The 50419-nt window shown below is 39.9% G+C and carries 49 protein-coding genes, 1 pseudogene and 1 riboswitch; of the genes and pseudogenes, 33 read left to right on the top strand and 17 right to left on the bottom strand.

Annotation, left to right across the window (positions count from 1 at the left end):
• The coding region (locus COJ96_RS27810) for an ATP-binding cassette domain-containing protein (RefSeq protein WP_142333105.1) at positions 1-342 on the top strand (342 nt) is incomplete at its 5' end.
• Positions 343-349: 7 nt separating this feature from the next.
• Entirely contained in the window at positions 350-2170 is a 1821-nt protein-coding gene (locus tag COJ96_RS27805; RefSeq protein WP_098576893.1) for an ABC transporter ATP-binding protein, read from the top strand.
• A 92-nt stretch (positions 2171-2262) separates the two neighbouring features.
• Here the strand turns inward: COJ96_RS27805 and COJ96_RS27800 are convergent, their stop codons facing one another.
• The 4 genes from COJ96_RS27800 to COJ96_RS27785 all read right to left on the bottom strand — a co-directional run bounded on the left by COJ96_RS27800 (position 2263) and on the right by COJ96_RS27785 (position 8593).
• Entirely contained in the window at positions 2263-3396 is a 1134-nt protein-coding gene (locus COJ96_RS27800) for an ROK family transcriptional regulator (RefSeq protein ID WP_180230287.1), read from the bottom strand.
• Between the two features lie 376 nt (positions 3397-3772).
• Positions 3773-5272, bottom strand: coding sequence for an MFS transporter (locus COJ96_RS27795; RefSeq protein ID WP_257148661.1), 1500 nt, complete (start codon positions 5270-5272; stop codon positions 3773-3775).
• A 423-nt stretch (positions 5273-5695) separates the two neighbouring features.
• Complete coding sequence (locus COJ96_RS27790; protein ID WP_098576887.1) at positions 5696-7210, bottom strand: CoA-acylating methylmalonate-semialdehyde dehydrogenase; 1515 nt, start codon at positions 7208-7210, stop codon at positions 5696-5698.
• A gap of 30 nt (positions 7211-7240) precedes the next feature.
• A complete protein-coding gene (locus COJ96_RS27785) occupies positions 7241-8593 on the bottom strand; it encodes an aspartate aminotransferase family protein (RefSeq protein ID WP_098576884.1) in 1353 nt (450 codons plus the stop codon).
• A 778-nt stretch (positions 8594-9371) separates the two neighbouring features.
• Between COJ96_RS27785 and COJ96_RS28980 the strand changes: the two genes are divergently transcribed.
• Positions 9372-9509, top strand: coding sequence for a hypothetical protein (locus COJ96_RS28980; protein ID WP_180230286.1), 138 nt, complete (start codon positions 9372-9374; stop codon positions 9507-9509).
• Between the two features lie 79 nt (positions 9510-9588).
• On the opposite strand, the gene COJ96_RS27780 is transcribed toward COJ96_RS28980, so the two are convergent.
• Both COJ96_RS27780 and COJ96_RS27775 read right to left on the bottom strand, forming a co-directional pair.
• Positions 9589-11154 (bottom strand): vanadium-dependent haloperoxidase, encoded by a 1566-nt coding sequence (locus COJ96_RS27780; protein ID WP_306460622.1) that lies wholly within the window; start codon positions 11152-11154, stop codon positions 9589-9591.
• 571 nt (positions 11155-11725) lie between these two features.
• On the bottom strand, positions 11726-13378 hold the full coding sequence (locus COJ96_RS27775) for a M20/M25/M40 family metallo-hydrolase (RefSeq protein ID WP_098576881.1): 1653 nt from the start codon (positions 13376-13378) through the stop codon (positions 11726-11728).
• Between the two features lie 183 nt (positions 13379-13561).
• A riboswitch (Lysine riboswitch) is annotated at positions 13562-13744 on the top strand.
• 80 nt (positions 13745-13824) lie between these two features.
• Here COJ96_RS27775 and COJ96_RS27770 point away from each other — a divergent pair.
• The 3 genes from COJ96_RS27770 to COJ96_RS27760 all read left to right on the top strand — a co-directional run bounded on the left by COJ96_RS27770 (position 13825) and on the right by COJ96_RS27760 (position 16098).
• Complete coding sequence (locus COJ96_RS27770; protein WP_098576878.1) at positions 13825-14622, top strand: ABC transporter substrate-binding protein; 798 nt, start codon at positions 13825-13827, stop codon at positions 14620-14622.
• A gap of 73 nt (positions 14623-14695) precedes the next feature.
• Positions 14696-15379 (top strand): amino acid ABC transporter permease, encoded by a 684-nt coding sequence (locus tag COJ96_RS27765; protein WP_098576875.1) that lies wholly within the window; start codon positions 14696-14698, stop codon positions 15377-15379.
• Positions 15376-16098: an amino acid ABC transporter ATP-binding protein gene (locus tag COJ96_RS27760; RefSeq protein ID WP_098576872.1), complete on the top strand. Its 723-nt coding sequence runs from the start codon at positions 15376-15378 to the stop codon at positions 16096-16098. Before COJ96_RS27765 ends, COJ96_RS27760 begins: the two co-directional genes overlap by 4 nt.
• A gap of 369 nt (positions 16099-16467) precedes the next feature.
• Here COJ96_RS27760 and COJ96_RS27755 read toward each other — a convergent pair whose 3' ends face one another.
• Positions 16468-17571: a 5-methyltetrahydropteroyltriglutamate--homocysteine S-methyltransferase gene (locus COJ96_RS27755; protein WP_098576870.1), complete on the bottom strand. Its 1104-nt coding sequence runs from the start codon at positions 17569-17571 to the stop codon at positions 16468-16470.
• Between the two features lie 223 nt (positions 17572-17794).
• Between COJ96_RS27755 and COJ96_RS27750 the strand changes: the two genes are divergently transcribed.
• The gene (locus COJ96_RS27750) at positions 17795-18757 is read left to right on the top strand and encodes a bile acid:sodium symporter family protein (protein ID WP_098576867.1); all 963 of its coding nucleotides are present in this window, start codon (positions 17795-17797) and stop codon (positions 18755-18757) included.
• A 258-nt stretch (positions 18758-19015) separates the two neighbouring features.
• On the top strand, positions 19016-19189 hold the full coding sequence (locus tag COJ96_RS28975) for a hypothetical protein (RefSeq protein ID WP_180230285.1): 174 nt from the start codon (positions 19016-19018) through the stop codon (positions 19187-19189).
• Positions 19190-19444: 255 nt separating this feature from the next.
• Here the strand turns inward: COJ96_RS28975 and COJ96_RS27745 are convergent, their stop codons facing one another.
• The 6 genes from COJ96_RS27745 to COJ96_RS27720 form a co-directional block, all read right to left on the bottom strand.
• Positions 19445-19702 carry an aspartyl-phosphate phosphatase Spo0E family protein gene (locus tag COJ96_RS27745; protein ID WP_098576864.1) on the bottom strand — a complete coding sequence of 86 codons (258 nt, stop codon included), beginning with the start codon at positions 19700-19702 and terminating at the stop codon, positions 19445-19447.
• 247 nt (positions 19703-19949) lie between these two features.
• Positions 19950-20231: a hypothetical protein gene (locus COJ96_RS27740; RefSeq protein WP_098576862.1), complete on the bottom strand. Its 282-nt coding sequence runs from the start codon at positions 20229-20231 to the stop codon at positions 19950-19952.
• 7 nt (positions 20232-20238) lie between these two features.
• Complete coding sequence (locus COJ96_RS27735; RefSeq protein ID WP_098576859.1) at positions 20239-20628, bottom strand: SHOCT-like domain-containing protein; 390 nt, start codon at positions 20626-20628, stop codon at positions 20239-20241.
• 13 nt (positions 20629-20641) lie between these two features.
• Positions 20642-21007: a DUF2089 domain-containing protein gene (locus tag COJ96_RS27730; protein ID WP_098576856.1), complete on the bottom strand. Its 366-nt coding sequence runs from the start codon at positions 21005-21007 to the stop codon at positions 20642-20644.
• Between the two features lie 236 nt (positions 21008-21243).
• On the bottom strand, positions 21244-21486 hold the full coding sequence (locus COJ96_RS27725) for a hypothetical protein (RefSeq protein WP_180230284.1): 243 nt from the start codon (positions 21484-21486) through the stop codon (positions 21244-21246).
• A 145-nt stretch (positions 21487-21631) separates the two neighbouring features.
• Complete coding sequence (locus tag COJ96_RS27720) at positions 21632-22234, bottom strand: DUF421 domain-containing protein (protein ID WP_257148660.1); 603 nt, start codon at positions 22232-22234, stop codon at positions 21632-21634.
• 368 nt (positions 22235-22602) lie between these two features.
• Here COJ96_RS27720 and COJ96_RS27715 point away from each other — a divergent pair, with 368 nt between their 5' ends.
• From COJ96_RS27715 to COJ96_RS27700, 4 genes are all read left to right on the top strand, one after another.
• Positions 22603-23520 (top strand): VOC family protein, encoded by a 918-nt coding sequence (locus COJ96_RS27715; protein WP_098576850.1) that lies wholly within the window; start codon positions 22603-22605, stop codon positions 23518-23520.
• A gap of 269 nt (positions 23521-23789) precedes the next feature.
• Complete coding sequence (locus COJ96_RS27710) at positions 23790-24632, top strand: ComEC/Rec2 family competence protein (RefSeq protein WP_373561755.1); 843 nt, start codon at positions 23790-23792, stop codon at positions 24630-24632.
• A 1-nt stretch (position 24633) separates the two neighbouring features.
• Entirely contained in the window at positions 24634-24849 is a 216-nt protein-coding gene (locus tag COJ96_RS27705) for a DUF3006 domain-containing protein (protein ID WP_098576849.1), read from the top strand.
• Between the two features lie 429 nt (positions 24850-25278).
• On the top strand, positions 25279-25845 hold the full coding sequence (locus COJ96_RS27700; protein ID WP_098576848.1) for a DUF4256 domain-containing protein: 567 nt from the start codon (positions 25279-25281) through the stop codon (positions 25843-25845).
• 46 nt (positions 25846-25891) lie between these two features.
• Here the strand turns inward: COJ96_RS27700 and COJ96_RS28970 are convergent, their stop codons facing one another.
• Positions 25892-26068 carry a hypothetical protein gene (locus tag COJ96_RS28970; RefSeq protein ID WP_180230283.1) on the bottom strand — a complete coding sequence of 59 codons (177 nt, stop codon included), beginning with the start codon at positions 26066-26068 and terminating at the stop codon, positions 25892-25894.
• A 293-nt stretch (positions 26069-26361) separates the two neighbouring features.
• Positions 26362-27210, bottom strand: coding sequence for an AraC family transcriptional regulator (locus COJ96_RS27695; RefSeq protein ID WP_098576847.1), 849 nt, complete (start codon positions 27208-27210; stop codon positions 26362-26364).
• A gap of 377 nt (positions 27211-27587) precedes the next feature.
• On the opposite strand from COJ96_RS27695, the gene COJ96_RS27685 reads away from it, so the two are divergent.
• From COJ96_RS27685 to COJ96_RS27590, 21 genes and pseudogenes are all read left to right on the top strand, one after another.
• Positions 27588-28565 carry a carbohydrate kinase family protein gene (locus tag COJ96_RS27685; RefSeq protein WP_098576845.1) on the top strand — a complete coding sequence of 326 codons (978 nt, stop codon included), beginning with the start codon at positions 27588-27590 and terminating at the stop codon, positions 28563-28565.
• Positions 28566-28588: 23 nt separating this feature from the next.
• Positions 28589-29431: a sugar phosphate isomerase/epimerase family protein gene (locus COJ96_RS27680; RefSeq protein WP_098576844.1), complete on the top strand. Its 843-nt coding sequence runs from the start codon at positions 28589-28591 to the stop codon at positions 29429-29431.
• A gap of 452 nt (positions 29432-29883) precedes the next feature.
• Positions 29884-30354 carry a PTS sugar transporter subunit IIA gene (locus tag COJ96_RS27675; protein ID WP_098576843.1) on the top strand — a complete coding sequence of 157 codons (471 nt, stop codon included), beginning with the start codon at positions 29884-29886 and terminating at the stop codon, positions 30352-30354.
• Positions 30355-30383: 29 nt separating this feature from the next.
• Positions 30384-31454, top strand: coding sequence for a PTS fructose transporter subunit EIIC (locus tag COJ96_RS27670; protein WP_098576842.1), 1071 nt, complete (start codon positions 30384-30386; stop codon positions 31452-31454).
• A 54-nt stretch (positions 31455-31508) separates the two neighbouring features.
• Positions 31509-31832, top strand: coding sequence for a PTS fructose-like transporter subunit IIB (locus COJ96_RS27665; RefSeq protein ID WP_098576841.1), 324 nt, complete (start codon positions 31509-31511; stop codon positions 31830-31832).
• A 96-nt stretch (positions 31833-31928) separates the two neighbouring features.
• Positions 31929-32195: an HPr family phosphocarrier protein gene (locus COJ96_RS27660; RefSeq protein ID WP_257148659.1), complete on the top strand. Its 267-nt coding sequence runs from the start codon at positions 31929-31931 to the stop codon at positions 32193-32195.
• A 17-nt stretch (positions 32196-32212) separates the two neighbouring features.
• On the top strand, positions 32213-32989 hold the full coding sequence (locus COJ96_RS27655) for a Cof-type HAD-IIB family hydrolase (protein ID WP_098576839.1): 777 nt from the start codon (positions 32213-32215) through the stop codon (positions 32987-32989).
• Positions 32990-33215: 226 nt separating this feature from the next.
• Positions 33216-34046, top strand: coding sequence for a phytanoyl-CoA dioxygenase family protein (locus COJ96_RS27650; protein WP_098576838.1), 831 nt, complete (start codon positions 33216-33218; stop codon positions 34044-34046).
• Positions 34047-34278: 232 nt separating this feature from the next.
• Positions 34279-35526: a TerD family protein gene (locus COJ96_RS27645; RefSeq protein WP_098576837.1), complete on the top strand. Its 1248-nt coding sequence runs from the start codon at positions 34279-34281 to the stop codon at positions 35524-35526.
• 422 nt (positions 35527-35948) lie between these two features.
• Entirely contained in the window at positions 35949-37361 is a 1413-nt protein-coding gene (locus COJ96_RS27640) for an MFS transporter (protein WP_257148658.1), read from the top strand.
• A gap of 232 nt (positions 37362-37593) precedes the next feature.
• Positions 37594-38202 (top strand): YARHG domain-containing protein, encoded by a 609-nt coding sequence (locus tag COJ96_RS27635; RefSeq protein WP_098576836.1) that lies wholly within the window; start codon positions 37594-37596, stop codon positions 38200-38202.
• Between the two features lie 166 nt (positions 38203-38368).
• The gene (locus tag COJ96_RS27630; RefSeq protein ID WP_098576896.1) at positions 38369-40288 is read left to right on the top strand and encodes a BglG family transcription antiterminator; all 1920 of its coding nucleotides are present in this window, start codon (positions 38369-38371) and stop codon (positions 40286-40288) included.
• A 170-nt stretch (positions 40289-40458) separates the two neighbouring features.
• Complete coding sequence (locus COJ96_RS27625) at positions 40459-42399, top strand: PTS fructose transporter subunit IIABC (RefSeq protein WP_098576835.1); 1941 nt, start codon at positions 40459-40461, stop codon at positions 42397-42399.
• Positions 42400-42498: 99 nt separating this feature from the next.
• Positions 42499-42648, top strand: a pseudogene (locus COJ96_RS30100) (mannose-6-phosphate isomerase); the annotation flags it as partial.
• A 48-nt stretch (positions 42649-42696) separates the two neighbouring features.
• On the top strand, positions 42697-43173 hold the full coding sequence (locus tag COJ96_RS27615; protein WP_257148657.1) for a copper homeostasis protein CutC: 477 nt from the start codon (positions 42697-42699) through the stop codon (positions 43171-43173).
• 12 nt (positions 43174-43185) lie between these two features.
• Positions 43186-43383, top strand: coding sequence for a copper homeostasis protein CutC (locus tag COJ96_RS29470; RefSeq protein WP_257148656.1), 198 nt, complete (start codon positions 43186-43188; stop codon positions 43381-43383).
• A 26-nt stretch (positions 43384-43409) separates the two neighbouring features.
• Entirely contained in the window at positions 43410-43823 is a 414-nt protein-coding gene (locus tag COJ96_RS27610) for a RidA family protein (protein ID WP_098576834.1), read from the top strand.
• Positions 43824-43997: 174 nt separating this feature from the next.
• A complete protein-coding gene (locus COJ96_RS27605; protein WP_098576833.1) occupies positions 43998-44468 on the top strand; it encodes a DUF2975 domain-containing protein in 471 nt (156 codons plus the stop codon).
• 22 nt (positions 44469-44490) lie between these two features.
• Positions 44491-44970, top strand: coding sequence for a DUF2975 domain-containing protein (locus tag COJ96_RS27600; protein ID WP_098576832.1), 480 nt, complete (start codon positions 44491-44493; stop codon positions 44968-44970).
• A gap of 10 nt (positions 44971-44980) precedes the next feature.
• Complete coding sequence (locus COJ96_RS27595; RefSeq protein ID WP_098576831.1) at positions 44981-45196, top strand: helix-turn-helix domain-containing protein; 216 nt, start codon at positions 44981-44983, stop codon at positions 45194-45196.
• A gap of 133 nt (positions 45197-45329) precedes the next feature.
• Entirely contained in the window at positions 45330-46970 is a 1641-nt protein-coding gene (locus COJ96_RS27590; protein WP_098576830.1) for a M20/M25/M40 family metallo-hydrolase, read from the top strand.
• A 374-nt stretch (positions 46971-47344) separates the two neighbouring features.
• On the opposite strand, the gene COJ96_RS27585 is transcribed toward COJ96_RS27590, so the two are convergent.
• Both COJ96_RS27585 and COJ96_RS27580 read right to left on the bottom strand, forming a co-directional pair.
• Positions 47345-48586, bottom strand: a complete 1242-nt coding sequence (locus COJ96_RS27585; protein ID WP_180230282.1) for an MFS transporter — start codon at positions 48584-48586, stop codon at positions 47345-47347.
• Between the two features lie 48 nt (positions 48587-48634).
• Complete coding sequence (locus COJ96_RS27580) at positions 48635-49582, bottom strand: L-lactate dehydrogenase (protein WP_098576828.1); 948 nt, start codon at positions 49580-49582, stop codon at positions 48635-48637.
• Between the last annotated feature and the right edge of the window lie 837 nt (positions 49583-50419).

The raw sequence follows: 50419 nt of genomic DNA, 5'->3' as shown, positions 1-50419 counted from the left end.
GGTCTCTCCGGGGGGCAAAAACAGCGGATTGCGATTGCACGCGCCATTTGCATGAATCCGGCGATTCTCATCTTAGATGATTCCACTAGCGCGGTCGATATGGAAACGGAACTTCATATTCAAAGAGCCCTTCGAGAAGTCATGAAGGGGAGGACGACGTTTATTATTGCCCATCGTATTTCTTCACTAAAGCATGCCGATGAAATTTTGGTGCTGGATCAGGGAAGGATCATCGAACGCGGCACACATGAACAGCTGCTCGCCCATGGTGGAGCGTACCGGCGTATCTACAATATCCAATATCAGGATCAGGCAGCAATTATGCAAAAGGCGGGAGGATAAGTGAAACATGGAGGAACAGCGAAAGAAACAACTCATCCTCGAGCGGTTTCATTACTCTCAGGATGAAGTGATAGATAAATCGTTTAACTGGCAGCAGATGTGGCGCTTGCTGCAATACTTAAAGCCCTATACAAAAAATTTACTGCCCCTTTCGTTTATGACAGTGATCATTTCAACCGCCATCCGTTTAATCATTCCGATTTTAATTGGCGTCTATACCCTTGACAAGGCGATTGTTGAAAAAGATACCACCTTATTGCTCCAGCTGATTTTCATCATTTCAGGGTTATATGTTTTATCCTATTTTGTCAATTTGCTAAGAATACGCTGGATGAATAAGCTCGGGCAAAATGTCATTTATGATTTGCGGCAGCATTTGTTTACACATGTACAGTCCTTATCACATAGGTTCTTCGACCAGCGTTCGGGCGGATCGATTCTTGTGAGGATTATGAATGATATTAATTCCCTGCAGGAGCTATTTACAAGCGGAGTGATTAATCTATTAACCGATTTTCTCCTATTGCTGTCGGTTATTATTATCTTATTTTCTTTGAATGCCAAATTAACGATTGTGATTATGGTGATTTTGCCGATCATGTTTTTCATCTCCACCAGCCTGCGAAAAAAGATTCGGCTGCAGTGGCAATCAGTTCGGCTCGTTCAGTCGAAACTCAATTCCCATTTAAATGAAAGCATTCAAGGCATCCGCGTCACGCAGGCCTTTACCCAGGAAAAAGAAAACATTCAATTTTTTAAGGGAGTCAACCAGGAAAACTTTGAAACTTGGAAACAAGCAGTCCATAAAAATGCCATGTTTGGACCGTTTGTCGAGGTCACCAATGCATTGGGGACAGCCATTCTCATCTGGTACGGGGCATTTCTTGTTTCGGGTGGTGAAAGTACAATCGGGGAATTTGTCTCCTTTGCCTTTTATTTAGGGATGTTCTGGGAGCCGATTTCGCGACTTGGCCAGCTGTATAATCAGCTGTTGATCGGAATGGCCTCTTCGGAGCGAATTTTTGAGTTTTTAGATGAAAGACCGCTGGTGTCGGAGGCCTCCAAACCTATGATTCTCTCTTCTATTAAAGGGCAGATTGATTTTGAGGATGTGGAATTTTCCTATGATGGATCAAGAAAGGCGTTAAACGGTATTTCTTTTTCGATAAAAGCGGGAGAGACGGTTGCGCTTGTCGGCCATACGGGCTCCGGGAAGACGACCATTGCTAACTTGGTCAGCCGCTTCTATGATGCTACCTCGGGTGTGGTCAAAATCGATGGTCACCCCATTCATGAATTGTCGATTGCGGGTCTGCGCTCGCAAATAGGTGTGGTCCTGCAGGACACGTTTATCTTTTCAGGAACGATTATGGAAAATATTCGTTTTGGAAATCCGGGAGCCAGTGACGAGGAAGTGATCGCTGCCGCGAAGGTAGTAGGTGCCGATTCGTTTATTAACCAGCTTGCGAATGGCTATCAAACCGAGGTGGAAGAGCGGGGCAATATCTTGTCGGTGGGTGAGCGTCAGCTCCTTTCTTTCGCCAGGGCCCTTCTCGCTGGGCCAAAAATTCTCATTTTGGATGAAGCCACCGCAAGTATTGACACGGAATCAGAGGTCAAGATTCAAAAGGCATTAAGAACGTTATTAAAAGGAAGAACCGCCATTATGATTGCCCACAGGTTATCAACCATCCGGGAAGCCGACAACATTCTGGTTCTTGATCACGGACATATCCTGGAGCAGGGAAATCATGAACATCTCATGGCTAAACAAGGAATCTATTATGAATTAGTGAAAGCCCAATACAAAATGCTTGATCATGGGTGACGAGGAGTGGGACCATGGGGACGGTTCTTGTGCTAGAACCGTCCCTGTGGCATTCAGGCATTTTCTCCCCGCAGCGGGGGACTGGCTTCTTTTTATTCGGTTTTAATAAAGTTCTCAACAACAAAAGCAGAAACACCTAATGCGCTTGAATATTTTCCAAGCCGTGAAAAATCCAAGTGCAGCCCCTTTTGATGGAGCGTAAGAGTGTGTTTTTCAATCGTAGTCTGAATTGGCGGCTCCATCCATTCTTTTGCCAGCGCTAATCGATTGCCGATGATGACCTGATCGGGGTTAAAGGTGTTAATAATATTATTAATTCCATAACCAAGGTATTTACCGATTTTTTCAAAGTGACTCTTGGCCATTTCATTACGACCCTCAGCCGACTGAATCAATGTCTCAAGTGAATCAAAGCCGGGATTTTCCAGAAGGGCATTTTCAGAGGCATATGCTTCCCAACAGCCTCTGCTCCCACAGCTGCAAGGCTTTCCATTGAGATCAATAATGATATGACCCATTTCACCGGAGAATCCATTTTTTCCTTGATATAATTCTTTGTTTATGATGATTCCAACACCGATTCCGATTCCAGCACTGATATAGATGATGTTCTGATAATCTTGACCCGCACCGAATTGTTGTTCACCAATCGCCCCAGCATTCGCCTCATTTTCAATGATTACGGGAACATGGTATAAGTCCTCAAGGTCCTTTTTTAATCCAATGTTGGTCCAGCCTAAGTTTGGAGCTAGCAGGACCGTTCCATTTGTGTTCACGATCCCAGGCACAGCTACACCAATCCCAACGATTCCATACCTGCTGTTAGGCATGGAATCCATGATCGACCCAATCATATCTTGGATTTTGCTTATAATCGCAGGGTAGGGGGTTCGGTTAACGCTTTCATGTTTCTCTAACAAAATATTCCCTTTTAAATCCGTCATCACGCATAGAACGTAATTCACACCGATATCAATGCCAATGGCATATCCGACCGTCTTGTTGAAATGCAGGATCACGGGTCGCCGACCACCGCTGGATTCCCCGGTGCCGGATTCGTAAATAAGTTCCTGTTCCAATAACTCATTTACGGAAGAAGACACTGTTGCTTTATTCAATCCTGTTATTTGGGCGATATCAGCTCTTGATATCGGCTCTTTTTCAATAATCATTTGTAATACAAGGGCTTTGTTATTTCTTTTTACCGTTTGATGATTCCATGTCATGGTTCCCACTTTATAAAAAACTCCTTATTTAGTAGTAAATCAATTTTAACACAAAACTTTGTTTATTGATTATACAATCTTACTGATGCATGCCTAAACTATCTTTTTTGGATGGAAGAAACGAAAAGGTCTGCAAACGTACTCGCATCTGTATAGTAGGCATAAGGCAGAGCAAAGGGTGGTTGTAAGAAACAGTTAGCCTTTTAAAAAAAAAATTAGCATCTTAGTTTGTTAAATGGACAAACTAAATGAAACGTGCTAAATGGCGGCTTATTACTCCAGCACTTTCCTATGAGGGCCGGTAAAGAATACAAACCCACTCAAACGAAAAAGAGTGGGTTTGTATTTTTTATAGTATCTATTTGCGACTCACAGTTCAGATAGTTTTTGCTTTGGCACGAGAAGCATCTAGTTGCTTATTGATATCTTCGACGTCTTTATCTGATAGCGGGTAAAGAGCCATCACAATCATTGAAACGATAGCAAGCACTGCTGGAATCCAGATAGCTGTGATATTGATACCGGAAAGAGCACTAGCCGTTTGTTTCACTGCATGCCCATCGAAGCCATAGGCAGCAAGGAACCAAAGTGGAACGGCACCGCCAAGAGTGAAGCCGATCTTGAAGAAGAGACCCATAATCGCGTTGATGATCGCAGCGTTACGTTTGCCAGACTTCATTTCACCATAAGAGACAACTTCGGGAACGAGTGCCCACATGAAACCAGTTGCTGAAGTAAGACCCCACTGTTTGATGAAGGTTGAAACATAGGCAAGGGTGAGTGAATCATGCATGCCATCTAACGACCATACCCAAGTAAGGATTTCACCAACAACAAACATACCAAGGAAGAAATGGAAAAAACCCTTTTTACCGAAGATTTTCCTTAATTTTGGCCAAAAGACTGGAAAAGCAATACCAGGGATGGAGGCGATGAGACCTACTGCCCCCATCCAGTCTGAGTGGTTGACCGTGTATTGGTTAAAGAAGCCATTCACAGTATTCATGAAGAACATGAAGGTGAAGGCAAGCATAAAGAATAGACCTAGAATAACGAGTGGTTTGTTGTTCTTCAATTCAACGAACAGGTCGGTCGCTTTCACTTCTGCCGATTGTTCCGCCGTTGCGACCACGCGTTCTTTTGTAAGACGGTAGCAGAAGAACAGTGCCACAGCACCAAGTACCATGTAAACCATGTAAACCCCAAACCAAGCGTGACTTGCAGATGCATCTGTATACGTACCCATGTTGATCTTGAGACCAAAGAAACCTGTGTCCTTGGCCGAACGGTCTAATGGGGATGCCATTTGGACAAACATTGGAAACAGTGTATAAACCAAAAGGTTAGCAATATTAGCCAACATCATTCGAGTAGTTGTGATTTTATCGACGGATTCAGGGTCACGTGTAAGTGAAGCATTGAGCGAGCCGTAAGGAATGTTAACCACTGAATAAACCAAGTCAAGCAGAAAGTAAGTGATAAAGGCGATTGGCACTGAACCACGAATGGCTGGAATTGGAACAAAGAGCATCGCTGATAAGATAATAAGTGGAATCCCTGCAATTAGAAGCCAAGGACGATATTTTCCGTTCTTGAAGGTATGTTTATCGACGTAGGTACCAACCATCGGATCCCAGAATACGTTCACGATACGGACAAACAAGAAGATGAACCCAGCTGCTGCCGTACCAATGGCATTAACGGTCGTCAGATAGAGAGCTAGGAATCCTCCAACTGTACCAAATACGAGGTTTTGGGCAAAGTCCCCAAGACCGTAGCCAACTCGTTCAGAAAGGCTGAGCTTATGGTATTCGTTATGTTGAATGTTTTGAGTGTTTTTGTTCATTTGTTTAACAGTTGATTCCATTAAAGCCATGTCAGTCAAATCTCCTTTTTAGCAAAATTTTCAATCACTTATCCGCTTACATTACTAGATATTGGTAGTATCATCTTTTGGAAAAATTGAATCCCTCAAATCTTTTTAAGCCGTTAACCGCTTTCAGAGATGGGTAGAAAATGGTAACCTCTTTTAAAGTGAATTGCTGCATTCGCTACCGATCTAGAAATATTTTACAAACTTAGTTTGTTTATCGGATAAACTAAGCTTTGAGTTAATAGTAACACATGTCTTTTAAATGAACAATATACAAGTTAATAAATTTTTTTGAAATAATAAAATGAATGAATAAAACCCCATTTGCTGAAGTGAAACTCCATTCTGTGGCGAATCTACAAAAATTAAAAAAGCCGATTCCAATTTGAAATCGGCGCAATCACTAAAATTAACTAACTGGCTGTGTTATTTATTGCTAGGGAAGGCAAAGGATAGATCACTATTATCACTTGATGATAACCAACGTTCTGAAACTGTTTTGGTCTTTGTATAGAACCGTGCTTGATCTGGGCCAAACATTTGCCCGTCGCCAAATCTTGAGCCCTTAAAACCAGCAAAGTTATGAAAGCCGACTGGAATTGGAATTGGTACATTCACCCCGACCATTCCTACATCAATTTCAGTCGTGAATTTTCTGGCTGCCAGCCCATTATTGGTATAGATGGTTACACCATTGGCTAATTCTTGCTGATTAATTAATTGGATTGCTTCTTCTAACGTATCAACACGGACAATATTACGAACAGGGCCGAAAACTTCTTCATCATATATTTTCATACCTGGTTTCACATGATCAAGCAATGTTGGGGCCAGGAAGAATCCTCCGTCATTTTTGGTAATGTCTTGATTACGTCCATCACAAACGAGGATTGCCCCTTCTTCTTCACTGAGGTCTATTGCTTTTAAAATGTTTTCTTTTGCTTGCTTGGAAATAACGGGGCCGTAATCTGCACCGTCTGTAAAAGCACCAACTTTTAAGCGGCTAACCTTTTCTTTTAAAATTTCTACCAAGCGGTCCGCCGTTTCTTGCCCGACCGGCATTAATGTAGAAATGGCCATACACCGTTGTGAGGCAGCGCCATACCCTGCACTGATGAACGCATTCGCTACTTGTTCTAAATCAGCATCAGGCATAACGACCATATTATTTTTTCCGCCGCCTAAGGCAACCACACGTTTGCCATATTTAGCGCTCGTTTCATAAATATAGTGGGCTACTGGTGTCGACCCGACGAATGAAATCGCCTGCACAGCTGGATTTTCAAGTAGTTCATTTACCGCCTCTTTATCGCCATTGATGACTGTCCAAATTCCATCTGGCAGGCCTGCTTCTTTCCATAATTCACAAATATATAAAGCGGTCATAGGTACACGTTCAGAAGCTTTTAAAATAACTGCATTTCCAACGGCTACGGCCATGCTTGTTTGCGCTAATGGCACCATGATTGGAAAATTGAAGGGAGAGATGGCGGCCACTACACCAAGTGGATATTTTGCTGAATAGGCATTAATCTGTCCGCCTACATTTACGGAATATTCGCCTTTCATGAAATGAGGCGCATTCATCGCTAAATCAACTGATTCTAATCCACGGGTAATTTCACCATTTGCGTCTTCTTCTGTTTTCCCGCTTTCGATGCAGATTAATTCGATGATTTTATCTTTATTTTCCTTTAGCAAGTTGCGGAAATTCAAGATAACTTCTGCCCGCTTCGCTACGGAGAGATCACGCCATGCCGGAAAGGCCGCTTCTGCTTTTTTTATGGCACCTTTCACTTCATTAGAGGAAGCTAACGGTACTTTCGCAATGACTTCGCCTGTTGCCGGATTGAACACTTCTGAAAAACGGCCGCTTTCACCCTTAGTCATTTTTCCATCAATAAAATGCGTAAGTTCTTTCACGTCAGTTATGTTTGTCATCTATTCGTTCTCCTTTCGATTTGAAAAGCTTTATAAAGCTTCAATGGCCTGAACTAATTTTGCTAGAATAAAATCCTTTTCCTCTAACGTAATATTTAATGGTGGGGATAAGGTTAATACGTTGTTGTATCCTGCGACGGTTACACCATTTTTTCCGATAATGAGTCCTTGCTCTTTACACTTTGCAATTACTTGATTGACCTTTTCTACAGCTAAAGGATTTTTTGTCTCACGGTCTTCGACTAGCTCGATTCCAACCAGCAAGCCTTTTCCGCGAATATCACCAATATGTGGATGTTGTGCTATTCTAGTTTTTAATTCTTCTATTAAAATCGCACCCATTTCGGTAGATTGTTCAAATAAATTTTCTCGTTCCATAATTTCTAGATTTTTTAAGGCCACTGCACATGCCGCCGGGGAGCCTCCAAATGTATTGATATGACGGAAGAAGTCATAATTGCCGCTTTTCGTAAACTCTTCATAAACTTCTCTCTTGACTGCTGTCGCTGATAGTGGCATATACGCGCTGGTAAGCCCCTTTGCCATGGTAATAATGTCTGGCTGTACCCCATAATGCTGATGGCCAAAGGCTTTTCCTGTCCGTCCAAAGCCGCAGATGACTTCATCGACAATTAATAAGGCACCATGCTTCTCGCAAACTTCTTTTACACCCTTTAAGTAATCATCCGGAGGCATAATGACCCCGCCGCCTGTAATAATCGGCTCCAATATCATTGCCGCAATCGTTTCTGAATGTTCCCATGTCATGATTTCGTCTACTGCTTTAACGGAAGGTAAATCGGTTGGATTCTTAAATCCATCCTCATTGGAGCGATATTGATCCGGCGCTTTCACATGAATAAATCCAGGTGCTAATGGTTCGTATTTATATTTCCGTTCTGCTTGCCCTGTTGCGGCAAGTGCTCCCATGGAGTTCCCGTGATAGGCGCGATACCGGGAGACAATTTTATAACGGCTGCCTTGCCCTTTTTGCTGGTAATACTGCCTGACGATTTTAAAGGCTGTTTCATTTGCCTCAGAGCCGCTATTGGAGAAAAATACTACATAATCTCTACCTAATAATTCGCTGATTTTTTCAGCCAGTAAAATCGCCGTAGGATGCCCATTTGTTAATGGTGTATAGTTATTCTCGAGAAGCTGGTCATATGCCGCTTTTGCAATTTCTTCTCTTCCATAACCCACATTTACACACCATAGTCCCGACATGGCATCTAAATAACGATTCCCCTCAATATCTGTCAGCCAAGCACCTTCCGCTTTTTGAATGATGCTAGTAGCTTGCGGGTTATACGGCTTCATTGCATGCCAAAGGTATTTCTCATCTTTCGTGACTAAATTTTCACCTGTTTGAACATTTCCCATCCTGAGTCACTCCTTTACAATTTGTTTCGTCTATCTTTATTGTGAAGGGTAATGACCCTATAATCATCAGACATAATGTAAAACGTTTTCAAAAGATGTTTAACATATTGACAACAATTCATCGCCTCTTACATACTAAGAGGATTTTTGTGCCAAGTGTTAATAATGGCTACAGTCATCGTGAGGATAAATTAACTTCCTATGAAGACTACGCTTAAGGTGGGAACGTTATGCTTAATAGTATATTATGCCGTGAAAAAGTGTGATAGAAAAAAAGGATCAGATCTCCGCTGTTTTAACGCAGCGGGGACTGATCCTTTTTTCCTCATTTGATTAGATTTATTACATAAAGGCGGACACTTATGACGTATTTTAAGAGATTTATGACATAATTTTGGTTACTTATGACGTACTTTACGAAATTTACGACATTTATTGGAAAAATACTGGTAATTAATCTGAGCTGGATAAGCTTATGATATATTTTAAGAGACTTATAACATAATTTTGTACACTTATGACATATTTTCCGAAGCTTACGACATTTGCTGGAAAAATACTAGGAATCGCCAATGGTTGAGTAGTTTCAAAGGCAATCGTGTCCGAACATTGGTCCGAAAACCATGGGGACGGTTCTAGTGGTCACTTTAAATGCAAAAAAGCCAGGAAAGGCGTCCACTTGGCCCCTTCGCACTTCTTAAGATTAATTTAAGCTGGGAGTTTCATAATGCAGTCATGGACTTAGAAAGTACTTTACAAATTGAAAGGAGTCCTTCGCATGCAAAAAAAGAAATTTACCTCTTGGGGAGTGAGCTTTGCCAGTCTTGCTCTCGTCGCTGGAATGGAGCCATATAGATTTTTGCGCCCCCTAATAGAAAAGGCCACTCCCATTTGCAGAGTGGCCTTAATCCTTTAAATATTATCGTTTGGAAGCATTCGGTATAAATAATGGTTCTCCAAATCTTGCGTAACTATTTTTCATAATCATCAAATTCTCAGGTGGTTATTTTAGATCCATCAAATTTTGTAAGAGAGAATCCTTTGAAACTCTCATTATAGGTTCGCTTGTAATCTCTTAAGATTCCTATGGCTACAGCTTCTCCAAGTAACATACCATTGATCGCACTACTACGGTAGTGAACCCCAGCAATCGTTCGCCCAATGGCAATATTTGCTGCAAGTTTATTCAGTTCCCCTCCTAGTGTTAGCTTCCCATCATAAGGCAGAAGGTGAAGACCGTCAGAACTTGCTACAACCGGATCGGGTATTTCATACGATTCATCAAAGAAGGCTTTCATCATTGTTACCATCGCCCCAATAAAGGCGGCATGACCGGAAGGATAAGAAGGGTGAGTTGGACATCCTTCTGAATAAGCTTGAGGAAGCAAGTACGTACCGAATTTATTAAATGTTTGGATAAGTGCTTCCGAACTCATAACCACCGGATTGATGGGGTAATCAGCACCCATCATCTTATTATGAATCCGACCACCGAATTCTTCTGGGCGGAACCGGCGATGAACGAGCCATTTTTGGAACCAGACTGCATCAAGGGCTGGACGTGAAGCTCTTGTGATGAAGTCCAAAATATGCGGGACCCCAAAGGTAGGAAATCCAACTTGTGTGGCAGAGTTAAAATAAGGATTTTCCGGATCTAATGCTTTACTGCCATAGCTTAGCAAAAGGTAACAAGCCATTAACCCGCTATCAATCGAACTATCATTGTGTACCCATTCGGCCAAATCCCGGCCATTGCGAATATAGCGGGGGACGGAATCCATTTTTTTGCTATGAGGACTTGAGCCGTTTTGTACTGCCAGCCAGTCGCTATAGGAAGTTAAATGGTCATCCCCAGGCAGAATAGTATGGTATTGTTGGATAATTTCAGTTGAAACAAAAGGTATATTTTTCCATAAAAATTGTGAAATATATGGCCCTTCTATGCTGCCTGGATAGTTCCCGCGGAACAATGTACCTGTCGTGACTTGTCCATTGATTTTTGGGCCGTGAAAAACAGGCAGACCTGAAAGTTCTGCGGCTGCATCCTTTGTTAATTGGTTGCTATCGTATTCATTGAAAGGAATATCTCTTGCAAGTGCTTGCCAATAAAGTTCAACCATTTCTCCAGCAAGATCAGCACTGCTAAAGTCTGGAGGTGCGTGAAGAACCAGCTGATGACTATCGGGTCCGACTAAGTCATATGCATATGCAGATTGTGGATTTACCAGCTTCACAACACCACCCATTGGAATCTTCTCAAAATCTTTCGAGTCTCCTGATTTCAAAGCTTCTAAATAATTATGATATGCTTTGAGATTAACCTCTCCTAACTCATTATGCGGCAATGCTTTCGAATAACTGGCTATTTTATTTGGATACCTATCTTCATCCCCATTATTTCGATGGTTGACCAGCGGCTGATTCTTATAGAATTTCGCGGCCTCCATACGAATTTCAAATGCTTTATCGCGTCTTTCGGCAGGAGATAAGGGACCGAGAAGACACGAATTTATATACCTGGACATTTTTTTAATTACCTTTTTAAATTTGTGCTTGTCCAATAGATCACCTCTATTTATCGTATTCATTTTTTCTTTTTTTGTTAAAGAAATTTACTATTCTTGGAAATGGCATTGGGGGAAAATATATTAAACTCTTGGTCTCAGAATGGTATGGTCGAAATATAAATTGACAAATTTCTATTAAACTAAAGATAGTTTTATCCTCAAATTCTTCTCTAACTATTCTTTTTATATTAACTACTCCGCAAGTCTTTAAACGGTAAAAAAAGCACTTTCTCAATTAGTTTCCCGCATCCGGGATCAAAAGGGTCCGCTCTTATCGGTTGGGGGATCATGTTAAGCATCCGATCAGATAAATAAGCGGAAAAATTCCGCTTATTTAGAAATTATCATTAAAAATAACCAAAATAGCCGGAGAAATTCCGCCTATTTACTCGAAAAGCGCGAAAGTGGTGGATTTTGCTTTGAATAACCGGAAAAACTTCCCTTATTTACCCCAAATCGAGCTCCATTCTGCATTTAACCGGAAAAACTCCGCTTATTTTCCGATCGCGCCGCTGTCGCAAAACAAAAAAGCCTGTAGACCAGACGAGTCTACAGGCTTTTGGCCTCAATGATTTAATAGTTTCTGAATCACGAGGTTTGTTAAATTTGGTACGATTTCAAAGGAGTAAGTCATTTCTAGTCTTTCAAGTTTCTTGTGAGCATCTAGACCATAAGGGCCGATGTTGATTACTGGTACATTGATGTCGCGAATGTCTTGGTAGTCTACAAAGAGCTTGGTGCCCCAGCCCGGGTTATTGTTTGATTCAGCATTAATACCGGCTTCGTCATCACTTAGCGCAACAAAACTCATATCAGAGATATAAGGGAAAAAGTTACGTGTCACCATCGGATGTTGATAGTATGGCTGGAGTTCTTCCACAGCTTCATCCAAGGCCGTAATTAAAGCAAGCTCGTCCGTTGTTTTCCCTGTCAATTCAATTCTTGGAGAGTACAGGGATGAGTAAAACAGAATAATGGCTGGGTTTTTATCCTTCATCCATTTCCAAGCTTCCTCGACCACTTTTGCCGCAAACATGCGCGTATCTAGTTCTGTATTTTTTAAAAGCTGTTCTTTAAATTGACTCATATGTGCCGTGAACGCTTCGCCGTTCTCTTCGACCAATAATTGTTCCATTTCCTCGTACGTCATCACTCTAGGTTTCCAAGGGTGCTGTACATAAGGTTCGCCGCTCAATGTGCTGTATTGTTTATACCGTTCTTCAAAGGAAGTCAGGGCATTGGTAAAAGCAATGATCGCTTGTTCCCTTAATTTTTCAAGCACGTCCTTTGGCGACCAGGAATGAATAAAGAAATTGTAATAAACATAGGCAGCTAAGGCCGTTTGAACGGTATAAGAAGGCTTCAAATCCGTTTGTTTTAACGAAACAGGAGGCACGGTGGTTTCACCAAACGCTTCGTTACAAAGCTCCGGATTGTAATTGATTTGCCTGGTCAGCTCGGCGGCAATAAAGTTCGGATCAAGACCCTCAAAGGCGGAGCCTACATGCGTTTCTGCTCCGGTAATAAAGAAAGATGGCAGCAGCTTTCCAACGGTACCCTTGTAAATATAGCGATTTTCGTCGCCTTCATATCTTGGTGAAACGAAATCCGCATTAATTGCGGCAACATAGTTAAACCCATGTTCCTTTTTCCACCGTTTCAATGTTTTCAATGCGGAAAGAACACCGTGTGAACTGTCCTCTTCGTCACATTCTGATAAGAGAACGATGTTTCCGTCTAGTTCTTCAGGGTGCTCGGAATAATAGTTTAAGAGATATAAGTGGCTGGCAACCCCGCTTTTCATATCAAGGACACCGCGGCCAAATAACCAGTCGCCTGAGTCTAAATGTTCTTTAGCAGCAGCCGGCAGCTGTTCCGTTTTTAGTGACTCCATCAGTTGGTCTGGGAAGCAAGCCTGGTCTTTTAAATGGTTAAAATCTTCAATCCCAACCGTATCAATATGACCCAACAAAATCACCGTGCGGCTGCTCGCTCCCTTCGTTCCTTTCACAAAAGCAAGAACGTTATAACGCTCTTGATCGTCGTTGAGTGTTTGCTCTAACACTAGGTGGCTAGGGTTTTGTGAAAAATAATGCATAGAAGAAATCATAGAATATAAAGACTGAGCAATGGCCTTTTCGCCATTGGTATTAACGACACTTTCAATGTTTACAAGCTGTTTCGTGAATGTCAGCACATCCTCACGACATTGCAACATACGCCTGACCTTCTTTTCTAGTAAATTGGTATTTAGAAAAAATGTATATCAGAAGAGAAAGCCCGTCAAGTCTTTAATTTTGATAAAAAATAACATCAAAAATATTATTGCAAAAGTAAGAATATTTATATATACTAAAACTTGTTTCATTAAACTAAATATAAATCCTCATCTTTAAGCATTAGATGGGGTAGAGGTCGCGATTGTTATTAGTATCCTATTGGAGATTCAGTGAAATCTATGAAAATAGGAAAAAGGATCCATCGCCGAAGCTTCTGAAATCACGTCTTTCAGAAAGCTGGGTCTGTACTCGAATAGGGGCAGAACTGTCACAGTTCCTTGGAATTGTGGAGAACTATCTTCACCAATGCTAACTGATGAGGGTGTGTAGAACACCGTCATATTCACAGTGACGGTGTTTTTTTATTAACTAGGAGGGGATTTTTATGAAAAAGTTTGCATTTTTATTAGCAGCAGCGATGATGTTGATTTTATCTGCTTGCGGCACGGAGAAGCCTGATGGAGAAAAGGCAGCAAAAGCAAGTGGCTCTAAGCATGAGTTAGTGAAAAAAGGTGCGTTAACATTCTCGATGACCGGGCAGTATCCACCGTTAAACTTTAAGAAAGACGGTAAATTGACTGGATTTGATGTTGAAATTGGAAGAGAAATTGCTAAGAGAATTGGGCTGGAAGCCAATCCTGTAACCAATCCATGGGAAACGATTATCCAAGGATTAAAGGCAAACAAATATGATGCCATTATTGGAAGTATGACTGCTACACCTGAGCGGGATAAGCAAGTTGATTTCACCAATCCATATTATTTATCTGGTGCACAAATCTTTGTAGCGGAAGGCAATTCTGCGATTCAATCGAAAGAGGATTTAAAAGGCAAAAAAATTGGTGTTATTCAAGCTAGTACGTGGAAAGACATGGCCGATGAATTATCTGATCAAGTCAAAGGCTATCCAACAGACGTTAACGCCCTTCAAGATTTGGCGCTTGGCCGTTTAGATGCGGTCATCACGGATAAAATTGTCGGTGTGAGTGCAAAAAATGAAAAAGGCTTAAAAATTAAGGCCATTGGCGATTTATTGAATGAAGACCGTGTCAGTGTAGCGGTTGCTGAAGGAAACAAAGAGCTTGCTGATAAAATCAACGAAGCTATCCAATCGATGATTGACGATGGGACGTATGAAAAAATCAGTATGAAATGGTTTAATACAAACATCATGGAAAAGTAAGACGGGATCAAAGATTTTTAGTGTAAGCACCTGATGTGGGTGCTTGCACGATTCAACGAAGGAGGTACGCATCATGATATTTATTGAAAATATTATCAGTATTTTTAGTGAACACGGAATTGCTTTTTTGAAAGCTTCTTGGATGACCATCGCGATAACGGCCATCTCGCTATTATTTGCGATGGTGATTGGTATAATTTTTGCGGGCTTTAAAATTTCCTCTAGTAAAATACTAAATCGCATTGCCGATATCTATATAGGTATTATTCGTGGAACGCCTCTCATTGTTCAGATTATGTTCCTTTATTATGGACTTGCCAATATCGTGAATCTGGACAGCTTCACGGCAGGGGCTCTGGCATTAGGTGTACATACAGGAGCCTATATTGCGGAAATTTTTAGAGGAGCGGTGCAATCCATTGACCGCGGACAGATGGAGGCGGCAAGGTCACTTGGAATGTCCTATTCTCTTGCGATGAGGAGAATTATTTTCCCGCAGGCTTTCAAAAGAGCAATTCCGTCTTTAGCCAATCAGTTTATTATTGGCTTAAAAGATTCTTCCCTTGTTGCCTATATTGCCGTGACGGACCTATATAACACGGCTCTTAGTGTCCAAGGTGAAAACTATATGCCATTTGAAACGTACTTTGTTGTCGGAGTCTATTATTTGATTATCGTCCTGATTTTCACATGGGTTGCTAATCGGATTGAAAAGAAAATGGATGTCAGCAGACCTAAGGAGGCAGTGATCGCATGATTGAAATTAGCAATCTTTCAAAATCCTTTGGTAAGCTTGACGTATTAAAACATATTAACTTAAGTATAGAAGAGAAAGAGGTCGTTGTTCTAATCGGTGCCAGTGGTTCTGGTAAAAGTACGCTGCTTCGCTGCCTCAATTTTTTAGAAGTGGCAGAGAGCGGTGACATTATCATCGATTCTGAAAAAATAGACCTCGCAAAAACAAACTTAAATAAAGTAAGGGAAAAGGTAGGAATGGTGTTTCAGCATTTCAATCTTTTCCCACATAAAACAGTCATCGAAAATATTATCGAAGCACCGATGTTTGTCAGGAAGGAAACAAAGGAAGCCGCGAGTTCCAAAGCCATGGCCCTTCTTAAAAAGGTAGGCTTAGAGGATAAAGCCAACTACTATCCTGAACAATTATCCGGCGGGCAAAAGCAGCGGGTAGCGATCGCGAGAGCATTAGCGATGGAACCAAAAGTGATGCTTTTTGATGAGCCGACTTCAGCATTGGATCCTGAGCTTGTTGGTGAAGTGCTGCAGGTAATGAAGGATCTCGCACGTGACGGGATGACGATGGTGATTGTGACCCATGAAATGGGATTTGCGAAAGAAGTGGCCGACCGAGTCATTATGCTGGCAGACGGAAATATTATTGAAGAAGGACATCCCAATGATATCTTTGTCCATCCAAAACATGAACGGACGAAAAGGTTTTTGAACCAAATATTATAGAATGCAATCAAACTTGCCTTGGCGTATTCAAGGCAGGTTTTTTTTATCTTATGGCTCTGTTATAGCTTAATGATGATTTCTCTGTGTTTGAAAAATAAACGGGGAAATTGAAGAAAAAAGCCTTTTAAATGGGTGAGAATTCATATAATTTTATAAAACTTCTATTAGAAATTTCCACTTTGTTGACTATCTTCTTTCAGTAACAAAGTAATTATTTATAAATCATAAAAACTGAACTGAACAACTCCGTTTTAAAGCACAAAAGGCAAGGGTGGCAGCCCTTGCCTTTTGTGTAAATATAGATATTAGGATAGTTGATACCACGGACAACGGAAGCAAAGGAACCGTCCCCGCGCTTTCGAATTTCTCTTATTTCCACACATCATTCGCAATCGAAATCACATGTCTAACTTTATCCCATTGCTGTTCCTCTGTTAATAGATTTCCCTCTTCGGTAGAAGAGAATCCGCATTGCGGACTTAGGCATAGCTGGTCTAAGTCTACATACTTTGCAGCTTCTGCAATACGGGCTTTGATTCGTTCCGGATCTTCTAGGTCACCGAACTTCGATGTAATTAGACCAAGAACAATTTGTAAATCTTTCCGATTAACGTGTTGAAGCGGTGCAAACCCGCCAGAGCGCTCATCATCAAATTCTAAGAACAAGCCATCAAGCTTCAGTTCGCCAAATATATATTCAGAAGCGTTATCATAACCGCCGCTTGCTGTGTATGTCGATTTAAAGTTCCCGCGGCAGATATGCATCGTGATGACCATATCTTCTGGTTTGTTAGCAATCGATTCATTGATGGCACGGGTGAAAATTTTAATTAATTCTTCTGGTGTATAGCCCTTATCGGCAATTTGTTGATGGCCTTTCTCAGAAAAGAACACTGCCCATGAAGTGTCATCAAGCTGCAAATAACGGCAGCCTGCCTCGTAAAATGCCTGAATTGCTTTTTGGTAGGCTTTAATTAAATCATCAAAAAACTCATCTTTGTTTGGATAAACTGCTTCCTCAATAACTCCTCTAAAAAAGAGCATATTTGGACTTGGAATCGTGAATTTTGCGACATGGTCACCCTTGATGCTGTGCAAGAATTTATAGTCTTCGATAAATGGATGCGGACCGAAGTCTAGTTTGCCATTCACCTTTAGTCCGTGAGCTTTTGTTTGGACACCGTGAAATTGAATTCCTGCCTCAGCTTCGTAAAGCTCAACGCCCTCAAGGCCTGCTAGGAAGTCGAAATGCCACCATGCACGGCGGAATTCCCCATCAGTTACAGCGGAAAGACCTGCTTCTTTTTGTTTTTCTACTAATTTAATAATTTCTACATCTTCGATGGCACGAAGCTGTTCCGCTGTGATTTCTCCGTTTTCTTTTTGAAGACGTGCTTGTTTTAGTCGTTCGGGACGAAGGAAGCTTCCGACGTGATCGGCTTTGAATGGTGCTCTAGTAAGTGTTTTTGTCATTATTTGTCTGCTCCTTAATAAATATAATTTTTATTATATAGATAATTTTCAAATAATGCACAGATGAAATATCTGCTGTAAATTCTTTTTAAATATGTAAGCCTTTGCATTTTTTCTGAAAATAATTATTGTATAGAAAATATTGATTTTTTTAAATATTTATACTAATATATAAAAATATTAATTATTTGGAGAAACGAAATAATTCAGGGGGTACTATATTATGGGCGTCATCGAGAAAATCAGCGGGTTTGCTGGAAAGACCTTTACGTTATGGGTATTAATCTTTGCTGTTGTTGCGTTTAATTTTCCCACTCACTTTGCGTGGTTGGGAGGATATATTGTTCCTTTATTAGGAATTGTTATGTTTGGCATGGGGCTGACCCTGGAATTATCAGATTTTAAAGAAGTGTTTAGAAGGCCAAAGGAAGTAGCACTGGGGGTCATCGGCCACTTTATCATCATGCCACTGTTAGCGTTTCTATTGGCAGTTGGACTTGATTTACCGAAGGAAGTGGCGGTCGGGGTTATTTTAGTAGGATGCTGCCCGAGCGGAACGGCTTCGAATGTTATGGTGTTTTTAGCAAGAGGAAATGTGGCGCTGGCGGTTGCGATTGCCTCTGTATCTACGATTCTTGCACCCATTGTCACACCATTGCTGATTCTTTTATTTGCAAGTAAGTGGGTGGATGTCAGTGTGGCCTCTTTATTCCTATCGATTGTACAAGTTGTCATTATTCCGTTGGCGCTTGGCTTTATTATTAAAAAGTTCTTTGGAAAACAGGCACAAGCCGGTGCAAAAGCATTGCCGCTTGTTTCCGTTATCGCGATTGTGTTAATTGTTTCTGCCGTTGTTGCGGGCAGCGCGGCGAAGATTGCGGAAACAGGTTTGTTAATCTTTGGCGTTGTCATTCTTCATAATCTATTAGGATTCTTAATTGGATTCTTCTTTGCCCGAGTATGCGGGATGGATCTGGCGAAACAAAAGGCTGTTGCAATGGAAGTCGGCATGCAGAACTCCGGTTTGGGTGTCGCCATCGCCACCGCTCATTTCTCGCCATTAGCGGCCGTACCAAGTGCGATTTTCAGCGTTTGGCATAATTTATCTGGATCAGTTCTAGCGAATATTTTTAGCCGGATGAAGGAGAAGGGTCAAAACGAGGGAAGTATGAAACGTGTGGGTTAATTTGAATCACCTCTCAGCCGAATCGGGCTGAGAGGTTTTTTGTTCTGGGATTTTGTTTGACAGTGGTAACATTTCATAATTTTTTCATAGTTTCTTCATTTAAATTACACACCATGTGGATAAAATAGATAGGGAAGTGGTCATACCATTTCTACAATAAAGGATTCCCTGCAGTCAAAAAGGGAATACCTTTCGAGTTTAATATTGTTAGCCAAAGGGAAAAATAGTAAAGATAACTCGGAAAGGGAGGAATGAAAAATGGATGTTCCATTAACATCAAAGGAAGTCATTACTCAGATCCAGAAGTTACAGAACCAAGGTAATTCTCTACGCAAAAAAGAGGTAAAACAACTTTATCCTGATTTAATGCGGAGTGCTTTGCATTACTACCCAAGTTGGCAACATGCCATAGAAGAAAGTAAAGTAGGTTAGGATCTCTAATTTACATCAAGACATTAGATTATGATGAGCTCTGTTAACAAAAAGGTTTCACTCCATAGTGAAGCCTTTTTGCTATGTTTAAAAGCCTCTTTAGAGCAATACTAAAAAGAGATTGTTACTCCTTATATCCTTATTAAAAATAGACAAAAAAGAGAGAATGCCATGTGTGCATTCTCTCTCTATTATTAACGAATCTAAACAAATTGTATATTAAAGGACTTAAGTGGAGGGATACCCCTAGTGCCATTATATTAAAAAATATCTGTAAGGCAGCGATAAAATCCTTAATATATGATCTCTAAATAAGGAGTAAAAGTCATCATGATGGTTAATAGGTTTAGAATGGTTATTGTCTGCTAATAACCTATTATACTCGTTAAGAAGTTTGTCCAGTTCTTGGCTGCAATAGATGGTTTCTTCGTTTTGAAGTCCTTTTGTCATTCCTAATTTAATCATTTCGTCTTTTTTCTCTTTAATAGCAGCTTCACATAGGTCAAGTCTCATTGCCGAATACACCTCGTAAACTTTTAGTAAAATTTCAGTAAACTTCATTTTTAATAGAATTAAAATGAATTATAGCATGTATTAACTGATATGTAATAGATTCGATAAAACAAGTGAAAAGGAGACAAAATTAGACGAGGCCTGCAGTTTTTTTCGACAAAAGGGTCTGTTTCACTCACTCATTTGGTCATTTCTAAAGATGAGTTAAATAAAAAAGCCGGTCAATGACCGGTGTATTCTAATACCATTATAGTCTAACCAAAACCTCCGTACCGTCCTTCGCTTTGACATCTACGAGCACGATTCCTTTATGATTTTTCAGTTCCTCGACGATGAGCTTTAGCAGTTTTTTGTCTAACGGTGGAATGGTAAGATCCAGTTTTTTTCTTTCGAAGTAGTCTTTTGTCCATTTGTTTGCCTGCTGATGAATAAATTTTGAAGACAAAATAGAAATGCCGATGTTTAACATGGCATATGGAATGGGGAGCGAGAGCCGAATGTCCTTTGCTTTCACTTTAAGATGCAGCATAGGCCACCTACTCAATGATGACAGAAACGGTATCTCCGTTTGCCGATTTAACATCCACAATTTGGCCTTCTAATTCGTTTTCGATGGCTTCAATAATAAGGTGGATATCGAGATCCTTTACATACTTTTCTGACTGAGGAATACTCGATGCGATGCTGTGTCCCGCCTTTAATACTGCCTTGATAAGTTTTACGGGCAAATTGACCGTGACGTTATCATTTTCTTTTGATACCACACGAACTTTTAATGTTTTATCTACATATTTCGTTGGTTTTCCTATTAGACTACTTCCTGCTACTTCTTTCGCTTTTAATACTTGGATCAGTTCAGACCCCTGATCCGCATCAATTTTTCCCTCTTGCACCATCGCTAATACTCTAGCAATTTCCTCTTTCATGGTCAATTCCTCCCTATTCATCTTTTAAAAGCTTTATGGCCTCTTCAGGAGTGATTTCGCCATTTTCCAACATGGCGACAACCTTTTTCTCGTCTACCTCATTTTTCTTCTTTTGCACATATCCAAGGGCAGAAATGATGTCGTTCAGTTTGCCACGAACAGTTGGATAGGAAATCCCCATTTCCTTTTCAACTTCCTTGATACTCCCTCTGCATGTTAAAAATACTTCCACAAAATGAAGCTGATCCTTTGTTAATGACGCCAGTTTGGAGAATTCAAACTCATTTTCAATCGTCGTGTGACAATGAGAGCACTGCAGCTTCGTAATCTTCAATGTTTTGCTGCAGACAGGACAATTTGTGATTACTTTATATGCCATAATGAATTCCTTTCCTTTAGTTGATTTGATTATAAATCAATAAAATTAAATAGTAAATATAGAAATTCATTTATTTGGTGTAAAAAATTAAAATAATTAATTTGGAGATTAAAATTATTGATTTGCTGTTTTTTAGGGATGTTCAAGATGGAGTGCGCTGTCGTAATTAAGTGCGTGTGTATGAGTAATAAAAACTAAAACCATGCTAGCATCAGCATGGTTTTACGGGTACCCGTTTATTCTTCTGTAAACTCTGTCATCAATTCACGTAAATCTTTGATGGCTAGTTTGGCACTCTCTTTTTTATCTTTATGCAATCCGATCCCTGTTAAAGAGTCATGGCAGTGGTAGGAGTTAGTTGCCAAGCTTTTATAGCCGTCCGGAACGGTGAATATTTCTACTGTTATGGTCAAGCTTTTGCCAGTGTAGATTTTTATAATCTCCAATTCATCCATTTTCAACTTTGTTACCACTCGCATCCCATCATCCTCTCCGCCGTTAGTGTCATCGGTAGTATCTATTTCTCTAGTTAAGTATACGTTAAGATTCAGCCTCAGGGGCATTCATGATTTGACAATAATCAAACTCCTTTGAATATATTTGCACACCGTTGATTTTCTGGATTCATTGGAGATATGAAGGATTATTTTTTTGCTTGCCATCGAGTTCCTCAAAAATGCTTGCAGCATCTTGATTACGAGGAGAAATAATCTCAGTTTGATTAGGGGATTTAGCTAAAAAGGAGTTCATTAACTGTTTAAATTCTCCCGTAGTTAATGGCTTAGCATCATCAATCAATTCATATCCAAGTAATCCATTCGGTTCAATCGTTGCGTATTTCACATCCCCAATTTTAGATATCCCTAGATTTCGCATTCTCATTTCAAGCTGGTCGACGCTTAGGCGCAGCTTTTTTAAATTTTGCTGATTGATTTCCCCATTCTCAATGACAACCTTGGCTTTACCCGTGATAAATTTTTCAATGGCATTGAATTTAAGTTGTAAATAATCCACAACCAAGACTGTTGCTACAAAGACCGCTGCTGCCCCAATCGCCTTTAGTATGCTTTTTTCAACAATTGGCTGAACAATGATTGTCCCAATAGATAACATAAGGATTGTTTGCGAAAGTGTCATCTGTGCGATTGATTTTCGACCGGAAACTCTTACCAGTAAAATCCCTGCTAAAATCAAAACGAACGACTGCCAAATGAACGAGAAATCCACCTAATCACCCTTTTTATAGTTTTAATTGTCCTAGGATTAGGATGCTAAAAGCTCAATAAAATTATCAAAAAGAAGCTGCACCAAATGAAAGTGGAGAAGATGAGCAAGGAGTATCAGTATGGTTCTACCATAGTAGGAACGTTGAAAGAATGGGAAAAGGCGGGACAAAAATTATTATAGGTTTGAAATGCATGTCTATAAAAGAAAAAAGGTAGGTAGAATTGTTAAGAAGGAATTATTAAAAGTTACTAGAATGAATAGAAGATCATTGTTTTTTAATTTTCTTTTTAGCCGAAGGTCTGACGGAAAACGAAATTGCAGTTCTGTCTTATGGCAAGGCGCAATGAAAAAATGAAGGAGGCAGTACTATGTCGAAAACCAATCAAAAAATTGTTCCGCATTTATGGTATGACAAGGAGGCGAAAGAAGCAGCCGAGTTTTACACTACTATCTTCCCGGACTCGAAAATAACGAATATAACCACTATCCATGATACTCCATCAGGCGACTCCGATATTGTCTCGTTTGAACTTTGGGGGCAGAAATTCATGGCAATCAGTGCCGGTCCTCATTTCAAGCTCAATCCATCGGTATCTTTCATCGTCAATTTTGATCCGTCCCGAGAAAAAGATGCAGGAGAAAAATTACAAGCGGTTTGGGACAAATTGTCCGATGGCGGCACAGCGCTAATGCCACTTGATAAGTACCCGTTCAGTGAGAAGTTTGGCTGGATTCAGGATAAGTATGGTTTTTCCTGGCAGTTAATACTTTCCAATCCAGAAGGTGAAGAGCGTCCCCCATTAGTGCCGTCCCTATTGTTTGTCGGTGATAATTGCGGCAAAGCGGAGGAGGCGATTAACTTTTATTTATCCGTATTTAAGAACGCCAAGCAGGGACTTATCGCCCGCTATCCAAAAGGCATGGAACCTGACAAAGAAGGAACCATCATGTTCGCCGATTTTAGCTTTGAAAATCAGTGGTTCTCCGCAATGGATAGCGCACATGAGCACAAATTCAATTTTAACGAGGCATTTTCATTTATGGTATATTGCGACACACAAGATGAAATTGATCACTACTGGGAAAAGCTCTCGGCCGTACCTGAAGCCGAACAATGCGGCTGGCTGAAAGATCAGTTTGGTTTGTCCTGGCAGATTGTACCGACAGAGATGGACGAGATGATGAGCAAGGGCACTCCAGAGCAACTTGCCCGCGTAACGGAAGCATTCCTTAAAATGAAGAAATTTGATCTTGCGATATTACGGGAAGCATACAAGGGAGAGTGAGAATTTATATAAAAAAATATACGTGAATTTTTAAGATCCGGCTGGGTAGCCGGATTTTTTGTTTTCGTGAAGACCTGCTGCATGAATGGCTGACATGGATAGTTACTTATTCCAGTAATGACAATAAAATACCAATGATTGAATTGTTATTTCGCCTTACAATAGGTGGAGTGTTGGTCTATCAAATAGAGCATACTAGAAATGAAATCAACTTTCTAAGCATACGTACTTTGTTTTCACCTAGAATTTATTAGAAAGAAGGAATAATTTTGAAAACAAAAATCTTTAAGATCATTACAGCACTAACATTATCAGTTGGTCTATTATCCGGTGTTTCATCTACAGAAGCAGCAACAAAAGAGATGAAGGTTCACTTTATCAATGTAGGCCAGGGTGATTCTATTTATATAAAAACGGCAGCTGGTGATGACATTATCATCGACGCTGGTAATAAAGATGGCAGTGATGTAGTATCTTATTTAAAAAAGCAAAAAGTAAAAGATATTGAGGTAATGATTGCCACTCACCCAGACGCAGACCATATCGGTGGATTGGATGAAGTTCTGAAAGCATTTAAAGTAAAATCCGTATACGCTCCAAAGGTGAGCCACACATCCCAAGCTTACAAAGAGTTTTTAACAGCTGTGAAGCGTGAAGCCGTCAAAATTAAGACGGCTCAAAAAGGTGTGAAACTTCCATTAAAAGGTGTGTCTGCAACCTTAGTGGCTCCGGTAAAGACGTATAGCAAAAGTGATTTGAATAACTGGAGTGCGGTTTTACGACTGGTATATGGAAAAAAATCGTTCCTATTTACAGGTGATGCTGAAGTTAAGTCTGAAACGGATATGATTAAATCTAAACAAACGTTAAAAGCAGATGTATTAAAAGTAGGTCACCACGGTGCCAAAACGTCGACTAGTGCTGCCTTCCTAAAAGCTGTCAAACCATCTTATGCTGTATTGAGTGTAGGGAAAAATAGTTACGGACACCCTACCAGCACGGTAGTAAATCGTTTGAATTCAATGAAAGTAAAAACATATCGGACCGATAAAAGTGGACATATCATCTTTACGACGAACGGATCGAAAATTAGTGTAAAGACGGTGAAATAACATGGTTAAAGGGATCATTGACCGTTTTGAAGGCAAATTTGCAGTGGTAGAAATCGATGGGAAGACTAAAGATTTTCCTAAATCCATTTTCCCTAAGAGTGCGACGGTAGGGGATGTTGTTGAAATTAACGGAGAAAAAGTGAAAGTTTTAAAGGACGAAACGGATAAACTAAGGCAAGAGATTGAAGAACTTATGGATGATGTGTGGGAAGATTAAATGGTGAAGTCCTTTTCTATTAAGAGAAGGGCTTCTTGTTTTTACGTTGCACTGTTATTGCTGAATGTTGATTTCAGTGTGTATGAAAAATAAACGGAAAAATTCCGTTTAAATTGGGAAATACCCATATTTCCTTAAAAATAAGGGAAGTTTTTCCGTCTATATGATCCAAATCTTTGGATTTTGACTTTTTTCGAGCAGTTAAGCGGAATATCTCCGCTTATATCGGCTTCATAAGCTTCCTCTATATACATTAGTCGGAAATTCTCCGCTTATGAATTCTCATACCTCCATGAAAATCAATGATTAACAAAGGAATTTACTAAGAAACTATCGAATAGGTAGTCAGTGTATTTTTTTATCTAAGATGTTAATATGGGACGATAGTCCTTAAACATTTATGAGTAAAAAAACAAGGGGGAAACGAATATGATAAAGACGAATATGGAGTTGTCACTAGAACAAACTGAGGCACTACTAAAAACGTTGAAAGCCCGCTTTGAGAAAAACATGAACAGACATGAAGGTATTGAATGGGCTGAGGTGCAAGCCAGGCTTGAAGTGAATCCTGAAAAACTGTGGTCGCTCCATGAAATGGAGGAAACTGGCGGTGAACCGGATGTGGTTGGCCATGACCAAAAGACGGGCGAATTCATTTTTTATGATTGTTCAGTGGAAAGCCCTAAAGGCCGCAGAAGTCTTTGTTACGACCGTGCAGCCCTGGAGTCAAGGAAACAACATAAACCAGCAAATTCCGTGATTGATTTGGCCGCCGCCATGGGTGTTGAACTTTTAACGGAAGAGCAATACCGGGAGCTTCAGACCCTAGGAAATTTCGATTTGAAATCGTCAAGCTGGGTGCAAACACCTGCTAATATAAGAAAACTTGGCGGGGCCATCTTTTGTGATCGCCGCTACGACACTGTCTTTGTGTACCACAATGGAGCAGATTCCTACTATGCTGCCAGGGGTTTCCGCGCCGCGCTAAGAGTTTAAACTTTGCAAATAAAAACATCCCCAGGCTTGATTAGCCTGGGGATGTTTATTTATCTAAATAATGATTGTACATTTCTAGACATTCCAGCAGTTCGGTTCTATATACCATCAATGCTTTTCTGATCGTTTCGTTATGATTGTTATTCAGTTCAAGGTTGCATTTCTCTAATTCCAACGACTTAATCAAGGTAAGTTCATTATACATATTTGTTAGGTTGTTCATGTCCCCGATACTCCAACTCCTCTAGCAAACTTTTTTTGTTTTTCTAATAGATTTGACACTATTTCTGTTTTTTATACTAGGTTCTGGAGGCATTCTAATTGGTAACAGGACAAACTATTTAGATTTATGACATAAATTCAGGCGCTTATAATATATTTTAAGAGATTTATGACATCATTCAGGACACTTATGACGTATTTTACAAAACTTTCGACATTTGCTGGATAATAATTGGAAAAATCCGAAATGGAACTACTTGTAACGAAATTAGGAGTTTCCGTTCTTCAAGTTATTTAATACTGGCGTTCATGGCGTTCCCTGTGGAGTTCGCGATATTTACCCGGGGGAGTTCCTACTATTTTCTTAAAGAGATTTTGAAAGTGTGTTTCGCTTTGGTATCCCACTTGGAAGGTAATTTCGTTTATAGTTGAGTTTGAGCTTAATAAAAGGTGCTTAGCCACCTCAATTCTGTATTGCATTAGGTATTGAAAGGGTGTTTGCCCAGTTAGCTCTTTAAAAATATGAGATAAGTAATAGGAGCTAATATAGGAAATTTTCGCGAGTTCTTTCAATGTAATGTTTTGATGGTAATTTTCCTGAATATAGTGCTTCGCCTCTACTATAATTTTGTGAGAGTTATGCTTTCTATTATTGGCTTTTCTTTTATAAATATTTCTTAAGATTAAGCCCAGAAGTGCACCTGCTAAATTTCTAGCCACCCAGTAGGATTCGAAATCTTTTGATTCCACCTCTTTGACCAATTCATTAAATAATTCCTCAACTATGATAAAGTTCTCAATTGGTATAATAGGTGAAACATTATTATTGATTAGATATCCTTCAGGAAGTCCCTCAATACCTACGTTTGAAAAAGCTACATAAAGCATTTTATGTGGCTTGTCCATTTCTCCTCTCTCTTCATGCCATACTCCTTGGTTGTAGATGACGATCGATTGAGGTTCCACTTTATAATTCGTGCCATCTATATTGTAGGTCCCTTCACCCTCAAGTATAAGTAATATTTCAACACAGTCGGGATGATTGTGCATCGGTTTAAAAAAACTTTCCCCTTTTTTTACATGCTTTATTCCAGCGTAGTGAATGATTGGAGCTGAATTACTTTTAATGACATGTCGTTCCATTTAAAGTCATCTCCTTTATATAAATAACAAGATTCAATAGTTTCATGACAGGATAACTCATATTTTAACTATGTTTATATTATATAATTATTTTGAAAATAACAAAAATATATAGTTTAGTATTTCTCTTGGCATGGTTATTGTTGGATTGAAAAAAACGACAGGAGGTAAGGGCTTTGCTAGTTGTTTGCCAGCAGCATGTTGTAGATGTGCTTAAAATATTTCGGACTCCGCATGTGGCCAAAGTGAAAGATTTCAAATGTAAGTGTGTGATTTGTCATAAGCAGGGAGAAGTGAAAATTTCTCATCCCTTTCATTCGATTACCAAGAGAGATCATTTGAAATATCTGACATAAAAAAGAAAGTGGTGAAAGTAAATGAAGAAAATCATCTCCTTAGGGGAAGCATTAATAGATTTTATTCCAACTGAGAATGGGTTCAGTTTAACAAAGGTTGATATGTTCAAAAAGAATCCTGGGGGTGCACCTGCTAATGTGGCCGTGGCTGTTGCCAAACTAGGAGGAAATAGTTATTTTGCAGGTAAAGTCGGGGATGATAGTTTTGGACATTTTTTGAATGATTGTTTAAAAGATTATCAGGTAAATACCGACTATCTTCTATTTACAAAAGAAGCCAAAACCGCGCTGGCTTTCGTCTCTCTAAATGAAACTGGGGAACGGGACTTCCAGTTTTACGGATCCCCTTCAGCAGATATGATCTTTTCAGCAGAGGAAGTGGATGACTCATGGTTCACAGGGGATGAGATCTTTCATTTCTGCTCCAATTCTTTATCGTACCCTGTCAGCCGTCAAGCAACCGAAAAAGGAATGGAAGTCGCGAAACAGAAGGGAGCGTTCATAAGTTTTGATCCAAATATCCGTTTTCCGTTCTGGACAAATGATGAAGACATACGAGCCACGATTTTACCGTTGTTACCTTCTGTGGATTTTTTAAAAATAAGTGAGGAAGAATTATCTTTCTTATTTAAAGAGGACAATGAACCAAAATCTGTCGAGAAACTACTAAATCTGGGAATCTCACTGATTGTTGTGACGAAAGGCAGTCAGGGTTGCAGTTATTATACGCGTTCGATTTCGAATGATCTTTCTGCTCCTGTCGTTAAAACCATTGATACGACTGGCGCTGGAGATGCCTTTGTTGGAGGCTTATTGTATCAACTGGCATTGCTTACTACCCAAAAAGAGAATATAGATGAATTTTTAAGAGATGGGGAAACATTGAATCATATTCTGAAGTTCGCTAACGTTTGTGGAGCGATTACAACTACAGCAAGAGGGGCGATGACCGCTTTACCATCAGAAGAGAGTATCAATAAATTTCTTCAGCTGCAATAAAAAAGAGTGAAGGGGGAATAAGCATGAAATTGGGTGTACAAGCGAATGCATGGCGTCGCCAATGGGATGAGGATCCTATGAAAGTTATTAATCATGTAAAAGAATTGGGATTTGATTTTATTGAAATTCCGCTGATGAATCTTCATGAGTTAGATGTGCCAACTCTAAAAGGCACACTGAAAAACGTAGACTTAGAAGTTTGTACTTCCACCATTTTAGTGGATGATACGGTGGATATCACCAGTAGTGATGAGAAAGTAAGAAAAAATGGAATCAATTATTTGAAAAGATGTATTGAAGCCACTGGTGAATTGGGAGCTACATTTTTCTCAGGGATTATTTATTCGAAACAGTTTAACCGCACCAACATCTTTTATGAAAATGATATATTGAAATATTCCACAGAGGGCTTACGTGAAGTCGCCCGGTATGCGGGGCAGTTTGGCATTACCATCGGAATTGAGCCAATCAATAGGTTTGAAACTTGTCTCATTAATACTTGTGAGCAAGCACTGCAATTGAAAGATATGGTTGGAGAATCAAATCTGAAAATTCACCTCGATACCTTCCATATGAATATAGAAGAAAAAAATCTATATGAGACGATCAAACGAGCGGGTAATAACCTCTTTCATTTGCATTTAAATGAAAGTGACCTAGGGATTGCCGGTACAGGACAAGTAAACTGGGATGATCTTTTTAAAGGGTTGAAGGAGATTCAATATGAAGGGTATGCCTCGATTGAATGCGTTGTAGATATTAAAGGAGATTATGTTTGGAGACAGCTAGCTCCAAACAGTGAAGTGCTGGTTACCCAAGGAAAGCAATTCTTTAGAGAGTTGATGGGGAAATATGAGTTAATCTAGTGGATTAAACTTTTTACATTAAGGAGGTTTTTGTAAATGGATCTTTGTATTACTTGCGGAACGGAGTTGTCAAAACCGGAGAGAAATAGATGTGAATGTTGGGATTGCAGGGATAAAGCTAATGAATCTTATGATGAAGAGTAGGTTGTTTAATTAGTTTTCACTATCTTCATGTTGTTAATATAACAATATCTAATAGGTTAATAGCAATAAAATGCATTTAATTCGCAATCTTTAAAAGTTATGATAATTATCAATAAGTTAGAAAAATAGCCAATGTTAATTTAACAAGGATGTACTGAAAAAGAGATTAGAGGTGATATTTTCATAGCACAAATAAATGTAAGCGTTTTTCTTTTGGCACTAGTTCTGAGTTTTTAGATAGCTCCTTTTAACGAATCTGATTTGGGATCTAATGGACTTATAAATAAAAATATTATCCGGAGGTTTTTATGACACAGTTGGTAAGAACAGAATTGATAGAATTAAATCTAAAGGCTAGAGAACGTAAAGAGGCAATTATTGAGTTAACGCAGCGTTTGGAACAGGGAGGTTACTTATTTTCAAAGGATGGATTCCTACAAGATGTATTTCAAAGAGAGGAAATTGGAAATACGGCGGTAGGATTTAATGTGGCGATACCACATGGGAAATCGGCGGAAGTGAAAGAGACGGCAATCGTCTATGGCCGTTCGGAATTAGGAATCGATTGGGAATCATTTGATGGAGAGCCTGTCCATTCTGTTTTTCTACTTGCTGTTCCAGAGGAGAAGGCCTCCAATGAACATTTAAGGATTTTGGCGCTGTTGTCCAGAGCTTTAATCAATGATGAATTTCGTGAGCAATTATTAGCAGCGAAAACCGGTGAGGAGATTGCTGCTTTATTGAATGAGGTAACTCAACCGAAAGTTCTTGAATCATAAAAATAGAGTTAGGCAGGAGGGGGATTTTGATGAGTGAATTTGTTGATTTAATGAAACGCACCCGGGAGCATTTGATGAGCGGTGTTTCCTATATGATTCCTTTTGTTGTGGCAGGCGGGATTCTATTGGCTCTCTCCGTATTACTTTCTGGACAGCCTGCTGCACCGGAATCCTATTTCCTCGGCGGAATCTTCAAAATTGGGGCTGCTGGCTTTACCCTGTTGATTCCGATTTTAGCGGGATTTATCGCTTTTTCCATGGCTGACCGTCCAGGAATTGCCCCGGGAGCGATTGGCGGATTAATTGCTAGTCAAGTTGGTGCAGGATTTCTTGGAGGGCTGATTGCTGGTCTGGTTGCCGGTATTGTCGTTTTCTATCTGAAGAAGATCCCTGTTCCACGGACGGTTCGATCTGTCATGCCAATTTTTATCATTCCGATTATTGGGACCTTAATTGTTGGCGGACTTATGTTATTCGTGATCGGTTCACCAATTGCCACTGTTATGACCCTATTCACTGACTGGCTGACTGCGATGAGTGGCGGCAGTAAAATTATTTTAGGGATCATTCTTGGATTAATGATCGCATTTGATATGGGAGGCCCTATTAATAAAGTAGCTTTCACATTTGCTGTAGGTCTTGTGGGTTCAGGTGTTTATAATGTGATGGGAGCAGTCGGTGTGGCAATTATGGTTCCTCCTGTCGGCATGGGTTTGGCAACCCTTTTGGCACCTAAGAAGTATACGTTTGAAGAACGTGAAAACGGCAGGGCTGCCTTATTAATGGGAACGATTGGAATTACGGAAGGTGCGATTCCGTTTGCAGCGATCGACCCGATCCGAGTGATACCTTCCTTAATGACAGGCTCAGCGGTTGGTGCTGTTATAGCGATGCTTCTCGGTGTAGGAAACCATGCTCCATGGGGGGGCTGGATCGTCTTGCCTGTTGTTGACAATATCATTGGCTATGTCATTGCGACCTTGGCAGGTGTGCTGACGACTGCTCTTATGGTTAACGCTTTGAAAAAACAAGTGGTTGAAAAAGTGGAGAAGGAAGAAACTGAAGATGATGATTTCCTAGTAATGGAAATCGAAATGTAAAAGCAGTTCGGCTATCAAAAAATATTCATTACATCATTTGAGGGGGAAAATAATATGAAAATTCTTGGTGTTACAGCATGTCCTTCAGGGGTAGCTCATACGTATATGGCAGCGGAGGCATTATCAAAGGCAGCTAAAAAAAGAGGGCACTCGATTAAAGTGGAGACCCAGGGATCTATTGGTATAGAAAATACGATTCGCGCTGAAGAAGTGGTAGATGCTGATATTATAATCTTGACGAAGGATATGGCGATCAAAAACAAGGAGCGCTTTGCTGGAAAGCCAATAATTAACGTGGGTGTTGGTGATGTGGTTCGTAAAGCAGACATTATTGTTGCCAAGGCTGAAGAAGTCATTGCCCAACGTGTACAAAAATAAAGGAAATGATAGAAAGGGGAAATAAGGTTTTCAATTATCCTTGTTTCCTTTTTTGTTTGAATTTTTTATTAAACAATTAAACTTGAGGAGGAATTTATGATGATTGAAAGGCAATATACAATAACCAATGAACAAGGGCTTCATGCACGGCCGGCCAGCTTGCTGGTACAAATGGCGAGCCAAAGCAAATCTGCAGTGATATTGGTCAAAGACCAGAAGGAATTTAACGCCAAAAGTATTCTTGGACTTATGAGCGTTGGTGCACAAAAAGGGGCACAGGTGATGATTAAAATTGATGGTCCAGATGAAGAAGAGACAGTATCTAAGATTGAAGAGTTATTTAATAGTAACTTTGGAGAATAGAGGGGAGGGAGCGTCATTTGAATGAGAAAATTGTCTTTTTTGATATAGATGGAACACTTTTGACTGAAGAAAAGGTCCTGCCGGAATCTACTAAAAAGGCAGTTCGTATGCTTCAGGAAAAGGGAATTTATACGGCCATTGCTACTGGACGATCGCCACAAATGTTTGAATGGATTCTCGAGGAGCTCCATATCGATTCGTATGTTTCTATCAATGGCCAGTATGTTGTTTTTGAGGGGAAAGAGATCTATTCGAATCCAATGGATCTTTCATTACTGAATGATTTAACTAGTATGGTAGAAAGCAATGGTCATGCGATTGCCTACTGTCACGATCATCATATTACAGTCAACGAAGAAAATCATCCATTAGTATTATCGAGTTATAACTCTTTAAAAATAAATTATCCTCCTGTGAGTCGTGAATTTTATAAACAAACCTCAGTGTTTCAAGGGCATCTTTTCTGTCAACCTCAAGAGGAAGAGACGTATATTCAGCGTTTTCCTGAGTGTAGTTTTATCAGGTGGCATGAGCATGCGATTGATATCCTACCGAAGGGCTGTTCGAAAGCAATCGGCATTGGTAAAATGCTTGATGTAATTGGCATATCAAATGAAAACTGTTATGCATTCGGAGATGGGTTAAATGACCTGGAAATGCTGACTTCCGTCGGAATAGGCATTGCGATGGGGAATGCCGTTCCAGAAGCAAAGGCTGCAGCTGATCTCATTACCACTTCTTGTTATGAGGATGGAATATTTAATGGGTTAAAGGAATTGGGGATTCTCGTTTAGGTTTAAAGAAAAATCGGGATGAATCAAGGAATTGTCTTGTGGCGGTTTCCTAGGTTCATCTCTTTTTTTTGTAGAAAGGAGAGTGCACTATTGCTAAGTTTTTAATAATAACAACATCCAATAGTTTAATAACAAGAAACTGCATTTAATCAAAGACCCTTTAGCGGTATCATAATAATCAGATAAGTAAGAAAACAATAACCAATATCATGAGGAGGAAATTAGAATGAATGTTCAAGAGAAAATTAATTCTTTTAAGGAAGCGCTTTCTGTATTTGGAGTAAATGAGAACACTCTTACTGAACAAGAAAAAAAGGATCTAGATGAAAAAGGCTTTGTGGTCTTTGAAAATTTAATTGATGAGAAATGGTTAAAAGAATTACAAGAAAAGTACAACGATCTAGTTGAAATCGAAGGAGCTGAAGCTGGGACAGAAGTTCATCAAGAGGCAGGTACACGCCGATTATCCAACTTGATGAATAAGGGCGAAGTTTTTGATGGTTGTTACACACATCCGAAAGTTTTAGCTTCTATCTATCATATTATTAAGAGAGATTTTAAAGTATCAGCTATGAATGGACGAGATGCGGTGAAAGGCCATGGTTTACAAGCATTACATGAAGACTGGAATGACTCCTTCTTTGAAGAAGGTGTAATGGAGAAGGATGGAGATTACAGAAATCCAGATGATCCGTTCAATGTAGCCATTTCATTATGGATGCTGGATGATTTCAAAGAAGATAATGGTGCGACAAGAGTGGTGCCAGGCACTCATTTGAAAAAAGCTCCTCAATTCTATCTCAAAGATCGTATGGCAGATCATCCGGAGCAAGTATTGGTAACTGGTAAAGCAGGAACCGTAGCAGTGATGAATAGTCATTTATGGCATGGCGGTACAAACAATCTAACTGGAGAATCCAGAAGGGTATTACATCCATATTACGTTGCCAGAGAATTTAAGCAACAACAAGATCAACGCCAATACATTACAAAAGAAACCTATGATCGGATTTCACCTGCAGCAAGATATCTACTAGATGTCGAAGGCGCATTTTAAAAGAAATAGTAAGATATCAATACAGTAAAAAAAACAAANNTTTGTTTTTTTTACTGTATTTGTTGTCTGCGGCATAGATGAGTTGTATTAGTTTATTGACAAACAGGATTTTTAAATTTTTTGTCGAATATTGGTATTATTATTTCTTTAGAGTAGGGGTATATAATTTTGCACGATTGGGATCAGTAATAAGAAGATCTTGCAGTGAGTAAGGGATGAGAGGAGTGGTATTATGAATCAATTTCTTCAGATGGGAGCAAATACAGTTTTAAATTCCCCGAAAGGTATTGTTACTGTTAGCTACGAAATTTCTAATTCGATAGATATTTCCTTAACAGCTTTCCTTTTAACTGAATCTGGCAAGGTACAAGGAGATAGCGGGATTATTTTTTATAATCAACCAAAGAACAATTCTGGAGTAGCAACCCTATTACCAGCCGAGCTAGTAGGTAATACTAAAGTACAAAAAATTAATTTTGATATGAGTAAAGTCCCTGAAGGTATTTCTAAAATAGCTATAACTCTTACAGAGGATAATAGCATGGGATTTTCAAATGTACGGAATTTGAAGGCCGAGATATGGACCGATCAAACGATTATCCAGTTAACTCCATCTAGTTTCACAACTGAAAATGGAATCGTAGTATTAGAATTATATCTAAGGAACGGTCAGACAAAGGTAAAATCAATTTGGCGCGGATTTAATTCTGGGCTTGAGGGGTTATGTGAAAATTACGGTGTTGAGGTTGAATCTGAAGAGCAAAACAAGCAATCTGATCTTAAAACTATTCAAAGTCAAACCCCAATAGAACCTGATAAGACACTAACTGTTTCTGAAAATAAAAATAGACAAAACGTATTGTCATCGATAAGCCTCGAAAAGGTAACGGGGAAGATAAGTCTCGACAAAGGCCAAAGGCCAGTTATCATTGAAAAAACACCAGAAATTACCGCCACGGTATCTTGGAAAACCGGGACAGATTATGATATCTATGCCTTAGTCTATATAAAGAATGGTAAGCAGATAGATGTAGCTATGTTTGGGGCGAAAGGAACACCCCCCCTTAGGAGTTTTGGCAACGGAGCAGTGGAACATATGGGGGATGTTGGGAGGAGCAGCCATTCGACTAAGACAGAAGTAATTAAATTAAGATTAAATAATGATATACTCGCAGTTGTTCCAGTAGTTTATTCTGCTCAATCAAATGGGACAGGCTCATTCTACAGATACAAGGTGTCCATGAGTATAGATAATCATAATGGAACCTCAGTTACCATAACCGCCAAGAATGCAAATAATAATGATAGAATTTATTCCTGTGTGCCTGGAATACTTCATAATACACCAGATGGAGTGATAATTAGCCCATTGGAGCTATATAGTAAACCGAACTCAGAGCATAGGCCCAAACTTAGGATGGGGTCTGCAAATATGGTCGAAGTAATGATGGATCAAGGACCAATAAATGATTACAAGTAACTTAAATTCCGTGCCTGTCACTCCTCGATATTTGTCGAAGATTGATAGGTTTTTTTATAGGTCTAAAGGAATGTGAAATCAAAGCTGAACCAAAANNTTTTGGTTCAGCTTTGATTTTATTCCCTTTTTACCATGTTTAATGCTCGATGACCCAACTGTGTCTTGTTGAAAAATTATTGACTTTCTGACTATTCAGTTCTATTATGAAGCCTATTCAAACATATTGGAATACTATGCTTTATCTTTTCCAAAAGAGGGCGTGGGGTTTCTTTGATGCCTTGGCAGCAGACAAGTCGTACTACAAATCTTAAATAAGATTAGATGATTGGAAGAAACCCCTCTTCCCTAGAAGACCCTCAACATTGGAGAATGTACAGTATCCTATTCCAGTACATAAAAAAACATCATAAGGGGGAGCTCAATTGGAAAACAAAAGGTTAGTCATTCATTCGAAGCAAGACATTATTGATTTTGTCAGTACCAATCCTATTAGTCAAAAAGGGATGTTAATTGTTTTCGTTGCATTGGGAGGAATTGTTCTCGATGCGTATGATCTGACGAGTATTGGAATTGGGGTTAATCAACTGACGGAGGATTTCAATCTATCTCCTGCCCAGCTGGGTTCGCTTACCTCCGTCATGGCGGTTGGGGCTTTGTTGGGCGCACTATTTGGAGGGATGGTAACAGATAAACTGGGCCGGAATAAGATGTTTTTGGTCGATATTCTTTTACTTGTGGTTGCGGCCTTTGGGGCAGCGCTCGCCCCCAATTTAGAAGTTCTTGTATTTTTCCGTTTTCTTTTAGGCGTCGGCATTGGACTTGATGTCCCTATTGCCTTAAGCTTTATTGCAGAAATAACAAATACGAAGAGACGGGGGCAACTAGTAAATCTTTGGAGTCCGGTCTGGTATATCGCCACTGCTTTTGCGGGATTGCTATTATTGCCGATCTTTTTTTTAGGAATTGATGAGAATCTTTGGCGGTATGCAGTTGGCTTTGGAGGGGTGCTTGCCTTAATTGTACTGTTTCTTCGCTTTAAATTTATGGATGAAAGTCCGATTTGGGCTGCCAAACACCTTCCTTTAAAGGAAGCAGCAAAAATTGTAGAAAGAACTTATAATATTGAAGTAGTTGTTCAAGAGTTGAAAGAAAAGGTAACTAAAAAGGACGATAAAGTAGCGTTATCTACTTTATTTTCAAAGAAATACCGGATGAGAACTCTTTCCGCATCGATTCTAGCCGCTACCGAAAGCATGGAATATTTTGCTGTTATGTTTTATCTTCCTACCATTTCGATGCTGATTTTTGGCAAAGGAACAATCTACGGGATTATCGGAACCGTTGTATTTAACTGTTGTGGAATCCTCGGCGGCCTTTTCCAATCCTATTTGACTGGAAAAGTTGGTATTCGTAAACTAGCGATCATTGGATATTCAATCGTTTGTGTTGCCCTTTTAACTGTAGGTTTATTAGGAAAATCATTACCGGCCATCTTTGTGGCCATCCTTATAGGCAGCTTTATTTTTGGCCATGCCTTTGGACCTGGGGCTCAATGTATGACCATGGCTACATTATCATACCCGACAGAGTTAAGGGGACTTGGTTCCGGATGGGGACAAGCAATGTTAAGGGTTGGCAGTATTATTGGGGCCTTCGTTTTTCCAATGGTATTGGCCCTTGCAGGATTAGAAAAGACACTGCTTGTTGTCTTAATTGCTCCGGTCATTGGCTTAATTGCCGTGTCTCTAATCAAATGGGATCCAACAAATAAGAACTTAGATAGTGATACAGAAACAGAATTTCTTTCAAAAAATCATTCAAAACTTAGTGTATGATCATGAATACAGGTGAATAAAAATAATCCTTAAACCAATCGATGCAGCTTGCCCGCGGAGATTGGTTTTTTTCTTTGCTGAAATATCCCGCTTTCATAAGTTGAATTGAAATACTGATGTCATATCAGAATAATCTGTTTGAAATAATTCCCCCTTATAATATGTATGATTGCAAGTATTGAATATAGGATGTCTTTTAGTAAGGAATATTCAATAGAAGGGGAGTGTTTCAATGGATGTATGCACAAATTGTGGTGAAGAATTAAATCCATCTAGTAAGTTCTGTCCAAACTGCGGTTCGAAGGTTGCAGTAGATCAAAAGAACATGCCCTCAACCTTAGAAACTCGCATTGAAATAAAGAAAAATCGTTCCAAAACGAGATTATTAGTTGGAGTCGGATCGCTTATAGGATTGATGCTTGCTATCAGCGTTACCCTAATCGTAAAAGATTTCTCTAAGCCTGAACTTAAATCGAATGCAGCGGTAACAAAAGCAGTTGATCATGAACAACTAAAAGATAAGGAGGTTGAAAAGAAAGATCAAGTTAGTCATGAAACCGAACAGGAAAGTTCCAATCCTTCCTCTTCGGAATATATTTTGCCTGCTAGTGATAAGAAAGTGATGAGTGAGGCGGACGTTGCTAATCTTACTAAAGGGCAGCTGCGAATCGCGAGAAATGAGATCTACGCTCGTCATGGGTATGTCTTTCAATCCGAGGATTTGCAAACCTATTTTTCGAGTAAGTCATGGTACCAGCAAGAACCTGACTTTGATGGCTCTTTAAATGAAGTAGAAAAAGAAAATGTAAACTTCCTCAAGGAGAGAGAGGAAAGTCTTTAGGTGGAGTACAGTTGGTGAAAATGTTTTATTGCTTCAAAGTGCTTCGCTAGAAAAAGCAACTGAAACCATTAATTTTAAATTCGGGTCCTACTGTACCTTGTTCCAATTGAATAGAAGTCAAAAGAAAGATACACTTACTATATCGTTAATTGGAGCAGGTGCAGGAATGAATAATCGACAAAAGGAATTACTAAGAATATTGCTGACGAATGAAGAAGGGGCCTTGAATATAAGGGATTTGTCGGAGGAGCTTGATTGTGCGGAGAAAACAGTACGGAATGATTTAGACCGGATCGAGGAGTTTTTTCTTGATTATTCCGGCGCGAAACTGATCCGCAGGCCCGGTTTTGGAGTAATGATTGGAATTGGCGAGGGAGAACGGTCTGCTATTTTGCGAAGTCTACTTTCTAGTGAACCGAAATCAAATGAAGAGCGGCTGATTGAAATCACCTATCAGCTCTTAACTAGTCATAAGGCGATAACCTTACAGTATTTTTCCGATTCTTACTACGTGCCCAAAGCGGCTATTAAAAAGGATATGGAAGAAATTACGAACTGGCTTCACGTATTTCATCTTGAACTGATCACTAAACCACGGCTTGGAAGTGTGATTGAAGGAACAGAGCTGCAAAAACGGAGCGCGTTGGCTCACTTATCCGAGCTAATTCCCTCTCTTTCAAACGGGAAAAATTTTGTGTTGGATCTATTTTTGCCTTATGAAATTACCACCGTGAGGAAAGCGCTGGAGGATTTGCGGGACAAGTTTTCGATCACTTTTACAGAGGAGGCGTTAGAGAGCCTGCTGGTTCATGCTTTGATCATGACCAAACGGACCCGGCAAAGGTCTTCCGTATTTGTCCAAGAGTCTGAAAAGAAATCGGCACTTGGTCGAAAGGAATATCAGTATGCCATTTGGTTTTTTAATCAGCTGGAGTCCGTATTTCGGCTCACGTTTCCTGAAGAAGAGCGGATCTATTTTACCTGGCACCTGATTAGCAGCAAGCGAGTAGATGAGGGATCCGAACAGGTTATGGAATACGATGAAGAGGTTGCAGAGGTACTCCCTGTGTTTATTGAAAAAATGGGGAAACTGACCCTATTTGATTTTGAGGCCGATTCGGTTTTACAAAATGGCCTTGCTGTCCATATGCTCTCCGTCATCAATCGAATGAAGTACGGTTTTCCAATCTTTAATCCGCTGTTATCTAATATTAAGAAAATGTATCCTTATATGTTTAATATGGTTATTTTGACGCTCGAAGAAATTAAAAGTACTTTCCATTTAGAAATCCCTGAAGATGAGGCCGCCTATATCGTTCTTCATTTTCAAGCCTCGATTGAACGGATGGAGGGGAAGAGAGACCTAAAGAAGAAGGCACTTATCGTCTGTCATATGGGAATTGGCATGTCTCATTTGCTAGAGGCAAAAATTGAACAGCAATATATGGACATTGATATAGTAGCCTGTATCGGCAAAGCAGAAGTAACAGATTATATAAGGCAGCATCCAGTTGATTTTATTATTTCTACTGTTCCTCTTGAAATCAATATGGAGTACCTCGTTATTTCACCGCTGTTTGGACAAGAGGATAAGAAAAAATTAAGTCAATTTGTTAAGAAGGTAAAGCAGAATAAGCCTGACCTTCTCGAACAAAATGCTTTTTCTCAATTATTGACGGAAGACCTTGTGTTTTTTCAATTAGATAAGGGACACCGTTATGAAGTGGTCGAAATGCTTGCCACTACTCTCGTAAACAAAGGCTATGTTAGGAAAGAGTTTATCCATAGTGCTGTGAATCGGGAAAGGAAATCTGCCACTGCGATTGGCGGAGGAGTGGCCATTCCGCATGGAAATCCGTCGGTGGTTCAAAGATCTGCCATAGCCGCAGCAATCATGAAAGAGCCAATTGAGTGGGGCGATGAACGGGTTTCACTAGTATTCCTGCTGGCGATTTCAAAAGAAAATCATCGAGACGTTCGCGCGGTCATCGGAAAAATAGCTTCCCTTAGTGAGTCACCATTGGTTGTTCATGAGTTAACAGTCGCAGAGAATTATCAGGATTTTCTACGGATCATAAATAAGTAGGGCAGAGAAGAGTAGATCCAGAGATCCACTCTTTTTTTTCGGTGCTTTTTATTTTAATAAAATGATTTTTACCGCAACTTCTGGTAAAAATAAATAAAATTTACTAGACAAAGAGGACTTATTATATAAGTAAGCGATTACTTATATTTTTTCATTAGGAGGAAAGCATGATGGGGAAAATTCTAGCTGTAACAGCTTGTCCCGTTGGTATTGCTCATACGTATATGGCTGCTGAAAACTTACAAAAAGCGGGCAAAGCGTTAGGCATAGATGTTAAAGTGGAAACACAAGGGTCCATTGGGGTTGAAAATGCGTTAACGGAACAGGAAATTGCGGAAGCCGATGGAATTATTATTGCTGCTGACAAAGAGGTCCCAAAGGACCGCTTTGCTGGAAAAAAAGTCATTGTTACCGGTGTTAAAGATGGAATTCAGAACCCGGAAAAACTCATTAAGCAGATTCAGAACGGAGATGTTCCTGTTTATAAACCAGAATTAGCATCTGCTAGTGGATCATCGAATAGTAAAGGTAAAAAGAATCCCATTTATAAGCATTTGATGAATGGTGTATCGTACATGGTTCCATTTATTGTTGTTGGGGGATTATTAATTGCGATTGCCTTGACTCTTGGCGGGCAACAAACACCTGGAGGAATTGTCATTCCAGACGATTCTATTTGGAAACAAGTTGAAAAACTTGGCGGAACAGCATTCATGTTCATGGTGCCAATCTTGGCTGGTTTTATTGCAGTAAGTATAGCTGACCGCCCGGGATTAGTGCCGGGGATGATCGGCGGATATATTGCAGCTAATGGCAGTTTTTATGGAAGTGAAGCAGGTGCCGGATTTATCGGAGGAATTATTGCCGGTTTCTTGGCAGGTTATATAGCCCTTGGAATTAAGAAATTGAAGGTGCCAAAAGCAGTTCAACCTGTTATGCCGATTATTTTTATCCCAATTCTTTCATCTGTTATTGTAGGTTTATTATTCATTTTCGTTATCGGTGCTCCGGTTGCACAAATCTTTGAATCATTAACAAGCTGGTTGGCTAGTATGCAAGGCGGAAGTTCGATTGTATTAGCGATGATTCTTGGAGCGATGATTGCCGTTGATATGGGTGGACCATTCAACAAGGTAGCGTTCTTATTCGGTTCAGCTATGATAGCAGAAGGAAACTATGAAATTATGGGGCCGATTGCCGTAGCAATCTGTATTCCTCCAATTGGACTTGGACTAGCTACATTCTTGAACAAACGCAAATTTGGTCCAACGGAAAGAGATGCAGGAAAAGCGTCCTTCACAATGGGTTTATTCGGTATTACGGAAGGTGCGATACCATTCGCAGCACAAGATCCGCTGCGTGTTATTCCAAGTATCGTTGTCGGTTCTATGGCTGGATCGGTCATTGCCATGCTTTCAGGTGTGGGTAACAAAGTGGCCCACGGCGGCCCGATTGTTGCCGTGTTAGGTGCTGTCGACCATGTCGTTATGTTCTTTATTGCCGTTATTGTTGGGGTAGTTATAACAGCGATCATGGTTACGGCATTGAAGAAAGATGTGGAGGCAGCGGCGGCCGTTGTTGGTGATGGCGGCGCTCGAACTGATGCGCCTCTAGTAGGAAATAGTGTAATGGCAGAATCCGAAAAGGCTGAAATCGAGAAATTGACCGATATTACCAATTTGGACTTAATCGAAGTGGATTTAGACGGAACGACTCGTGACGGTGTTATCGATGAATTGATTACAAAATTTGATGCTACTGGTGTTTTAAGCTCGAAGGCAGAATTTAAACAAGCAATCCTGAACCGTGAAGGTGAATCTTCTACTGGTTTGGGTATGAATATTGCCATTCCGCATGGAAAATCAAGTGCGGTTAAACGGCCAGCTGTTGCCTTTGGAATTAAACGTGAAGGTGTAGACTGGAAGAGTTTAGACGGTACAGACGCAAAACTAATCTTTATGATTGCCGTACCGGAAAAAGCAGCAGGAGATGCGCATCTGAAGATCTTACAAATGCTATCACGCAAACTAATGGATGACAGCTTTAGAGAGCGACTGTTACAGGTCACTTCTAAAGAAGGAGCGTTCAAATTGCTTGAGACAATCCATTAACATAGAAAGAAACCAAAAAGAAGAGAGCAGCCATTGCTCTCTTTTCCATATAAAAGTACATGAATAGACCATGGAGATCGATGACACGATCATCACTATTTACTTTTAAGTGTGATCAAGGGTGATGGAATGCTAGTCCACAATGGTGAGAAGTATCCGTTGACAAAAGGAACACATTGCATTATTCCAGTCGGTTTGGGAGAATTTGAATTAAATGGTGAACTTGAACTAATCGTATCACATGCTTAGAACAAGGGAGACCAGAGGATAACCAAAAGTAAACCAGGGGGAAATGTCGTGCTACTTGAATTGATTGCTGTCACGGCTGAGGATGCCGTATTAATTGAAAAATCGGGAGCAGACCGAATTGAGCTTGTTTCGGGTTTAACAGAAGGTGGATTAACGCCGAGTTATGGGTTGATTGAAAAAGCAGTTTCGAGTGTTCATATTCCGGTCAATGTTATGGTTAGACCGCATAGTCAGTCGTTTTGCTATTCGAGAGACGACCTCGCGATCATGAAAAATGATATTCGCATCATTCGCTCGCTTGGGGCAAACGGGGTCGTATTGGGAATGCTGGATGAAGAAGGAAATATCGCATACGATCAGCTGGAAGAACTTTTAATGGAAACAGGTGATATGGAGGTAACCTTCCATCGCGCCATCGATAGTTCTAGGAATCCACTCGATGCAGCCGAAACATTGGATCAATATAAGGAAATCAAGACGATTTTAACATCGGGCGGATATGGAGACTGGCCCACCCGGCTTTAGCTGCTCTTGCAGATGAAGGATCGGTGTAAGAAGACGGATATCCTCATCGGAAGCGGGCTGACAAAGGAAAATATCCTAGAAGTTCATGAAAAAGTGGGTACCGGTTTCTATCATTTCGGATCAGCTGTTCGCAAAGAAAATAGTGTGCTTCAACGTGTTTCGTTAGAAAAAGCCACTGAAATTGTTCATCTTTTGAAGAAAAAGGGATGAGTCCCTCATAATTGGGAGGAATACTTATGAACAAGAAAATATCGTTAATACGTTCTAGTAATCTTGCACAGGTGGATTATGCTTATGCAAGTCGAGTACCTGCTGGGATGGAGTTGCTATTTTTAGCAGGGGCATGCCCTCTCAATAAAGAGGGGATCGTACCAGATATAAATGATTATGTAGCCCAGGCGAAACTTTGTGTTGAGAATTTGAAGGTGGCTTTAAAGGAAAGCGAGGCTACATTGGAAGATGTAGTCTATACGAGAGTCCTAGTTGCATCAAACCAGCAAGCTGATTTGGGTGCCGTTTGGGAAGCAATTCGTCTTGAGTTTGGCGACCACGATGTCCCAAGCACTTTAACCGGAGTTACAGTGTTAGGTTATAGAAACCAATTAGTGGAGCTGGAGGCAGTAGCAGCCGTCAATCCAATAAAGGAGTAATATCATATTTCACAAAAAAGGCATTGGTAAATTCCGATGCTTTTTATTTTTGTCAGAAATCAAAGGGATATTTAACTAACAATAATAATATAATAAAAGACAATATTAGTTTATTGTAATACGATAAATCGTGTGCTAAAATCATGTTGTCATGAAATAAGTGAGGTGTTTCAGATGAATGTTAGCCGAGGTTCGACCACTTTTTTAAAGGTCATTATTTTTCTGGCTGGAATTACAGTGCTTGCATTGTGTATCTATTGGCTGCCTGTGATCGCCGTTAGAGATGCAAGGGTACATCCAGATACGGCTTCCTTCCTAATTCCCTTTTTAATATGTGCCTACGGATTCTGTATTACGTTTGCGATTGTGTTGTATCAAGTATTTAAACTATTAACCTATATCGAAAGGAACAATGCTTTCTCTGAGTTATCCCTTAAATCTTTGATGGTTATAAAGAAATGTACTTTTGCAGTCATTTTCTTCCTTGTGTTAGGGATCGTAAGCTTGATGGTGCTTGCTAAAGTTACAGGTGACGATGCAGCAGGTCCTATATCACTAAGCCTAATGGGTATTTTAGTGACAAGTACCGTTGCAGCTTTTGTCAGTGTTCTTGAAAAACCAATTAAAGATTTTCTGAAAAAGTGAAATAAATTGTGAGGTGTGTACTTTGAGAAAAGTCACAACATTATTTTTAAAAATAGCTGTTTTTATTATCGGACTACTAGTTCTTGCTTTATGTATATTTTTAGTGCCCCATCTAGCGGATTTCGCTGCAAAATTGTATCCAAATATTGCTCCGATGAAATATCTCGTTTTCATCTTGATGTACGGAGCCGCCCTGCCTTTTTACTTTGCTCTCTATCAGGCGTTCAATCTTTTGCGGAACATTGAGAGGAACACAGCGTTCTCGGAATTATCTGTAAAGGCGTTAAAGAACATAAAGGGGTGTGCATTTACAATCAGTGGTTTGTATGTAGTAGGTTTGCCGCTCTTTCGTTTGATAGCGAGGAAAGTGGACCCTCCGATTGGATTTATCGCACTCATCATCATTTTTGCTTCGTTGGTTATTGCCGTCTTTGCTGCTATCCTCCAACGGCTTTTACAAGAAGCGATTAACATAAAATCAGAAAATGATTTAACGGTTTGAGGTGGAGAAGATGGCCATTATTATTAATATTGATGTGATGTTAGCAAAACGAAAAATGAGCGTAACAGAGCTTTCGGAGAGAGTTGGAATTACTATGGCGAATCTTTCCATTCTGAAAAATGGGAAAGCAAAAGCGGTTCGTTTTTCAACATTAGAAGCGATATGTAAGTCTTTAGATTGCCAGCCAGGTGATATTCTGGAGTATAAAAGCGAGGAAGACACTTAATAAAAACAGACAACAAATTTAGTTAACGGGAGCGGTGTTGGGATTCAAACCATAACAACGATTCGGTTTATAATAAAGGTAAAGATTAAAGAACATCTTGATATCAGTATTAAAAGGGGATGACAAAAGAAAGATGGTAAAGGAAAGTAAGTGGCAAACCAAAGACCAATTATTGGACTCACTCTGTGAGCTGGTGGAGATTCCAAGTGTGACACATAGTATTGGCGAAATCGAAGTGGCAGAATTTGTTGAAAAAAAGCTTCGTGAGCTTCCTTACTTTCAAACGAATAAAGAGTTTTTAACTCTTCATACAACCGAAGACGATCGTAAATTTGTTACGGCTCTTGTTAAAAAAGGAATTGCTGAAAAAAGAACGGTGATTCTTGTTAGTCATTTTGATGTGGTGGGAGTAGAGGATTATGGGGATTGGCAGGAATATGCTTTTCAGCCGAAAAAATTAACAGAGTTATTTTATGGGAATAAGAATCATATGCCTAAAGAGGTTCAAAAGGACTTAGAAAATGGAAATTGGTTATTCGGCAGGGGAACGATGGATATGAAGTGTGGGTTAACTCTGCATATGTCCCTTATCGAAGAGGCCTGTTCCGGATCCTTTGATGGGAATTTGCTGCTCTTAACGGTTTGTGATGAAGAAGTGAATTCTGTAGGAATGCGTAATGCGGCACCGGTTCTTATGGAAATGGCGAAGCAGCATCATCTTGAATACAACGCGTGTTTGAACTCGGAGCCTATGTTTGCTCGCTATCCAGGAGATGAGAATCAATACATTTATTCCGGTTCCATTGGTAAGATCCTGCCTGGGTTTCTCTGCTACGGGAAGGAAACACATGTGGGTGAGCCTTTTTCAGGATTAAATGCGAATTTTATGGCCTCACTGCTAACGAATGAGTTAGAGTTGAACACAGAATTTTGTGAAGTGGTTGAAGGTGAGGTCACTCCCCCGCCAACCAATCTAATCCAGAAAGACTTAAAAAAAGAATACAATGTGCAAATCCCTCATCGAGCGATTACCATGTTCAATCTATTTATTATGGAACGTTCGATGAATGAAGTAGTGGAACACCTAACGAAAAGTGCTGAAAAAGTCGCCCGCAGGATCGAACAGGGGTACGAAAAAAGAGCAGCCCATTTTTCGTCATTAGAAAATTCTACACCAAAGGAAATGTCCGTAAAGGTTTATCAATTTGATGAATTATTACATTATGCGATCGAAACCTATGGAAAAGAAAAAGTAGATGCTATTCAAACAAATGTCATGAGAAGTAGAGGGTCGAAGGATGATCGCGACCTGACCATTCACCTGGTTGATGAGCTTTCGATCCTTTGTAAAGAGTTATCACCCATGATTGTCCTTTTCTTTGCTCCGCCCTATTATCCGTCGGTAAACTCTCGAAACCACCCGCGTATCAGTCGTGTCGTGGATCATATCATTGGGTATGCCAAAAATACGTATGATATCGAGCTGAAAAACCAAAATTATTTTGCGGGGTTATCGGATTTAAGTTATGTCAGTCTAGAGAAAACTGCGTCAAGTCTAAAAGACCTCACCGCTAACATGCCATTGTGGGGGAAGGGATATCATATTCCTTTAGATGTATTAGAGAATCTCAATATACCTGTCCTTAACCTAGGTCCGGTTGGAAGAGATGCACACAAATGGACCGAACGACTAGATGTCGACCATGCTTTCGGAGCGTTAAGAGATATGCTTTCGATTACAGTGAATCTATTATTAGATGGGGAAAAGGATTAAAATCTAGCAGATCTGCATCAGGGAAAAGGAAATGGAGATGCTCAGAGTTTTGATACTCTGAGCAATTTTTTTATAATATCTTCTTATTTGAGCAATCAGCAAAAGTATAATAAGCGGAGATTTTCCGGTTAAATGCTGAATGGAGCTCGTTTTGAGGCAAATAAGCGGAAATTTTCCGGTTAAGCAAAGCAAAGTCTCCCATTTTCATGATTTTCGAATAAATAGGCGGAATTTCTCCGTCTATTTATTCCTTTTTTACAAGATTTTCCGAAATAGGCGGAATTTTTCCGTCTATTTATCAGCTCCGCGATTAACCTGATCCCCGATTGAGTCCATATAATTGTGTAAAAAGAAATTCGTTCCACTATATTAACTTACGCTGCTTTCCTCGCAACGATATCGTGCTTCCTCGTTTCCGGAAAGGTCGCCACCAGGAAGATATACAAACTAGACACGGCGATAAAGAAGATCATCGCGGCCGTGTATCCGGAAGCGCCTAAGATAAAGCTCCACACGATCGTCGCAATGGTTTGGCCCGCATAGGCGATGGCCCAGAATAAGCCGAACATAATTGTCAATCTTTGTGGCGTCATCCCTTTTAATTCATGGGGCAGATTCAAAAAGATTGGGTACTGGATATACATCGCAAATCCAGAAATCGAAATGAGTGTGTAGGAAAGTAACGGAACTTTATTTGCAAAAATGAGCGCCAGGGCAAAGGCTCCCGCCATGACGATCCCTGAAAATAGGAGAATCGGTTTCCGCGGTACCCCTTTATTCCCGATTCGAATCCCTGCAAAGGTACCAAGTATACCGAAACCTGAGATTAATAGGTTCGTAACCGAGCCGTTTAACAAGGTATATTGATCAAATATGGCTTTAAAGCTTACTAGCGATAATACATACAGCGTTAAAAAGGAAGCGAACGCTAGACCGTAGCGCCAAAGGAATCCGTCCTTAAGAGCGTCTCTGTACCCATATTTTTCAGATTTTCCACCGCTATCTTTTGTTTCAAAGGTCTCAGCCTTCCAAAGCCAGCCGATGAAAAACAAAATCGTTAACGAAGCAAATAACGTTAAGGTTAAACGCCAGTTGGCCACCATTTGCTTAGCAAAAACCGTAAATAAGACGGCAACAATAAAGGCCCCCGCATTATAAGCAACGGTATTGGCCGCATTAATGCGCAGTTTTACATTTGAATTTTTGACATAGTGGGCGACGATGGGGTTCATGTAGACAATCACCATCGAGCCACCTACGGCCATGACCATCCGGGCTGCGGTATAGGCCCAGTAATTAGGCAGGTAAATCGCAACAAGTCCCATCATTAACAGGCCAATTGCTGTGCCTGCTGCTTTTTTTGGCCCTAATTTCATGAGCACTAGCGCTGCTAAGATGTTCGCAAATACACGTGCGGTCGTAATCGAATAATTCACTAATTGAGATATAATAGGATCCACCGGCCCACCGAAAAACGTTTCGGTTATTTGAGGGGTCAATGAAGAGCCCGCCACCCAGTTCATGGCAAAGGTTACATAAGCCAGCCACAATACCGCCATCATAAAATAACCTTTTTTTGTATGATTGATCGTTTCCATATCTTCATCTGCTTTCAATAGTGATATCATCTTTTCATTGAAAAAATGGAGTGCTTGCAGCAATGCCTAGATTACGGGTTTCATCGTTTCCTTTAATACGTTAACGGAGTGGCTAAATTGTTCTTTTTCTTTTTCATTTAACTCAATTTCAAGGACTTCACGGATTCCGCCGCGGTTAATGACTGCAGGCACCCCGATAAACACATCATTTTGTCCATATTGTCCATCTAGATAAGAGGAAACCGTCAGGATACAGTTTTCATTATTTAAAATGGCCTTCGTAATTCGAACGAGAGACATTCCGATTCCATAGTACGTTGCACCTTTTCGCTCAATAATGTGATAAGCAGCATCACGGACATTCACGAAAATTTCTTCTAAAGATTCTTTGTTTAGTTTTTCAGCTGGAAGCTCTTCCAGTCGTTCGACACCCACTGCGGCACGGCTCCAAACGGGAAGTTCTGTATCTCCATGTTCACCAATGATATAAGCATGAACATTTCTAGTATCCATGTTGAAATGCTGACCAAGCGCAAAGCGGAGACGCGCAGAATCTAGGACGGTACCAGAACCAATCACACGTTCTTTCGGCAGCCCGGACTCTTTCCAAGTCACGTAGGTTAAAATGTCGACAGGGTTTGTTGCGACCAAGAAGATACCGTCAAATCCACTTGCCATAATGTTTTTTACAATTTGTTTAAAAATTTTCGTGTTCTTTTCCACTAACTCCAAGCGTGTTTCACCAGGCTTTTGTGCTAAGCCTGCGGTAATTACAACTAAGTCGGCCTGTGCACAATCTTGATAAGAACCGCTCCAAACATGGATAGGTGATGGTGCAAATGGGATTCCGTGGTTAAGATCCATCGCTTCGCCTTCTGATTTAGACTCGTTCACATCAATGAGAACTAATTCTTCCGCAACTCCTTGATTAATCATAGAATAGGCATAACTACAACCGACTGCACCAGTTCCAACTAAGACAACCCGGTTTACTTTTTTATTTCTGTTTTCCATAATGATCAATCTCCTTTATTAGTGGGTTTTAACTTGCACTATCTATTAGTGGTTTTTGGTAATTAATAACTTGATGAGGTTAGTATAACACTAGATTGTGAATAATTTCACAATAAATGTGACAGTAATATGAATCTTCAATTGAAAGCCTTTACAAACAAAAGATTATATGAATGAATACGCTATCATCCTCTGGGAGATGGGATGGGCTGGTTCTGGTGTTTTCATTAATCCCAGTAAAAAACATGAGAAACCGCTCGGTGAATTTTCTAGAAAAAGGATCCGGGCAGGGTGTTCGTCCAACCCATTTTTCTTGCTCTTAATAAACTATATATAAATAAATCATTTTTGTAGGAGGAAAATGGATTATGGATTGTAAGGAAAAATACGAATGCCGCCCATCCGTCATTTGGTGGGGGTTTAAGGGAAAAGAAAAGGATACTCAACATGATAAGCAAAAAGATGATTATCATGAACGCAAAAGATGCAGAAGTTTTTGCTGCGTATTTAAATGTACATGTTCGTAATTTTAATAGGGAGTGTTTCTATCTAATTAGAAACCTCTCTTTTTTGTGACCATGGGAACGATTCTGGTTGACATTATTTTGCTAAAAGAAACATAAGAACCGTCTCAGGAGAAGGAAGGAGAAAAAAGAAAAACTTTTTGTTGCACAAGTAAACCGACAGTGTTATGATATGAAAGTTGCTTGTAACGGAAGTTAATTCGTTAAAAGTGATTTCAAAAAAAGATAAATTATTATATTGACATAATGATAGAGAGTTGATATAATAACAAATGTCGCTTCTGACAAACAAGATTGTTCTTTGAAAACTAAA

The organism is Bacillus sp. AFS073361 (genome assembly GCF_002567005.1).
Classification (GTDB): domain Bacteria; phylum Bacillota; class Bacilli; order Bacillales; family Cytobacillaceae; genus Neobacillus.
The sequence above is the reverse complement of the archived record's forward strand: the minus strand, read 5'-3'. Positions and strand labels throughout refer to the sequence as shown.

What these genes read in the sequence shown, in the direction of transcription:
- COJ96_RS27650 (WP_098576838.1), top strand. Translation starts at nt 33,216, where the DNA reads ATGAATGTTCAAGAGAAAATTAATTCTTTTAAGGAAGCGCTTTCTGTA.
- COJ96_RS27625 (WP_098576835.1), top strand. Translation starts at nt 40,459, where the DNA reads ATGGGGAAAATTCTAGCTGTAACAGCTTGTCCCGTTGGTATTGCTCAT.
- COJ96_RS27700 (WP_098576848.1), top strand. Translation starts at nt 25,279, where the DNA reads ATGATAAAGACGAATATGGAGTTGTCACTAGAACAAACTGAGGCACTA.
- COJ96_RS27680 (WP_098576844.1), top strand. Translation starts at nt 28,589, where the DNA reads ATGAAATTGGGTGTACAAGCGAATGCATGGCGTCGCCAATGGGATGAG.
- COJ96_RS27805 (WP_098576893.1), top strand. Translation starts at nt 350, where the DNA reads ATGGAGGAACAGCGAAAGAAACAACTCATCCTCGAGCGGTTTCATTAC.
- COJ96_RS27755 (WP_098576870.1), bottom strand. Translation starts at nt 17,571, where the DNA reads ATGACAAAAACACTTACTAGAGCACCATTCAAAGCCGATCACGTCGGA.
- COJ96_RS27760 (WP_098576872.1), top strand. Translation starts at nt 15,376, where the DNA reads ATGATTGAAATTAGCAATCTTTCAAAATCCTTTGGTAAGCTTGACGTA.
- COJ96_RS27750 (WP_098576867.1), top strand. Translation starts at nt 17,795, where the DNA reads ATGGGCGTCATCGAGAAAATCAGCGGGTTTGCTGGAAAGACCTTTACG.
- COJ96_RS27785 (WP_098576884.1), bottom strand. Translation starts at nt 8,593, where the DNA reads ATGGGAAATGTTCAAACAGGTGAAAATTTAGTCACGAAAGATGAGAAA.
- COJ96_RS27745 (WP_098576864.1), bottom strand. Translation starts at nt 19,702, where the DNA reads ATGAGACTTGACCTATGTGAAGCTGCTATTAAAGAGAAAAAAGACGAA.
- COJ96_RS27775 (WP_098576881.1), bottom strand. Translation starts at nt 13,378, where the DNA reads ATGTTGCAATGTCGTGAGGATGTGCTGACATTCACGAAACAGCTTGTA.
- COJ96_RS27665 (WP_098576841.1), top strand. Translation starts at nt 31,509, where the DNA reads ATGAAAATTCTTGGTGTTACAGCATGTCCTTCAGGGGTAGCTCATACG.
- COJ96_RS27580 (WP_098576828.1), bottom strand. Translation starts at nt 49,582, where the DNA reads ATGGAAAACAGAAATAAAAAAGTAAACCGGGTTGTCTTAGTTGGAACT.
- COJ96_RS28980 (WP_180230286.1), top strand. Translation starts at nt 9,372, where the DNA reads ATGCAAAAAAAGAAATTTACCTCTTGGGGAGTGAGCTTTGCCAGTCTT.
- COJ96_RS27790 (WP_098576887.1), bottom strand. Translation starts at nt 7,210, where the DNA reads ATGACAAACATAACTGACGTGAAAGAACTTACGCATTTTATTGATGGA.
- COJ96_RS27675 (WP_098576843.1), top strand. Translation starts at nt 29,884, where the DNA reads ATGACACAGTTGGTAAGAACAGAATTGATAGAATTAAATCTAAAGGCT.
- COJ96_RS27735 (WP_098576859.1), bottom strand. Translation starts at nt 20,628, where the DNA reads ATGAAAGAGGAAATTGCTAGAGTATTAGCGATGGTGCAAGAGGGAAAA.
- COJ96_RS27660 (WP_257148659.1), top strand. Translation starts at nt 31,929, where the DNA reads ATGATGATTGAAAGGCAATATACAATAACCAATGAACAAGGGCTTCAT.
- COJ96_RS27765 (WP_098576875.1), top strand. Translation starts at nt 14,696, where the DNA reads ATGATATTTATTGAAAATATTATCAGTATTTTTAGTGAACACGGAATT.
- COJ96_RS27605 (WP_098576833.1), top strand. Translation starts at nt 43,998, where the DNA reads ATGAATGTTAGCCGAGGTTCGACCACTTTTTTAAAGGTCATTATTTTT.
- COJ96_RS27590 (WP_098576830.1), top strand. Translation starts at nt 45,330, where the DNA reads ATGGTAAAGGAAAGTAAGTGGCAAACCAAAGACCAATTATTGGACTCA.
- COJ96_RS29470 (WP_257148656.1), top strand. Translation starts at nt 43,186, where the DNA reads ATGAAGGATCGGTGTAAGAAGACGGATATCCTCATCGGAAGCGGGCTG.
- COJ96_RS27800 (WP_180230287.1), bottom strand. Translation starts at nt 3,396, where the DNA reads ATGACATGGAATCATCAAACGGTAAAAAGAAATAACAAAGCCCTTGTA.
- COJ96_RS27715 (WP_098576850.1), top strand. Translation starts at nt 22,603, where the DNA reads ATGTCGAAAACCAATCAAAAAATTGTTCCGCATTTATGGTATGACAAG.
- COJ96_RS27730 (WP_098576856.1), bottom strand. Translation starts at nt 21,007, where the DNA reads ATGGCATATAAAGTAATCACAAATTGTCCTGTCTGCAGCAAAACATTG.
- COJ96_RS27795 (WP_257148661.1), bottom strand. Translation starts at nt 5,272, where the DNA reads ATGGCTTTAATGGAATCAACTGTTAAACAAATGAACAAAAACACTCAA.
- COJ96_RS27610 (WP_098576834.1), top strand. Translation starts at nt 43,410, where the DNA reads ATGAACAAGAAAATATCGTTAATACGTTCTAGTAATCTTGCACAGGTG.
- COJ96_RS27725 (WP_180230284.1), bottom strand. Translation starts at nt 21,486, where the DNA reads ATGCGAGTGGTAACAAAGTTGAAAATGGATGAATTGGAGATTATAAAA.
- COJ96_RS27670 (WP_098576842.1), top strand. Translation starts at nt 30,384, where the DNA reads ATGAGTGAATTTGTTGATTTAATGAAACGCACCCGGGAGCATTTGATG.
- COJ96_RS27645 (WP_098576837.1), top strand. Translation starts at nt 34,279, where the DNA reads ATGAATCAATTTCTTCAGATGGGAGCAAATACAGTTTTAAATTCCCCG.
- COJ96_RS27740 (WP_098576862.1), bottom strand. Translation starts at nt 20,231, where the DNA reads ATGCTGCATCTTAAAGTGAAAGCAAAGGACATTCGGCTCTCGCTCCCC.
- COJ96_RS27685 (WP_098576845.1), top strand. Translation starts at nt 27,588, where the DNA reads ATGAAGAAAATCATCTCCTTAGGGGAAGCATTAATAGATTTTATTCCA.
- COJ96_RS27695 (WP_098576847.1), bottom strand. Translation starts at nt 27,210, where the DNA reads ATGGAACGACATGTCATTAAAAGTAATTCAGCTCCAATCATTCACTAC.
- COJ96_RS27630 (WP_098576896.1), top strand. Translation starts at nt 38,369, where the DNA reads ATGAATAATCGACAAAAGGAATTACTAAGAATATTGCTGACGAATGAA.
- COJ96_RS27705 (WP_098576849.1), top strand. Translation starts at nt 24,634, where the DNA reads ATGGTTAAAGGGATCATTGACCGTTTTGAAGGCAAATTTGCAGTGGTA.
- COJ96_RS27595 (WP_098576831.1), top strand. Translation starts at nt 44,981, where the DNA reads ATGGCCATTATTATTAATATTGATGTGATGTTAGCAAAACGAAAAATG.
- COJ96_RS27770 (WP_098576878.1), top strand. Translation starts at nt 13,825, where the DNA reads ATGAAAAAGTTTGCATTTTTATTAGCAGCAGCGATGATGTTGATTTTA.
- COJ96_RS27635 (WP_098576836.1), top strand. Translation starts at nt 37,594, where the DNA reads ATGGATGTATGCACAAATTGTGGTGAAGAATTAAATCCATCTAGTAAG.
- COJ96_RS28970 (WP_180230283.1), bottom strand. Translation starts at nt 26,068, where the DNA reads ATGAACAACCTAACAAATATGTATAATGAACTTACCTTGATTAAGTCG.
- COJ96_RS28975 (WP_180230285.1), top strand. Translation starts at nt 19,016, where the DNA reads ATGGATGTTCCATTAACATCAAAGGAAGTCATTACTCAGATCCAGAAG.